Origin of the sequence: Phenylobacterium sp., assembly GCF_031181185.1 — a bacterium.
In the GTDB taxonomy this organism is placed as follows: domain Bacteria; phylum Pseudomonadota; class Alphaproteobacteria; order Caulobacterales; family Caulobacteraceae; genus Phenylobacterium.
The window spans coordinates 1-51,814 of the sequence record NZ_JAPSKZ010000003.1; the positions used below are offsets into that span (position 1 = coordinate 1).

Annotated in this window: 55 protein-coding genes, 1 tRNA gene and 1 pseudogene; 18 read left to right on the forward strand and 39 right to left on the reverse strand. The window is 69.7% G+C overall.

Annotated elements, in window-relative coordinates:
- From RIF93_RS00500 to RIF93_RS00520, 5 genes are all read right to left on the reverse strand, one after another.
- The coding region (locus RIF93_RS00500; RefSeq protein WP_309087365.1) for a serine dehydratase beta chain at positions 1-309 on the reverse strand (309 nt) is incomplete at its 3' end.
- A gap of 43 nt (positions 310-352) precedes the next feature.
- The gene (locus tag RIF93_RS00505; RefSeq protein ID WP_309087367.1) at positions 353-1,273 is read right to left on the reverse strand and encodes a YwqG family protein; all 921 of its coding nucleotides are present in this window, start codon (positions 1,271-1,273) and stop codon (positions 353-355) included.
- Entirely contained in the window at positions 1,263-1,994 is a 732-nt protein-coding gene (locus RIF93_RS00510; RefSeq protein ID WP_309087369.1) for a hypothetical protein, read from the reverse strand. Before RIF93_RS00510 ends, RIF93_RS00505 begins: the two co-directional genes overlap by 11 nt.
- A 108-nt stretch (positions 1,995-2,102) precedes the next feature.
- Entirely contained in the window at positions 2,103-2,990 is an 888-nt protein-coding gene (locus tag RIF93_RS00515) for a pirin family protein (protein WP_309087371.1), read from the reverse strand.
- Positions 2,991-3,007: 17 nt separating this feature from the next.
- Positions 3,008-3,505 carry an Lrp/AsnC family transcriptional regulator gene (locus RIF93_RS00520; protein ID WP_309087373.1) on the reverse strand — a complete coding sequence of 166 codons (498 nt, stop codon included), beginning with the start codon at positions 3,503-3,505 and terminating at the stop codon, positions 3,008-3,010.
- A 141-nt stretch (positions 3,506-3,646) separates the two neighbouring features.
- Between RIF93_RS00520 and RIF93_RS00525 the strand changes: the two genes are divergently transcribed.
- Positions 3,647-7,087, forward strand: a complete 3,441-nt coding sequence (locus tag RIF93_RS00525; protein WP_309087375.1) for an indolepyruvate ferredoxin oxidoreductase family protein — start codon at positions 3,647-3,649, stop codon at positions 7,085-7,087.
- Here the strand turns inward: RIF93_RS00525 and RIF93_RS00530 are convergent.
- A complete protein-coding gene (locus RIF93_RS00530; protein WP_309087377.1) occupies positions 7,084-7,950 on the reverse strand; it encodes a lipid kinase in 867 nt (288 codons plus the stop codon). The genes RIF93_RS00525 and RIF93_RS00530 overlap by 4 nt on opposite strands.
- A 115-nt stretch (positions 7,951-8,065) precedes the next feature.
- On the opposite strand from RIF93_RS00530, the gene RIF93_RS00535 reads away from it, so the two are divergent.
- Positions 8,066-10,741, forward strand: coding sequence for a glycoside hydrolase family 3 C-terminal domain-containing protein (locus tag RIF93_RS00535; protein WP_309087379.1), 2,676 nt, complete (start codon positions 8,066-8,068; stop codon positions 10,739-10,741).
- 64 nt (positions 10,742-10,805) lie between these two features.
- Complete coding sequence (locus RIF93_RS00540; RefSeq protein WP_309087381.1) at positions 10,806-11,285, forward strand: DUF805 domain-containing protein; 480 nt, start codon at positions 10,806-10,808, stop codon at positions 11,283-11,285.
- Here RIF93_RS00540 and RIF93_RS00545 read toward each other — a convergent pair.
- The 4 genes from RIF93_RS00545 to RIF93_RS00560 form a co-directional block, all read right to left on the reverse strand.
- A complete protein-coding gene (locus RIF93_RS00545; RefSeq protein WP_309087383.1) occupies positions 11,282-12,193 on the reverse strand; it encodes a YwqG family protein in 912 nt (303 codons plus the stop codon). The genes RIF93_RS00540 and RIF93_RS00545 overlap by 4 nt on opposite strands.
- A 56-nt stretch (positions 12,194-12,249) precedes the next feature.
- Positions 12,250-12,984 carry a hypothetical protein gene (locus RIF93_RS00550; RefSeq protein WP_309087385.1) on the reverse strand — a complete coding sequence of 245 codons (735 nt, stop codon included), beginning with the start codon at positions 12,982-12,984 and terminating at the stop codon, positions 12,250-12,252.
- 102 nt (positions 12,985-13,086) lie between these two features.
- Positions 13,087-14,232, reverse strand: coding sequence for a serine hydrolase (locus RIF93_RS00555; RefSeq protein WP_309087387.1), 1,146 nt, complete (start codon positions 14,230-14,232; stop codon positions 13,087-13,089).
- Between the two features lie 173 nt (positions 14,233-14,405).
- Positions 14,406-15,707, reverse strand: coding sequence for a tetratricopeptide repeat protein (locus RIF93_RS00560; RefSeq protein ID WP_309087389.1), 1,302 nt, complete (start codon positions 15,705-15,707; stop codon positions 14,406-14,408).
- A 142-nt stretch (positions 15,708-15,849) separates the two neighbouring features.
- On the opposite strand from RIF93_RS00560, the gene RIF93_RS00565 reads away from it, so the two are divergent.
- Entirely contained in the window at positions 15,850-16,512 is a 663-nt protein-coding gene (locus RIF93_RS00565) for a TetR/AcrR family transcriptional regulator (RefSeq protein WP_309087391.1), read from the forward strand.
- A gap of 38 nt (positions 16,513-16,550) precedes the next feature.
- Positions 16,551-17,663: an NAD(P)/FAD-dependent oxidoreductase gene (locus RIF93_RS00570; RefSeq protein ID WP_309087393.1), complete on the forward strand. Its 1,113-nt coding sequence runs from the start codon at positions 16,551-16,553 to the stop codon at positions 17,661-17,663.
- Position 17,664: 1 nt separating this feature from the next.
- Here the strand turns inward: RIF93_RS00570 and RIF93_RS00575 are convergent, their stop codons facing one another.
- The 3 genes from RIF93_RS00575 to RIF93_RS00585 are packed head-to-tail and all read right to left on the reverse strand — an operon-like array spanning position 17,665 to position 21,649.
- Positions 17,665-18,930 carry a PQQ-dependent sugar dehydrogenase gene (locus RIF93_RS00575; RefSeq protein WP_309087395.1) on the reverse strand — a complete coding sequence of 422 codons (1,266 nt, stop codon included), beginning with the start codon at positions 18,928-18,930 and terminating at the stop codon, positions 17,665-17,667.
- Positions 18,930-20,621, reverse strand: coding sequence for an asparagine synthase (glutamine-hydrolyzing) (gene asnB / locus RIF93_RS00580; protein ID WP_309087397.1), 1,692 nt, complete (start codon positions 20,619-20,621; stop codon positions 18,930-18,932). Before asnB ends, RIF93_RS00575 begins: the two co-directional genes overlap by 1 nt.
- Positions 20,621-21,649 (reverse strand): glycosyltransferase, encoded by a 1,029-nt coding sequence (locus RIF93_RS00585; protein ID WP_309087399.1) that lies wholly within the window; start codon positions 21,647-21,649, stop codon positions 20,621-20,623. Before RIF93_RS00585 ends, asnB begins: the two co-directional genes overlap by 1 nt.
- A gap of 95 nt (positions 21,650-21,744) precedes the next feature.
- Here RIF93_RS00585 and RIF93_RS00590 point away from each other — a divergent pair.
- Positions 21,745-21,821 (forward strand) — tRNA-Met (locus tag RIF93_RS00590).
- A gap of 134 nt (positions 21,822-21,955) precedes the next feature.
- Here the strand turns inward: RIF93_RS00590 and RIF93_RS00595 are convergent.
- The 3 genes from RIF93_RS00595 to RIF93_RS00605 form a co-directional block, all read right to left on the reverse strand.
- Entirely contained in the window at positions 21,956-22,708 is a 753-nt protein-coding gene (locus RIF93_RS00595; RefSeq protein WP_309087401.1) for an outer membrane beta-barrel protein, read from the reverse strand.
- 208 nt (positions 22,709-22,916) lie between these two features.
- A complete protein-coding gene (locus RIF93_RS00600) occupies positions 22,917-23,537 on the reverse strand; it encodes a class I SAM-dependent methyltransferase (RefSeq protein ID WP_309087403.1) in 621 nt (206 codons plus the stop codon).
- A gap of 63 nt (positions 23,538-23,600) precedes the next feature.
- Entirely contained in the window at positions 23,601-24,647 is a 1,047-nt protein-coding gene (locus tag RIF93_RS00605) for a DUF2125 domain-containing protein (RefSeq protein ID WP_309087405.1), read from the reverse strand.
- Positions 24,648-24,677: 30 nt separating this feature from the next.
- Here RIF93_RS00605 and RIF93_RS00610 point away from each other — a divergent pair, with 30 nt between their 5' ends.
- Positions 24,678-25,214, forward strand: a complete 537-nt coding sequence (locus RIF93_RS00610) for a gamma-glutamylcyclotransferase (RefSeq protein WP_309087407.1) — start codon at positions 24,678-24,680, stop codon at positions 25,212-25,214.
- A 4-nt stretch (positions 25,215-25,218) separates the two neighbouring features.
- Here RIF93_RS00610 and RIF93_RS00615 read toward each other — a convergent pair whose 3' ends face one another.
- Genes RIF93_RS00615 through ftsE form a run of 5 tightly spaced genes read right to left on the reverse strand, consistent with a single transcriptional unit; the run spans position 25,219 to position 28,461 of the window.
- Positions 25,219-25,443, reverse strand: a complete 225-nt coding sequence (locus RIF93_RS00615) for a DUF3072 domain-containing protein (RefSeq protein ID WP_309087409.1) — start codon at positions 25,441-25,443, stop codon at positions 25,219-25,221.
- 52 nt (positions 25,444-25,495) lie between these two features.
- Positions 25,496-26,200 carry a lysophospholipid acyltransferase family protein gene (locus tag RIF93_RS00620; protein ID WP_309087411.1) on the reverse strand — a complete coding sequence of 235 codons (705 nt, stop codon included), beginning with the start codon at positions 26,198-26,200 and terminating at the stop codon, positions 25,496-25,498.
- A complete protein-coding gene (locus RIF93_RS00625) occupies positions 26,197-26,832 on the reverse strand; it encodes a YdcF family protein (RefSeq protein ID WP_309087413.1) in 636 nt (211 codons plus the stop codon). Before RIF93_RS00625 ends, RIF93_RS00620 begins: the two co-directional genes overlap by 4 nt.
- A 4-nt stretch (positions 26,833-26,836) precedes the next feature.
- Positions 26,837-27,727 (reverse strand): FtsX-like permease family protein, encoded by an 891-nt coding sequence (locus RIF93_RS00630; RefSeq protein WP_309087415.1) that lies wholly within the window; start codon positions 27,725-27,727, stop codon positions 26,837-26,839.
- Positions 27,724-28,461, reverse strand: coding sequence for a cell division ATP-binding protein FtsE (gene ftsE, locus RIF93_RS00635; protein ID WP_309087417.1), 738 nt, complete (start codon positions 28,459-28,461; stop codon positions 27,724-27,726). The genes RIF93_RS00630 and ftsE overlap by 4 nt, the downstream gene beginning before the upstream one ends.
- A gap of 57 nt (positions 28,462-28,518) precedes the next feature.
- Between ftsE and RIF93_RS20715 the strand changes: the two are divergent.
- The 3 genes and pseudogenes from RIF93_RS20715 to RIF93_RS00645 form a co-directional block, all read left to right on the forward strand.
- Positions 28,519-28,617: pseudogene (locus tag RIF93_RS20715) on the forward strand (MJ0042-type zinc finger domain-containing protein); the annotation flags it as partial.
- Between the two features lie 12 nt (positions 28,618-28,629).
- On the forward strand, positions 28,630-29,382 hold the full coding sequence (locus RIF93_RS00640; RefSeq protein WP_309087419.1) for a DUF3426 domain-containing protein: 753 nt from the start codon (positions 28,630-28,632) through the stop codon (positions 29,380-29,382).
- Positions 29,357-29,902 (forward strand): phosphoribosyltransferase family protein, encoded by a 546-nt coding sequence (locus RIF93_RS00645; protein ID WP_309087421.1) that lies wholly within the window; start codon positions 29,357-29,359, stop codon positions 29,900-29,902. The genes RIF93_RS00640 and RIF93_RS00645 overlap by 26 nt, the downstream gene beginning before the upstream one ends.
- A gap of 1 nt (position 29,903) precedes the next feature.
- Here RIF93_RS00645 and lysA read toward each other — a convergent pair whose 3' ends face one another.
- The 3 genes from lysA to argH are packed head-to-tail and all read right to left on the reverse strand — an operon-like array spanning position 29,904 to position 32,898.
- On the reverse strand, positions 29,904-31,169 hold the full coding sequence (gene lysA, locus RIF93_RS00650; RefSeq protein WP_309087423.1) for a diaminopimelate decarboxylase: 1,266 nt from the start codon (positions 31,167-31,169) through the stop codon (positions 29,904-29,906).
- A complete protein-coding gene (locus RIF93_RS00655; protein WP_309087425.1) occupies positions 31,166-31,480 on the reverse strand; it encodes a hypothetical protein in 315 nt (104 codons plus the stop codon). The genes lysA and RIF93_RS00655 overlap by 4 nt, the downstream gene beginning before the upstream one ends.
- Complete coding sequence (gene argH, locus RIF93_RS00660) at positions 31,477-32,898, reverse strand: argininosuccinate lyase (protein ID WP_309087427.1); 1,422 nt, start codon at positions 32,896-32,898, stop codon at positions 31,477-31,479. Before argH ends, RIF93_RS00655 begins: the two co-directional genes overlap by 4 nt.
- Here argH and RIF93_RS00665 point away from each other — a divergent pair, their 5' ends adjacent.
- Positions 32,899-33,531 carry a redoxin family protein gene (locus RIF93_RS00665; RefSeq protein ID WP_309087429.1) on the forward strand — a complete coding sequence of 211 codons (633 nt, stop codon included), beginning with the start codon at positions 32,899-32,901 and terminating at the stop codon, positions 33,529-33,531. It begins immediately after the preceding gene.
- 3 nt (positions 33,532-33,534) lie between these two features.
- Here RIF93_RS00665 and RIF93_RS00670 read toward each other — a convergent pair whose 3' ends face one another.
- Positions 33,535-33,948 (reverse strand): helix-turn-helix domain-containing protein, encoded by a 414-nt coding sequence (locus RIF93_RS00670; RefSeq protein WP_309087431.1) that lies wholly within the window; start codon positions 33,946-33,948, stop codon positions 33,535-33,537.
- Between the two features lie 238 nt (positions 33,949-34,186).
- On the opposite strand from RIF93_RS00670, the gene RIF93_RS00675 reads away from it, so the two are divergent.
- Together RIF93_RS00675 and RIF93_RS00680 are read left to right on the forward strand one after the other, a co-directional pair.
- Positions 34,187-35,023, forward strand: coding sequence for a hypothetical protein (locus tag RIF93_RS00675; RefSeq protein ID WP_309087433.1), 837 nt, complete (start codon positions 34,187-34,189; stop codon positions 35,021-35,023).
- 110 nt (positions 35,024-35,133) lie between these two features.
- Positions 35,134-35,334 (forward strand): hypothetical protein, encoded by a 201-nt coding sequence (locus RIF93_RS00680; RefSeq protein WP_309087435.1) that lies wholly within the window; start codon positions 35,134-35,136, stop codon positions 35,332-35,334.
- A 10-nt stretch (positions 35,335-35,344) separates the two neighbouring features.
- On the opposite strand, the gene RIF93_RS00685 is transcribed toward RIF93_RS00680, so the two are convergent.
- The 14 genes from RIF93_RS00685 to RIF93_RS00750 all read right to left on the reverse strand — a co-directional run bounded on the left by RIF93_RS00685 (position 35,345) and on the right by RIF93_RS00750 (position 47,798).
- Positions 35,345-36,301, reverse strand: coding sequence for a type II secretion system F family protein (locus RIF93_RS00685; protein WP_309087437.1), 957 nt, complete (start codon positions 36,299-36,301; stop codon positions 35,345-35,347).
- Positions 36,298-37,251, reverse strand: a complete 954-nt coding sequence (locus tag RIF93_RS00690) for a type II secretion system F family protein (RefSeq protein WP_309087438.1) — start codon at positions 37,249-37,251, stop codon at positions 36,298-36,300. The genes RIF93_RS00685 and RIF93_RS00690 overlap by 4 nt, the downstream gene beginning before the upstream one ends.
- The gene (locus RIF93_RS00695; RefSeq protein WP_309087440.1) at positions 37,248-38,654 is read right to left on the reverse strand and encodes a CpaF family protein; all 1,407 of its coding nucleotides are present in this window, start codon (positions 38,652-38,654) and stop codon (positions 37,248-37,250) included. The genes RIF93_RS00690 and RIF93_RS00695 overlap by 4 nt, the downstream gene beginning before the upstream one ends.
- Before the next feature lie 2 nt (positions 38,655-38,656).
- Positions 38,657-39,871 (reverse strand): AAA family ATPase, encoded by a 1,215-nt coding sequence (locus tag RIF93_RS00700; protein ID WP_309087442.1) that lies wholly within the window; start codon positions 39,869-39,871, stop codon positions 38,657-38,659.
- Between the two features lie 2 nt (positions 39,872-39,873).
- The gene (locus RIF93_RS00705; protein WP_309087445.1) at positions 39,874-41,316 is read right to left on the reverse strand and encodes a type II and III secretion system protein family protein; all 1,443 of its coding nucleotides are present in this window, start codon (positions 41,314-41,316) and stop codon (positions 39,874-39,876) included.
- A gap of 11 nt (positions 41,317-41,327) precedes the next feature.
- A complete protein-coding gene (gene cpaB / locus RIF93_RS00710) occupies positions 41,328-42,215 on the reverse strand; it encodes a Flp pilus assembly protein CpaB (protein ID WP_309087447.1) in 888 nt (295 codons plus the stop codon).
- Between the two features lie 12 nt (positions 42,216-42,227).
- Complete coding sequence (locus RIF93_RS00715; protein WP_309087449.1) at positions 42,228-42,734, reverse strand: prepilin peptidase; 507 nt, start codon at positions 42,732-42,734, stop codon at positions 42,228-42,230.
- 67 nt (positions 42,735-42,801) lie between these two features.
- Positions 42,802-42,969, reverse strand: coding sequence for a Flp family type IVb pilin (locus RIF93_RS00720; RefSeq protein WP_309087450.1), 168 nt, complete (start codon positions 42,967-42,969; stop codon positions 42,802-42,804).
- 242 nt (positions 42,970-43,211) lie between these two features.
- Entirely contained in the window at positions 43,212-44,489 is a 1,278-nt protein-coding gene (locus tag RIF93_RS00725; RefSeq protein WP_309087452.1) for a pilus assembly protein, read from the reverse strand.
- Positions 44,490-44,493: 4 nt separating this feature from the next.
- A complete protein-coding gene (locus RIF93_RS00730) occupies positions 44,494-44,889 on the reverse strand; it encodes a TadE/TadG family type IV pilus assembly protein (protein WP_309087454.1) in 396 nt (131 codons plus the stop codon).
- On the reverse strand, positions 44,886-45,335 hold the full coding sequence (locus RIF93_RS00735; RefSeq protein WP_309087456.1) for a TadE/TadG family type IV pilus assembly protein: 450 nt from the start codon (positions 45,333-45,335) through the stop codon (positions 44,886-44,888). The genes RIF93_RS00730 and RIF93_RS00735 overlap by 4 nt, the downstream gene beginning before the upstream one ends.
- Before the next feature lie 126 nt (positions 45,336-45,461).
- Entirely contained in the window at positions 45,462-45,911 is a 450-nt protein-coding gene (locus RIF93_RS00740) for a hypothetical protein (RefSeq protein ID WP_309087458.1), read from the reverse strand.
- A gap of 38 nt (positions 45,912-45,949) precedes the next feature.
- The gene (locus RIF93_RS00745; protein WP_309087461.1) at positions 45,950-46,477 is read right to left on the reverse strand and encodes a MarR family transcriptional regulator; all 528 of its coding nucleotides are present in this window, start codon (positions 46,475-46,477) and stop codon (positions 45,950-45,952) included.
- Between the two features lie 16 nt (positions 46,478-46,493).
- Complete coding sequence (locus tag RIF93_RS00750; protein WP_309087463.1) at positions 46,494-47,798, reverse strand: S41 family peptidase; 1,305 nt, start codon at positions 47,796-47,798, stop codon at positions 46,494-46,496.
- A 252-nt stretch (positions 47,799-48,050) separates the two neighbouring features.
- Here RIF93_RS00750 and RIF93_RS00755 point away from each other — a divergent pair, with 252 nt between their 5' ends.
- From RIF93_RS00755 to RIF93_RS00775, 5 genes are all read left to right on the forward strand, one after another.
- Positions 48,051-48,287: a hypothetical protein gene (locus RIF93_RS00755; protein WP_309087465.1), complete on the forward strand. Its 237-nt coding sequence runs from the start codon at positions 48,051-48,053 to the stop codon at positions 48,285-48,287.
- Positions 48,288-48,477: 190 nt separating this feature from the next.
- A complete protein-coding gene (locus RIF93_RS00760; RefSeq protein ID WP_309087467.1) occupies positions 48,478-48,975 on the forward strand; it encodes a chemotaxis protein CheW in 498 nt (165 codons plus the stop codon).
- Positions 48,972-50,396, forward strand: a complete 1,425-nt coding sequence (locus RIF93_RS00765) for a protein-glutamate O-methyltransferase CheR (protein WP_309087469.1) — start codon at positions 48,972-48,974, stop codon at positions 50,394-50,396. The genes RIF93_RS00760 and RIF93_RS00765 overlap by 4 nt, the downstream gene beginning before the upstream one ends.
- Positions 50,397-50,545: 149 nt before the next feature.
- Positions 50,546-50,953, forward strand: coding sequence for a chemotaxis protein CheW (locus tag RIF93_RS00770; RefSeq protein ID WP_309087472.1), 408 nt, complete (start codon positions 50,546-50,548; stop codon positions 50,951-50,953).
- A gap of 35 nt (positions 50,954-50,988) precedes the next feature.
- Positions 50,989-51,814: methyl-accepting chemotaxis protein (locus RIF93_RS00775; RefSeq protein ID WP_309087471.1), on the forward strand; the 826-nt coding region annotated here is incomplete at its 3' end.

Consider the following 51,814-nt stretch of genomic DNA (forward strand, 5'->3'; position numbering starts at 1 on the left):
GATCTCGCGGCCGCCGCCCAGCGGCAGTCGGCCCGTCTCGCGGATGCGCGCCAGCGCCTGGTCGGCCGCGTCGGGATCCATCGTCCGCGGTTCGAAGCCTGCGAGGCCCAGGATCACCGCGCGATCCGTCGCGTGTCCGCGGCCGGTCAGCGCCAGCGAGGCGTAGAGGGTGGTCTCGACGCGGGCGACGCGGTCCAACGCCCCGCCCAGCCACCCGAGGAAGCGGCAGGCTGCGGTCATCGGGCCCATGGTGTGGGAACTGGAGGGGCCGACCCCCAGCTTGAAGAGGTCGAAGACGCTGACGTTCATCGCGGCGGTCTAACGTGCGCGCCGATGGCGCTCAACCGGCGGCTCAATGAGTCTGGGTGATGGTGACGGTCTTCGAGAAGTCTCCGCGCGCCGCATCCTTGGCTCGGACGAAGACGTAGAGGCGGCCGCCGTCCCACCAGTTCATGTTGAGTGCGGGATCGCTGTCGATCTGCAGCAGCAGACGCCATTCTCGCGCGGCGCGGCGGATCGCGTCCGGCACGTCGTCATTGTAGTCCCGCGTCAGGCCGCGCCGCATGTATTCGCACTCCAGCGCCATCTGGCCGCCCTGGATCTCGGTGGGATAGCCGCCGATGCGATGCTCGATCTCTTCTCCGAGGTCGCAATCCTCGAACGTGCTCCAAGCCTCATCGTCCAACTGATCGCCCAAGGTCGCGTAGTCGACCTCGAACCAATCCGGGCTCGGGACCGAGTTGAACTTCATGAAGCCGACACGCCGCTCTTCGAACCGCCACTTCTTAGGCGCTGGCTGGGGCGGCTCGGCCGGAGGTCCTGGGGGCTCTAGCGCGTAGAGAATGCGGACGACGTCTGGGCAGCCGTTTCGCTCTTCGTCGAAGAAGGCATAGAGCCGTCCTTCAGACGGCAGCCAATCCAACTGCACGTGCGGCTGGAAGGCGGCGAGATCGATCTGCGCGACGAAGATGCGTGGGCCCAGGTCGCCTGTTGGCCACCCGACGCACGCGGGCAGCTCCGGCAAGCCGCCGACCTTGGAGAATCCCGGTTCCCTCGCCGGAACGAGCAAGAGCGTTGGCCGGGCGGCGCGGCGCATCCGCGCCCGTATGCCGGCCCATCCTGCTGAGGCCTGCGAGGGTCGTCTCCTGCTGGCGGCTGCCGATAGCTCCCGCCGAAGTACGAACAACATTACCGCCAAGAGGGTCGCGACGGCGGCTAGCATGACGAGAGTCACCGCCAGCCCCGCCGCCGAATGCCCGCCGTCAGCGATCATCCCGGGCCCGCGCAAAACCGCCGGGCGTCGTCACGACTGCAGCCTTGGCCGCATTCGGCGTCCCATGCCAGATCCGCTCGCCTTGTTTGAACCGCGGAAGTCTGACGCCGTCTACCGTGTACCGGCCGTGGATGCGACCATGGGTGACTGCATCCAGCCCCTTGATGTTCCAGGGCTGGTTTTTGATCCAGTCAGGGACCGCTTTGCCCCATCCGTTCTGCGGAATGGCCCAATGGTGGCCGTGGTCGCCAGCCTGTAGGTAGCCCTTTTCCCCCAGCCATTGCCGGGCGCCCTTCACACGCTCCCAGGGCTTGGTCCGCCACGCATGCGGTCCGCTATTCTTGACCATGCCCTTGGAAGCGGCTCCGGCAACAGCCCGCATCGGGATGACGTCCAGCGCAGCCTTGCCCGTGTTGAGAACCATGCCGACATAGTCGCCGTCGTCGCCGTCGGCGGCGGCCTCTCGAGCTGCCCCCCATATCGGGATGAAAGATTCCAGCTGACCGGGGTGGCCTACGCCACGCGGCTTGTTCAACGTGAAAAGCCGATCTCCGAGGCGCTTGCTGCGGACAACGTTTTGCGACTGCTTCTGGTCAAGTTCGGCTTGCTGCTTCCTGTTGTGAGCACGCTGCTGCTGCGCCGCTGCTTCGTAAGCTTCTGCATCCTCGTCAGGCGCCGTGCGTGGCTGTCCCCCGCGTTCGAAAGATCCAGACGCAGCCATCAACCACCTCCTGTCCTCTGGTGCGCCGGCGAACGCACGTCACCAAGGCTCAAGTATCTGTCCGACAGCAGCGAAGGTCAAGAACATAACGTGAACGATTGGGGGCTGTCAGCTCATTGGATTGGGCGGCGCAGGCTCGGGCAGGGGGATGAACTCGCTGTCGTCGGCGTCGGGCAACTTCATGCGGCCGGCTTTCCAGTCGGCCTTCGCCTGCTCCAGCCGCTCCTTGGAGGAGGACACGAAGTTCCACTCGATGAAGCGCGGGCCGATGGGCTCGCCGCCTAGCAGCATGACCATGGCCTCGGTGACAGCGGTGAACAGCACCGGCTGGCCCGGCTGGAACACCAGCATCTGGCCGGCCTGGAACTGACGGCCGTCCACCTCGACGACGCCTTGGGCCACATAGGCGGCGCGCTCGGGATACTCGGCCGGCAGCTGCGCCTGGGCGCCCGGCTGCAGCCGCCAGTGGACGTAGAACATCGGCGAATGGGTCTTCACCGCGGCCTTGGCGCCGAAGGCCTCGCCGGCGATCAGGCGGGCCCACATGCCGCCGCCCTCATAGGTCGGCAGGTCCTCGACGCCGTGATGGTGGAAGGAGGGATCAATCTCCTCCCGCTCGACGGGCAGGGCGCACCAGGCCTGGATGCCGTGCATCTTGCCGCCCTCGGCGCGGAGGGTCTCGAACCGCTCGGAGTGGGTGATCCCCGATCCGGCCACCATCCAGTTCACTTCGCCGGGGTGGATCTTCTGGGTGACGCCCACGCTGTCGCGATGGGTGATCTCGCCGTCGAACAGATAGGTGACGGTGGAGAGGCCGATGTGCGGGTGCGGCCGGACGTCGACGGTTCGGGGGAAGCCGGGCGCGAACTCCACCGGCCCCATGTGGTCGAAGAAGATGAAGGGCCCCACCGTGCGGCGCTTCGCAAAAGGAAGGACGCGCCCCACCTCGAACCCGCCGAGATCCTTGCGACGCTGGTCGATGACGAGTTCAATCATGGGCGGGCGCTCCGAAACTAGCCTTGCGCGCTCACGTACGGACTGACGAGGCCGAGCGGCGCGGCGGTGGTGTTCTTCACCGACCTTATGACGATCCGGCTCTCGATGTTGGAGACGAGGCCCAGCGACAGGATCTTTTCGCGAAGGAAGTCGTCGAACGCGTGCATGTCGCGGGTGACGATGCGCAGCTCGTAGTCGGCGGCGCCGGTGACCGTGGCGCACTGGACCACTTCGGAGAGCTTGGTGATCGACGTCTCGAATGCGTCGAGGTTCTCCTTGGTCGGCAGCGACAGCTTCACGGTGCAGTAGACCTCGAAGCCCAGGCCCAGCTTGTCGCGGTCGAGGATGGTCACGCGGCGCTGGATGACGCCCGCGTCCTCAAGCCGCTTGATCCTGCGCCAGCACGGGCTGGAAGACAGTCCTACGCGATCGGCGATCTCGGCGACCGAAAGGCCGGCGTCGTGCTGGATAAGGTCCAGGATCTTGGCATCCACGGCGTCGAGGGCCTCAGACAACTTTTCCTCCTTCTCCCGGCAGTCCTAAGCGTGGTTCTTGCCCCGGAACCGCTGGGTCAGGGCATGCTTTTGGTAAGCAATTCCTCGGAACCTATATGATCTTGCAGGGCCGGAGGAAGGCCCGAAAGGAAGAAAATTGCGATGCGCCACCTTGATGTGACGCTAGACGACAAATTTCTGCTCACCGAGGGCCGGGTCTTCATCACCGGGGTGCAGACGCTGCTCCGGGTGATGATCGACCAGCACCGGCTGGACCGCGCGGCGGGCCTGAACACGGCGGGCTTCGTTTCGGGGTATCGCGGCTCGCCTCTGGGCGGGCTGGACCAGCAGGCCGCCCGCGCGGCCAAGCACCTGAAGGCCGCCGAGGTCACCTTCAAGGAAGGCCTCAACGAGGACCTCGCGGCGACCGCCGTCTGGGGTTCGCAGCAGGCCAACCTGTTCCCGGGGGCGCGCTACGACGGCGTCTTCGGCATGTGGTACGGCAAGGCGCCGGGCGTGGACCGCACCGGCGACGCGTTCAAGCATGCGAACTTCGCGGGCGTGCACCCGAAGGGCGGCGTGCTGGCGGTGGCCGGCGACGACCACTCGTGCAAGTCGTCCACCTTGCCGTCGCAGTCGGAATACGCCTTCCAGGATTTCGAGATGCCGGTGCTGTCGCCGGCCGACGTGCAGGAGGTCCTCGACTATGGCCTCCTGGGCTATGCGATGTCGCGCTTCTCGGGCCTCTGGGTGGGACTGATCGCCCTGGCCGACACGATGGACTCGGGCGCGACGATCGACGTCAGCCTCGACCGTCACAAGTTCGTCCTGCCCGAGAACTTCCGCATCCCGACCGGCGGCCTGGGCATCCGGCTGAAGGACCAGCCGCTGGACAAGGAGCGCCGGCTCCGCACCCAGAAGATCCCCGCCGCCCTGGCCTTCGCCCGCGCGAACCGCATCGACCGGGTCATGCTGGGTGCGGCCCGCCCGCGCCTGGGCATCGTCTGCCAGGGCCAGGCCTACAAGGACGTGATCGAGGCCTTCGCCGCCATGGGCATCAGCCCGGCCGAGGCCGCGTCGCTGGGCGTCGCCATCTACAAGGTCGGCATGCCCTGGCCGCTCGAGCCCACCGGCATCCGCGCCTTCGCCGCCGGCCTCGAGACCCTGATGGTCATCGAGCACAAGCGGCCGCTGATCGAGACCCAGGCGCGCGCCGCGCTCTACGACCTGCCGGCCCACGCGCGGCCGAAGATCATCGGCAAGACCGACGAGAACGGCGGGCCGCTGCTGTCCGAACTCGTATCCCTGTCGGTGGCCGAGATCGCGCTCGCCATCGCCGACCGGCTGCCGTCCGGCCCGCACATGGAGCGGGTGCACGACTATCTGAACCGCGTGTCGGCCGCTTCCATGGCCGCCGTCACCCTGTCGAGCGACCAGCAGCGCAAGCCCTTCTTCTGCTCGGGCTGTCCGCACAATTCCTCGACGCGCCTGCCGGAAGGTTCGCGTGCGCTCGCCGGCATCGGCTGCCACTACATGGCGAGCTTCAACGACCCGTCGACGGACCTGACCAGCCACATGGGGGGCGAGGGCCTGACCTGGGTGGGCGCAGCACCGTTCACCGAGGAGAAGCACGTCTTCGTCAACCTGGGCGACGGCACCTACAACCACTCGGGTTCGCTGGCGATCCGGGCTTCGGTCGCGGCCAAGTCGAACATCACCTACAAGCTGCTGTTCAACGACGCGGTCGCCATGACCGGCGGCCAGCAGGCCGAGAGCGGCTTCACCGTCCCGCAGATCACCCGCCAGCTCGCCGCCGAGGGCGTGCAGAAGATCGTCGTCGTGGCCGCCGAGCCCGAGCGCTACGAGAACGTCCGCGACCTGGCGCCCGGCGTCGATGTCTTCCCGCGCGCCGACCTGATGAAGGTCCAGCGCGAGCTGCGCGAGACGCCCGGCACGACCGTGCTGATCTACGACCAGGTCTGCGCCACCGAAAAGCGCCGCCGCCGCAAGCGGGGCAAGATGGCCGCCGCGCCGATGCGGGTGATGATCAACCCGCTGGTCTGCGAAGGCTGCGGCGACTGTTCGCGCACCAGCCACTGTGTCTCGGTCGAGCCGCTGAACACCGAGTTCGGCCGCAAGCGGAAGATCAACCAGTCGACCTGCAACCAGGACTATTCGTGCCTGGACGGCTTCTGCCCGTCGTTCATCACCCTCGAAGGCGCCGAGAACGCCCACCGCGAGGCCATGCCGGCGCTCACCGCCGACTCCACGCCGCTCCCGACCTTCGAAACCTTCACAGGCGTGAAGAACATCGTCTTCACCGGCGTGGGCGGCACGGGGGTGACGACCGTCGCCTCGATCCTCGCCATGGCGGCCCACGTGGACGGCCGCTCGGCTTCGGTGGTCGACATGACCGGCCTCGCCCAGAAGGGCGGCGCGGTGTTCAGCCACGTCCGCATCGGCGAGACGGAGGAGACGGTCATCGGCGGCCGGGTGCCGGCGGCTTCGGCCCACGTGCTGATCGCCTGCGACCTGCTGGTCGCGGCGGGCGCCGACGCCCTGTCGCTCTACGCCAAGGACCGCACCGTGGCGGTGGGCAACGCCGACTTCTCGCCGACCGCCGATTTCATCACCGACCGCGACGTGCGCTTCGACGCCGACGCGCAGGCCCGCCGCATCGCCGCGGCGGTGAAGAGCTACGACTCCGCGCCGGCCCAGCACCTGGCCGAGAGCAACCTGGGCGATGCGATCTACGCCAACATGATCATGCTGGGCTTCGCCTGGCAGAAGGGCGTCATCCCGGTCTCCAGCCGCGCCCTTTACCGGGCCATCCGGCTGAACGGGGTGCAGGCGGAAGAGAACCTGCAGGCCTTCGAACTGGGTCGGAAGGCGGCGCACGATCCGCAGGCGCGCGGGCCGCGCGAAGACGACGTGCCGACGCCCGAGACCATGCCGGTCGAAGACCTGATTGCGCACCGTGCGAACGAGCTGCGTCTGTATCAGAACGAGGGCTATGCGCGCCGCTACCTGGAGCGGGTGCAGAAGGTGGCCGCGGCCGAGGCGCCGCTGGGCTCGGACGCTCTGACGCGGGCCGTCGCGATCAGCCTCTACAAGCTGATGGCCTACAAGGACGAGTACGAGGTCGCGCGCCTGCACTCCGACAGCCGCTTCGCCGCCTACCGCGCCGAGAGCTTCAAGGGCGGCAAGGCCAAGGTCTGGCTCGCCCCGCCTCTGCTGGCCCGCAAGGGTCCCGACGGCAAGCCGAAGAAGATGGCCTTCCCCGGCTGGACCCTGGATTTGGTGTTCCCGACGCTCGCCAAGCTGAAGGGGCTGCGCGGCACGCCGCTGGACGTCTTCGGCTACACGGCCGAGCGCAAGATGGAGCGCGAGCTGGTCACGGACTTCGAGGCCCAGGTCGATCGCCTGGTGGACGGCCTGTCCAAGGAGCGGCTGCCCACCGCGGTGAAGATCGCGGCGGTCCCGCAACAGATCCGCGGCTTCGGCCACGTGAAGGACGCCTCCGTCGGCCCCGCCAAGGCCGAGGCCAAGCGCCTGTGGGCCCAGTGGGAGAAGGCGGGCGAGCGGGAGCTGGCGACCGCCTAGGGCGCGAACACCTCGATCGCCTCCGGCAGGACGCCCAGCTCGAGCGGGGTGGAGGTCGCCAGGTCGCCGTCGAGGTTGACCGGCATCGGCCGGTCGGTGCGGATCGTCATGGCCACGCCGGTGGCGGTGCGCACCTCGTCCCAGCGGACGTGCTGACCGCGGCGAAACAGAGGGGCGAGCAACGCCACCTTCCAGAGGCTGCCGGGCTCGAGCGAATAGAGCATCAGCTTGCCGTCATCGATCTCGGCGTCCTCGCGCACGGCCACGCCGCCGCCGTGGTAGCGGCCATTGCCGACGGCGATCTGGTAGCTGTGGGTGTGGAGCGTGCAGTCGCCCACCTCCACGTGCGCGTGGAACTGGCGGGCGCGCAGCAGGACGCGGGCGGCCGCCATGGCGTAGGCGAAGCGGCCCAGCGCTCGCTTCTCGCGAGCCTGCAGCGCGTCGGCCATGTCGGCGGCGAGGCCTATGCTGGCGACGTTGAAGAACGGGTGGCTGTTGGCCAGCCCGAGGTCGATGCGTCGGGTTCGGCCCGCGGCGATGACGTCGGCGGCGCGGAGCGGGTCCAGTGGCAGGGCCAGGGTGCGGGCGAGGTCGTTGGCCGTGCCCAGCGGCAGCACCCCCATCGGCTTGCCGGCCTCGATCAGCGCCGGCGCTGCGCCCGAGAGCGTGCCGTCGCCGCCCGCCACGATGACGAGATCGCAGGTCGCGCCCTCGCCGGCGATGGCCGCGCGGCAGGCCTCGGGCGATCTCGTCGGGAAGTCCCGCACGGCGATGCCAGCCTGGGCCAGCCGCTGAGTGACGGGCTTCACCCATCCGGACGGCTTGCCGCCGTGGCGGACGAGGAGGGCGGTGCGCGGAGTCATGGGCTGCTGAACGGCCAAGTCGGGCTAAAGCTCAACGGAGGCGCTGCAGGGGTCTGGTAGCGCTATCAATCCGCTGCTAAGGTCAGACCAACAAGCAAGACTCTGGAGGACGTCGATGGGCTGGAAGCGCACGCTGCTGTGCGGAGTTGCGGTCGCGGTGGCGCTAGGCGGCGCCGCTCAAGCTCAAGATCGAACCCCGATCCGGATCCAGCCCCAGGCCGTCGACTGGAAGACCTTCCCCTACCGCAATCCGCAGCTGAGCGTGGAGCAGCGCGCGGCCGACCTCGTGGCGCGCATGACGCTGGAGGAGAAGGCCAAGCAGATCGGGCACGACGCGCCGGCGATCCCGCGGCTGGGCGTGCCGAAATACAACTGGTGGAACGAGGGCCTGCACGGCGTGGCCCGGGCCGGCTTCGCCACCGTCTTCCCGCAGGCCATCGGCATGGCGGCGACGTGGGATGCGCCGCTGATGCAGCAGACGGCGGACGTGATCTCCACCGAGTTCCGGGCCAAGTACGCCGAGCGCGTGGGGCCGGACGGCGGGACCGAGTGGTACCGGGGCCTGACCGTGTGGTCGCCCAACATCAACATCTTCCGCGACCCGCGCTGGGGCCGGGGCCAGGAGACCTATGGCGAGGACCCGCACCTGACGGGGACCATGGGCGTGGCCTTCATCCGCGGCTTGCAGGGGAACGATCCGAAGTACTTCAAGACGATCGCCACCTCGAAGCACTACGCCGTGCACTCCGGGCCCGAGTCGAACCGCCACCGGGAGGACGTGCACCCCAGCGCCTATGACGTCGAGGACACCTACATGCCGGCGTTCCGGCAGACGGTGACCGAGGGCAAGGTGCAGGCGATCATGTGCGCCTACAACGCCATCGACGGCGTGCCCGCCTGCGCCGATCCGGATCTGCTGGGCGCGCGGCTGCGGCGCGACTGGGGGTTCAAGGGGCACGTGGTCTCGGACTGCGGCGCGGCGGCCAACGTCTATCGCCCGGACAGCCTCGCCTACACGAAAACGGCCGAGGAAGGCATCGTCCGCTCGATGGGCGCCGGCATGGACCTGGTGTGCGGCGACTACCGCGCCGACTGGAACATGGAAGCCGACGCCATCGTCGGCGCGGTGAGGAAGGGCATGCTGAAGCAGGCGGTGCTGGACCAGGCGCTGACCCGCCTGTTCGCCGACCGCATCCGCCTGGGCTTGTTCGATCCGCCGGAGATGGTCCCGTTCTCGAAGATCGGGCCCGAGCAGAACGGCGCCCCGGCCCACCGCGAGCAGGCGCTGAAGATGGCCCAGGCCTCGATGGTGCTGCTCAAGAACGACGGCCTGCTGCCGCTGAACGGCGAGCCGCGCCGCATCGCGGTGATCGGGCCGAACGCCGACAGCCTCGACGCCCTGATCGGCAACTACTACGGCACGCCGCGCGAGCCGGTGACGGTGCTGTCGGGGATCAAGGCGCGCTTCCCGAAGGCGGAGGTCGTGTTCGTCGAGGGTACGGGCCTCGTGGGGCCGGCCACCGCCCCCGTGCCGGACGCGGCGTTCTGCGTCGACGCGGCGTGCAACACCAAGGGCCTGAAGCAGGAGACCTTCAACGGCGTGGCGCTGGAAGGCGCGCCTGTGGAGACGAAGACGGTGGCCAACGCGGCCTTCGACTGGACGGGCGACCGGCAGAGCTCCGCCCGCTGGACGGGGTTCATCACCGCGCCGGAGAGCGGCGAATACCGGTTCCGGTTCGCCAGCGACAACGGCTATCGCGTGTTCGTCGACGGTAAGCCCGTGGTCGAGGAGTTCGGCGTGGGCGACGCGCCCTCGATCCTCGACGGCGGCATTCGGCTGGAGGCCGGCAAGCGCTATCCGATCCGCGTGGAGGGCTTCCAGCGCGGCGTGAAGGGCCGCCAACGGCTGATCTGGAGCCTGCCCAGCTTCGACGGGAGCGACGCGGTGGCGGCGGCCAAGGCGGCGGACCTGGTCGTCTTCGTGGGCGGCCTGACCGCGCGCGTCGAAGGCGAGGAGATGAAGCTGGAGGTCCCGGGCTTCGCCGGCGGCGACCGCACCAGCCTGGACCTGCCGGCGCCGCAGCAGAAGCTGCTGGAACGGGTGCACGCCACCGGCACGCCTACGGTGCTGGTGTTGATGAACGGCAGCGCGCTTTCGGTGAACTGGGCCGACCAGAACGTGCCCGCCATCGTCGAGGCCTGGTACCCGGGCGAGCAGGGCGGCCATGCGGTGGCGCAGCTGCTGGCCGGCGACTACAGCCCGGCGGGCCGCCTGCCGGTGACCTTCTACCGCTCGGAAAAGGACCTGCCGGCGTTCAACGACTACGCCATGAAGGGCCGCACCTACCGCTACTTCCAGGGCGAGGCGCTGTATCCGTTCGGCCATGGCCTGAGCTACAGCCGGTTCGCCTATGGGCCGGTCAAGGTGAGCGCGCCGGAGGTGAGGGCCGACGGCTCGGTGACCGTCACGACTGAGGTGCGGAACGTGGGCGACCGCGACGCCGACGAGGTCGTGCAACTGTACGTCACGCATCCCGGCAAGGGCGCGATCCGCGCGCTGAAGGGCTTCCAGCGTATCCACCTGAAGCGCGGCGAGGCCAGGACTGTCAGCTTTACCCTGGCCGACCGGGCGCTGAGCACGGTCGACGCCAAGGGTAAGCGCCGGATCGAGCCGGGCGTGGTGCAGGTCTGGGTCGGCGGCGGCCAGCCGGTGTCGCGCCCGGGTCTCGCCCAGCCGCCGGGCGGCAAGGCCGAGTTCCGGATCGCAGGGACGAAGGCGCTGCCGCGCTAGGGTGGGTTGCGCCAAGGGCCTTGCTCGGCGAGAGCAACAGCGGAACTCCAAACGGGAGCTGCGGATGTTCGGATGGTTTGATCCGCGCGGGCGCGCCAGCAACGGCGAGTACGTGCGAGCGGCGCTCTACTGCTCGCTTCTCTCGGCTCCCGCGGTCGCGCTGCTGGCGTTCGACGGCGTTCCCAACGGGCTGCGTCTCGCCGCCGTCGGAGTCCTGTGGCTCGCCACGCTGGTGATGTGGCCCGTAGCGGTGCGCCGCGCCCACGATGAGGACTACGCCGCCCACCACGCGTTCTGGTGGATGGGCGGACCGACGATCCTCCTCGTGACTTGGATCACCTTGCCGGCGTTCGGCGTCATTCCACCCGTCTGGCTCCTGTGGCTCTCATTCGTCGTGGCCGTCGTCTGCTGTCACATCGGGCTATACGCAGTTGCGCAGGCACATGATGGCGCGCGGCCAAACCGCTACGGGCCGCCGACTTTGCAGAAGCCGTCGCTGGAGGAGCGCCGTCGATATCGCGAGCTTAGCGAGAGCACCCGCTAGTAGGTCTGATAGAGCGTGACGGTGCGGGAGAAATCGCCAACCCTGGCGTCCTGCTCGGCGACGAAGACGTAGAGCCGTCCGCCGTCGCCGAACTCCACGCCGAGCTCTGGATCGGTGTCGATCTGAAGCAACAGCCGCCACCGTCGCGCCGCGCGGCGAGCCGCCTCGTCCGCGGCTCCCGATTCGGGCAACCCTCGGGCTATCCGCTCGCAGGCCACCTGCATCTGTCCGCTCTGAATTTCGCTGGGATAGCCGCCCAGGCGGTGCTCAGGGCCGTCCGAGCCCAGGTCAGCTAGGTCCGAGAGGACGTCCAATTCCTCGTCGCGCAGGTCCAGCCCGGATAGATCCAGCCAGTGCAAGCTGGGAAGTGACGGGCGCCCCAAGAAGGCGATGCGCCGTTCTCGGTAGGGCCACGCCGAAGTCGAGGGCGGTTCTCGCACCGCGACCGCAGCTTCCGGCCCAGCCATCATACGCACCTGATCGGCCGCGCCGAACCGGTCGTCGTGGAACACGTAGAGGCGTCCGGTCGGCGGCAGCCACTCCGGACCGCCTGCATCGCGGACAGCCTGAAGGTCGAGTTGGCAGAAGAAGCGGAGGGCACCTTCCGGCCCCTCCGGCCATGGCCAATCAGTAGGCATGTCGGGCGCCCCGCCGATTTTTGAGAACGAGGGAGTCGCGACCGGCTTGAGCAGCACCGTCGTAAGCTTGTTTCGTCGCATTCGACGGGCCAGCCGCACCGCATCCTCACTCTCGAGCCGTGGCTTGCGCCCGGGCGCTCGGGACCGTTTGGGGACGCGCGGGGCGATGAGAATGACAACGCCAATGAACGCGGCCAAGACCAGCAGCCCGGAAAATGCAGCCGCCGACGCAAGCAGCAGCGTCCGCACGAGCTCAGGCGCGGTGGTCATGGCTCGGCCGACTGGGGAGGAAGGACAGAGCTCGAGCGGGGGAGCGAAGTATTCTTCTACCTCCGACCACGCTTGGGTCGATCATCGCGAGCAGCGGGATTCAGCTCCTCCTGCGCCGAGGCGGCGACATGGCCGGGTGCCGTGGCCAGCCCTCCCTTCCACCAGGTGGGCGTCCCATACCAGAACCGCTCGGCCGTATTGAACCGCGGCTTGTCCCCGACGCGATGGTGAAGCCGACCATGCACCTCAGCGCTCTGCGTCGGCTTGATGTTTGGAGGCTGGTTCTTGAGCCAATCCGGGAGGTGCTTACCCAGGCCTCTATTGCGCTCGACCATCCAGTGGTGCCCCGGCTGGTTAGGCTTGAGCATTCCGGTGCCGTCTGGACCCATCCATTCGCGCACCTTCTTCCAAGTGTGCGGCCCGGCCAACTTTAGACCGCCCTTCGCGAGCCCTTTTACCAGAACCGTGCCGCCGGCGAGGTCGCCTACAGCGGCTACTCCGTTAATAGTCGCTCCGACCACATCGCCTTCTCGCGCATCCGCAATCGCCTCTCGCGCGGATCCCCACACAGGGATCAGCGACTCGGCGGTGCCGGGATGGCTATCCAGATGTTCATCGAAGCGACGAAGCGCCTGCCCAGACTGGATGGCCTTACGGCGCACGAATTCCTCAGCCTCTCGCGCGGCATTCATAGCGCGCTGCTTCGCCAGCATTGCGTTGTAAGACGCCTCATCAGGGTCAGGAACAGAACGCGGCTGCTCGCCGCGGGAATAAGAGCCGGAGCCTGCCACCACATCTCCTTATCGTCTGTTGACGGCTCAGCCCGCGCGCAGTCGCCGCGAGCATCATCATCTCACGGCAGAGGCTAGGAGTCAAGAACAAAAAGAGAACATCTACAGCCCGTTCGCCGCCTCCCGCACCGCGTTGATGAACGCCGTCCGGGCCATCGAGCGTTCGCGCTTGGTGGCTTCGGGCCAGGCGGCGTTGAGGACGATGACGAGGCGGTCTTCCGGGAAGACCGTCACCGACTGGCCGAAGATGCCGCGACCTTCGAAGGCGCCGCTGTTGGGCATCCACCAGAAGTAGCCGTAGCCGCGCTCGGGGGCGCCGTTCTTGATCTGGGGCGTGGTGGCTTCGCTGAGGAACTGCGGCGGGATCACCTGCTTGCCGCCCGCCTTGCCGCCCTCCAACAGGAACTGGCCCAGGCGGCCATAGTCGCGGAGCGTCATGGAGATGCAGCAGCCGCCGCGCTCGTGGCCGGCCAGATCGGTGACCCAGACGGCGTCGCGCTCCATGCCGTAGGGCTTCCAGATCTTCTCGGAGGCGTATTCCGACAGGCTCTTGCCGACGGCCTTGGAGACCAGCACGCCCACGAGGTCGGTTTCGCCGGTGTTGTAGGTGAACTTGGTCCCGGGCTCGTTGGCGCGGGGCAGCTTGCGCATGTAGCTGACCAGCGGGTTGACGCCAGGCTCGGTGATCGCGCTTCCGGCGCGGGCGACGTCGGAGTTCGGGTCGGTGTAATCCTCGTTCCAGCGGACGCCCGAGCTCATCATCAAGAGCTGGCGGACGGTGACGCCGTCGTAGCCGGAGCCCTTCAGCTCGGGGATGTAGTTGGTGACGAGCGCGTCGGTCCCGGCGATCTTGCCGTCGGCGATGGCCGCGCCGACGAGGGTGGAAGTCAGGGACTTGGCCACCGAGAAGCTGGTCCAGCGGTCCTGCGGCTTGCGACCCAGGCCGTAGCGTTCGGCCAGGACCTTGCCGTCCTTGAGGACCAGGAAGCCCGAGACGTTGTTCTCAGCCATGTAGGCGTCGGAGAGGGCGTCCGGCAGTTGGCGGGGGGCTTTCGGGAGCGGCCGGGCCTTGCCGCCGGCCTTCACCGTGGCGGTGCGGTAGACGGTCTCGATCGCCGGATACCAGGCCTTCTGCTGGTCGGGGCTCCAGGTGAGGATCGAGGGCACGCCCGGCTTGATCGCCTGCTGGGCGGCGGCGGGACCGGCGAGGACGGCGGCCGCGACGGCGGCGGCGAGGACGTGGCGCATGTGGAGCTCCCCCGAATGTTATCGCCGGCAAGGTAGAGCCTTCCCGGCGTTCGGCGCGATCAAAAAAGCGGCCCCTGCCGCGGACGACAGGGGCCGAGGTCGTGGTTCCCCCGAACCACCCCAGGAAGGAAAGGTGACAGGCGGCGGAGCGGGGCCGCGCCGCCGCCCGCCAGTCACGCGGCCAGACGCCGCGTAGCGCCGTCTGCCACGGGGAGGGCGTGGGCGCGTTCGGCTTCGAGCGCCCCGGCCAGGGCGAGGTCGCCCGAGCGCCGGGCCGCTTCGATAAGGGTCAGGTCGATGACGTCGCGCTGAGCGTGGCTGCCGCCGAAGCGGGCCGAGCGGTTGCGGACGCCGCGGAGCAGCTCGGTCGCCTTGGCGTAGTCGCCGTTGGCGAAGGCGAGATAGGCCTGGCACAGCGGCTTGCCGACCTCGCGGGCGAAGTAGGCGTTGTCGCCCGGACCGGCGATCGCCGCGTCCTGGGCCTCGACCACCATCCGCGCTTCGTCCATTCGGCCGGCCTTGGCGTAGGCCATGACCGCGTGGCTGTCGACGAACGCCGAGGCGCCGTGCGGCTCGGTGGCGAAGGTACCGGCGACGGTCGCCCAGCGACCGCCCACGTCGACGCCCAGCATGTCGAGGCGCCACAGCATGGCGGCGGCGTCCAGCATGTCGAAGGCGCGGTTCGACGGCTGGCCGAAGATCGGCCCGTCGAACAGGCGCAGCACCTCCGAAACCTCGCCGAGGCCCAGGTGGAAGAGCGCCAGATGCCACCAGTTGTGGACGGCGAGCTGGCTTTCCGGCTGCCAGGCGGTGTTCTCGCGGGTCATCCACGAGACGCCTTCGCGGCGGCGGTCCTGCATCTCCAGCACGTGGGCGACGCCGTGCTGGGCCCAGTTGTTGGTGGGTTCGAGCTCGATCGCGCGGCGGCCGCAGGCTTCGGCCTGGGCGTAGAGGCCCGTCTCCTCGTAGCCGAACGACAGCATGCCGAGGATGGCGTGATGGTCGGGCATGCCGTCGGACCAAGCCGGCAGGGCCCGGGTGATGCGGTCGCGCAGCATGCGGGAATCGCCCAGCAGGAAGTCGAAGGTCTGGCCCGCCTGCAGCGCCAGCACGTCGCGCGGATGGCTGACGGCGACGTCCTCCAGGATGCGGGCGGCGCCGCGGACCTCGCCGGCCAGCAGGCTGCCGAGCGCCGCCAGATGGCCGAGCTCGCGGCTGTTGGCGTTGAGGTCCTTTGCGGTCTCGAACGCGGCCACGCCCAGCATGGCGGTCTCGCTGTTCTCGCCGATGAGCGTCATGTAGGCCTTCAGCACATGGGCCATGACGAAGCGCGGGCTGTCCGCGATGGCCTCGTCGACGAGGCCAAGGCCGTCGCCGTAGAAGCAGTAGTAGGCGTGCAGCGCCTGCTGGAATTTTTCAGCGGCTGCCTGGCTGGCGCCGGACAATTCCAACCCGTGATGGTCTCTGACCGACATGATCTTTTCTCCTCGCTTTGGGCGGGGAGGAATATTTCGATCGTCAGGTGCGCTCTAGCGGGCGTGCGGTCGGTTCGCATCGTTCGCCGATTTGCGTTATTTTTGAAATGACTAGCCTGCGTCCCAAGGGGGAGAGCTCGCCGTGGACGGCGCCGGAGACCTGAAAACTGTACCGGAAGTACAGTCCGAGCCCCGCACCAAGGGCGAGCGGACGCGCGAGCGGCTGCTGGACCTGGCGCAGGACGCGGTCATCCGGAAGGGTTTCGGCGCCACCTCCATCGAAGAGCTGGTCGAGGCCGCGGGCATCACCAAGAGCGGCTTCTTCTACCACTTCAAGGACAAGGCCGACCTCGCCCGCCAGCTGGTCGAGCGCTACATCGACCGCAACCAGACGTTCCTCGACGACATGGCCAAGCGGGCCCGGGAGCTGTCGGACGACTCGCTCCACAGCTTCCTGATCTTCCTGAAGTTCTACGCCGAGGCGATGGACGAGCTGGTCGACGACCACCCGGGCTGCATGGTGGCGACCATCACCTTCCAGGACCTGATCTGGGACGGCGCCACGCGGAAGATGACGGTGGACAGCGTCAAGGCCTGGCGCGGCCTGTTCCTCGCCTGGCTGGAGGAGATCGCCGCCGTCTATCCGCTGAAGGCCAAGGTCGAGCTCGCCGACCTGGCCGACAGCCTGCTGACCCTGACCTACGGCGGCATGACCCTGGCCAAGGCGCTGCAGGACGACCGAGCCATCGGCAAGCAGGCGATGATGTTCCGCGAGACGGTGCGGCTCTGCTTCCAGGAACGGTGACGGTTCCCAAGCGCCGCTTCGCGCGTTAGGCCGCTCGTATGGCCGAATTCGATTTCGATGCGGTGGTCGTGGGCGCGGGCGCCGTGGGGCTAGCCTGTGGCTACGCCCTGAGCCGGCGGGGCCTCGCCGTCGCGGTGCTCGAACAGGACGCGGCTATCGGCCAGGGCGTCTCCTCACGCAACTCCGAGGTGATCCACGGCGGGCTCTACTATGCGACCGGCTCGCTGAAGGCGCGGCTGTGCGTGACCGGCCGGCGGATGCTGTACGCGTTCCTGGACGCCCATCATGTGGCCTACGACCGCTGCGGCAAGCTGGTGGTGGCCACGGCGGCGGACGAGGTCGAGCGGCTGGACGCCATCCTCGAACAGGCGCGGACCAACGACGTCGAGGGCATGTGCAGGCTGTCCAGGGCCGAGGCGCTGGCGATGGAGCCGGAGCTGGCCTGCGTGGCGGCGCTGCTGTCGCCGCAGAGCGGGGTGTTCGACAGCCACGGCTACATGCTGGCCCTGCAGGGCGAGATCGAGGGCGCCGGCGGGGCCGTGGTGCTGTCGACGCCGTTCGAGGGGGCGACTCCTCTGGACGGCGGCGGCTTTTCTGTGCGGGCGGGCGGCGCCGAGCCCGCGACGCTGACCTGCCGCTACCTAGTGACGGCGCCGGGTCTGTCGGCCCAGGGCGTGGCGGCGCACATCGAGGGCTTCCCGAGCGAGCAGATCCCGGAGGCCCACTACGGCAAGGGCATGTACTTCCGGCTGCAGGGCAAGGCGCCGTTCGCCCGGCTGATCTACCCGCCGCCGATCCCGGGCGCCCTGGGCACCCATTATCGCCGCGACCTCGGCGGCCAAGCGGTATTCGGGCCGGACCTGAATTTCGTGGACGAGCCGGACTACACCGTCGATCCGGCCGCGGCGGAGGGCTTCTACCGCTACATCCGCAAGTTCTGGCCGGGACTGCCAGACGGAGCCCTGGCGCCAGACTACGCGGGCGTCCGCCCCAAGCTGCACGGCCCGGGCGAGCCGCAGCCGGACTTCCGCATCGACGGGGCCGACGTACACGGGATCGCCGGGCTGGTGGCCCTGTTCGGCATCGAAAGTCCTGGCCTGACCTCGTCGATGGCGATCGGCGAGGAGGCGGCGGACCGCCTGGGCCTTTAGGCTAGCGCTTCGGCGTCACCTTCAGCACGCGGCCGTTGTCGGCGTCGGTCGCAACGTAGAGCGCGCCATCGGGGCCAACGACGACGTCGCGGATGCGCTCGTTCACCTCGGCCAGCAGGCGCTCCTCGCCGACGACCTTGTCGCCGTCCAGGGTGAGGCGGGTCAGCCCCTTGTCAGCCAGACCGCCCACGAACAGGCTGCCCTTCCAGGCCGGGGCGGCGTCGTGGGTATAGAAGGCCATGCCGGAAGGCGCGATCACCGGATCCCAATAGTAGATCGGCTGTTCGGTCCCGGCCTTCTGGGTCAGGCCGCCGGTGATGGTCGCGCCGGAGTACTCGACGCCGTAGGCCACGTCCGGCCAGCCGTAGTTCTTGCCCTTGCGGATGATGTTGAGCTCATCGCCGCCCTTGGTGCCGTGCTCGATCTCCCACAGCTCGCCGGTGCGGGGATGCAGCGCCGCGGCCTGGCTGTTGCGGATGCCCAGGGCGTAGACGTCGGGGCGGGCATTGGCCTGGCCGACGAAGGGGTTGTCCTTGGGGGGCGAGCCGTCGGCGTTGATGCGGACGATCTTGCCGATGGCGGTGTCGAGCCGCTGGGCGTTGGGCCGGCTCTCGTTGATCATCCGGTCGCCGGTGGTGACGTAGAGCGTCCCGTCGCGGGCGAAGACCAGGCGCGAACCGAAGTGGCCGCGTGAGGCGATCGACGGAACCTGGCGCCAGATCACCCGCACGTCCTCCAGGCGCGGCGGCTGACCCGTCGAGCTGACCAGGCGGCCGCGGGCCACGGCGGTGTTGTTCTTCCCGTCTGCCTGCTTCTCGGAGAAGGCCATGTAGACGAAGCCGTTGCGGGCGTAATTCGGGTCGACGGCGAGCCCCAGGAGGCCGCCCTGGCCGTTGGTGTCGACCGCGGGCACGCCGGCGATCGGGTCGGACAGCTTGCCGCCTTCGAACAGGCGCAGTCGGCCGGCCTTCTCGCTGATGAGCAGAGCGCCGTTGGGCACGAACGCCAGCCCCCAGGGCTTGGCGAGGCCGGTGACGTAGTCGCTGACCTCGTAGGCCACGTTCGCCTTCGCCTCGGGCGCGCGGGTCTGGCCGGCGAAGGCGGGCTTCTGGTTCGGCGCGTTGGCGGGACCGGTCTGCACGGGCGCGCCGCCCGCCGCTCCGGCCGATGTCTTTGCAGCCTGGGTCTGGGCGACGCCGTCCTCTCCGCCGCAGGCGGCGAGCAGCAGCGCCGCGGCGGCGGCGAACATCAGGGTCTTGGGGGTCATCAGGCGGAAGCTCCCAGCAAGGAAACCAGCGCGTCGTCTGGGGACGCGCCTTCGAGGTGGATACGCGCCCAAAGGGCGAAGAACAGCAAGGGCCAGCGGTCAGCCGCCTGCCCGTCGCGCATGATCGCGGCGGCGTCGGGCCGCACTCGGCGAACGGCCTCGACCTCGCCCAGGTTTCGCGCGAGGTCGGCGGCGCGCGGCGCGATCCACGCGTCGACCGGAACCGTGAACCCCTGCTTCTTGGCCCATGGCTGGGCGGCGGGGCACGCCCGCGCGAGCCACTTCCGCAGCAGCCACTTGCCGTAGCCGCCCCGCACCTTGAAACGGTCAGGCAGGCTCCATGCGAAGCGGGCGACCTCTGGGTCGAGGAACGGCGTGCGGCCCTCCAGCCCGTGCGCCATCAGGCAGCGGTCGAGCTTCAGCAGCAGGTCGTTGGGCAGCCAGGCGGCGATGTCGGCGTACTGCGCCCGCTGCAGGGGCGAGAGGCCGGCCGGCGCGCGGGTGGCCGCGCGCCAGGCGGCCAGCGCTTCCGGATCGGCGCCTCGCGGCTCGGCGGGACGGCCTCCGAGCCAGGCGGGACGCAGCGCGCGGCGATAGCGCCCGTAGCCCGCGAACAGCTCGTCACCGCCCTCGCCGGTAAGGACGACGGTGAGCGTCCCCTTCGCCGCCTCGGCGAGCTTGTAGGTGGGCAGGGTGGCGTAGTCGGCGGTGGGGTCGTCGAGCGACCAGGCGACCTGCGGCAGGATCCGCCAGAAGTCCGCCTCGTCGAAGCGGGTCTCACGCCAGTCGAGGTCCAGGGCCCGGGCGACCCGCTCGGCCTGGGCTCGCTCGTCGGCCGCGCCCTCGGCGTCGAACCCGCAGGTGAAGGCGGTGACCGGCCGTTCGTTCAGCCGGCTCATCAGCGTGGCTACGACTGCCGAGTCGATTCCGCCGGACAGGAACAGGCCGTAGGGGACGTCCGAGCGCTGGTGGACCCGGACGCTGTCCTCGAGCACGGCGTCGAGCGCCTGAAGCAGCGTGCTCTCGTCGCCGGACGCCGGGGAGACGACTGAAAGCCAGTTGCGCCGCCGGCCGCTGACGATCCGCCCGTCGCGAACCTCGACGATCTCCCCGGGCGCCAGGCGGCGCAGTCCATGGAAGAGCGTGCGCTCGCCGACCGTGTAGTTGAAGCCCAGCAGCTGGCGGGCCGCGTCGGCGTCGAGTTGCGGGCGCATCATGCCGGCCTGGAAGAACGCCCGAGGCTCCGACGTAAAGGCCAGGCCGCCGGCGTGCTCCATGATGTAGAGCGGCTTGATGCCGAAGGGGTCGCGAGCGAGCAAGGCGCGGCCGTCCGGGCCGATCAAGCAAAGGGCGTACATGCCGCGCAGCCGGTCGAAGGCCGCCTCGCCCAACTGGCCATAGAGGTGCAGCAGGGGCTCGAAGTCCGAGCCTGTGGCGAGCCGATCCTGCAGGCCGAAATCCCGGGCGAGCTCGACGTAGTTGTAGATCTCGCCATTGCCGACGACCGTACCGCCGGCGGCGTGCAGCGGCTGCCAGCCACATTCCAGGTCGATGATCGAGAGGCGGGCATGGGCCAGCTCGGCCCCCGGCAAGGCCTCGACGCGGATGCCGTCGGGGCCACGATGGGTCAGCGCCGCGATCATCGGCTCGGCGGCCGGCGTCCCGCCCAGCTGGCCGGCGATGCCGCACATCAGGCGGCTCCGAAGTCGGCGAAGAGGGTCTTCCATCGGGCGACGACCGCGGCCTCGGAGAAGTCCGCGGCGACGCGGGCGGCGCCCGCCTTGGCCATGCGCGCGGCCAGGCTGCGGTCGGCCAGCACATGGCGCACGGCCGACGCCAGCGCGTCGGCGTCGTCGATAGGGACCAGCAGGCCGTCCTCGCCCGGACGGACCAGCGCCTTGGGCCCCTGGCTCTCGGCCGCCACCACGGGCAGGCCGTGCGCCCAGGCCTGGATCACCACATTGCCCAACGGCTCGTAGCGCGAGGGGAAGACGCAGACGTCCGCCGCGCGGTAGAGGGCCGAAGCGTCGGTGCGCCAGCCAAGGAACCGGACGCGATCCTGCACGCCGAGCGCGGCCGCCAAGCCCTGCAGCTTGGCCTCCAGCGGGCCTGCGCCGGCGATCCAGAGGTAGGCCTCGGGGATCTTGGCCAGGGCCTGCAGCGAGACGTCGTGCGCCTTGGCCTCGTGAAGCCGACCCATGGCTAGCAGCAGCGGCGCCGACATCGGCGTGGCCAACTCGGCGCGGTCGAGGGCCGGGACGTCCGCCGGCGCGGCGGCGAAATTGGGAATGCAGGTGACGCGGCCGGCCGGCCACCCTTGGGCCACGATCCAGTCGGCGATGTCCTCGGTGTTGGCCACCAGGTGGTCGAAGCCGCGGTAGTATTTGAGGTTGTAGTAGCCGCCCAGGCGGCCGATCCGCGCCCACGGCCCGCGCGGCGTGTGGCGGGCGGCGCGGTTCATCCAGGCGAGCGCCGCCTTCGTTCCGTGCACCGCGGCGAAGCCCGCGGCGGCGGTGCGGCTGACGATATCGATGGGACCGCCGAACGGCAGCGCGCGAACGGGGACCCCCGCGGCCTTCAGGCGCGCCTCGCGCTCGGGATGCCGGCGGATCGCGGCCGCCTGGCCGACGCCGGCCCGCGCCAGCGCCTCCACCAGGTGGACGAAGTAGGTCTCCGCGCCGCCGTCGCCGGCCGTTCCCAGGAGATGGAGGACGCTCATCGCCGCGCGAACCTAACCGCTTAGAAGGCTTCGCCCAAGCGCTTGAAGCGGCGAATGCGAACCCCTATAAGCCCCACCTCGCGCGAAGCGACCGTGGCTGGGTAGCTCAGCTGGTTAGAGCGGTGGATTCATAACCCACAGGTCGGCGGTTCGAGCCCGCCCCCAGCTACCACGGTCCTTCCCGAGACTTCCCAGACAGACGATCTCCGTCGGCGGCCTGGCCTCCGGACACGAAAACGCCCCCGGGCGTGGGGTCCCGGGGGCGTTCCGTAGCGGTCCTCAAGGGGGAGGACCGGATCGCGGCGCTTAGCGAATGATGCCGGCGCCGAAGAGCTTGGAGACCGAGCCGAACGCAGCGCCCGACTGGTCGCGTTCACGGATCGAGCCGCCGAAGGTGTAGCGGGCGCCGATCCGGAAGGTGTCGCCGTCCAGGTCCAGGTCGTTCGAGTCGAAGTGGTCGTAGCCGACCAGCACCGAGAACGGCGTACCCGTGAACTGGTACTCGGCCTCGAGGCCCAGGTTCCACGCGTCGGCGTCGCCGAAGTCGGTGTCGGCGGTCAGCCAGCCGGCCGAACCCTGGAGCTTCAGGTTGTCGCCCACGAAGTGGCGGAGCTCGCCGCGCACCGCCCACAGGTCGGCGTCGCCGAGATCGTCGGACGAGCCGTAGCCGGCTTGGCCGTAGATCAGCGTGTTCGGGGCCAGGTTGAACTGCCCATCAACGCCGACGCCCCACAGGGTGATGTCATCGGAGGTCTCCACGCCGGCGAAGCCGCCGAGGAGGCCGCCGCCGATGTTGGTGTTCAGGTGGCCGGTAGCGCCGAAGGAGGTGTCGCCCTCGTAGTCGGTCACGGCGCCGTTGATCGACGCACCCAGCGAACCGGCGTCAAAGCGCACAGCGCCTTCCGCCTGGAAGACGTCGCCTTCGATGTCGCCCAGGGCGGTGTCGGCTTCCACGCGCGAATAGTTGGCGCCCACGTGACCGATGGTCTGGGCGTTGGCGGCCACAGCCGACCCGAGGAAGGCCACGACGGCAGCCGCGGCAAAGAGGTTCTTTTTCATTTCAGTCCCAATCAAAGGCCGGCGCTGCGCCGGGGGACGCGGGACCTAGTTAGTGTCGGGAACCGGCTCAAGGCGCAGCTCGGGGCCGCGACAGGCTTTGCTGTCGGCTGTGCTATTCCTGCAACAATATTGCTCAGAGACCCTTAAGGCGCAGTAAGGAATCCTGCAAAGTGGGTCGAACTGGGAAATCATGTTCTGTGGAGTCGCCCTAGGCCGCGGCTTCGCCCCACTCGTTCCAGCCGAGCGGCCGGGGCGTCTTCGGCAGGTACATGGTGTCGGTACGCACCATTGTGAAGCCGGCGGCGGCGATGGCTGGAGTGACCGGCCGAGTCAGGTGGCAGCCGCCGGCGATGTGTTTCCAGACAGGCTCGATCCGCCGCTGCCAGCGGACGACGGTGTCGTCCGGCGCAAGGCCGTGCTCGCAGAACAGGAAACGGCCGCCGGGCTTGAGCACGCGGCGGGCCTCGGCAAGCGCCTGGGCCGGCCGTTGCACGGAGCAGAGCGTGAAGGTGCAGACGACGCAATCGAAGCTGGAGTCGGCGAAGGGCAGGGCCTCGGCCGTCCCGTCCTCGACGCGGACCTGCAGGCCGTCCGGCCTGGGCGCGGCCATCGCGACCTGGCGGAGTTCGGGCGCGGGATCGACGCCGGTGACGCTCCCGACCTTGGCCGGATCATAGAAGGCCAGGTTCAGGCCCATGCCGATGCCGAGCTCCAGCACCTTGCCAGAAGCCTGGGGCACGACCTTGGCGCGCTGCTTGGCGATCGGGGGCGCCGAGCAGGCGCACTTCAGCAGCTTGGGCAGCAACAGCCGATCATAGAGCGAGGCCATCGTGAGTTCCCCCCGTTTCGAGGGAGCTTCACGGCGGGCCGCGGCCCTGTAAAGCGCCGCGGCTCAGCGGACGTCGTAGACCTTGGGCGACGGTCCGATTGCGACGGGCCCCAGGGTGGTCTGACCGGCCTGGAAGTGGATGCTGGCGCGGGCTGCGTCCCCGGTCCCCTCGCGGGCCGCTGCGACGGCGGCGGCAGCCTCGGCCCGCTCCTGCGGGATGACGCCGGTCTCACCCAGCGCGCCTAACGCACGCGGGCCCTGGCGCAGGGTGATGTCCATCACGCCTGTGACGCGCCCGTCGGAGCCGACGCTGAACGTACCGGCGTTCGAGCCGAGGACGGCCTCGCCGGCGGTGACGCCCGCTTGGCGCAGGGTCATGCGGCCGCCGGCGTCGACCCAGCGACGCACGGCGTCGGCCCAGTTCGAGCCGTTGAACGACCCGATCTTCGAGAGGGTGGCGTTCCAGACGATCGACACCGGCCGCTCGCCGGCGATCCGGCCCAGCAGGCCGGTCAGGCGCGCCTTGCCCTCGTCGACCCGAAGGGAGACGAGGCCTTCGTCCAGCTGGTCGTTGCCGCGCAGGTGGAACTCGACGCGCTTGGCGGCTTCCAGGCCGAACGGCTGGGCGCCGGGCCCGGCCTGGAAGGTGAGGTCCACGCCTTCGAAAGAGAAGCGGGGTGGTGTCTCGGTCAGGTGGGTCAGGCTGGCGCGGATCACCTTGCCCTGGGTTCGCACCGGGCCCCCGATCGGGCGCACGAAGGTCAGCCCTTGCGGCGCGGCGACCACCCAGCTGGTGGGCGAGGAGATGCGAGCCTGGGCTTCCAGCGTCGGCGCTTCCAGGCCCCAGCCCGAGGGCTCGCGGATGCGCGGCTCGGTCAGGGTGATGTTCAGCCGGAACGGATAGCCCCCGATCCCGCGCGACTGCCAGCTCACGTCGTAGCCGGCGCGGCGCAGGGCCTCCACGCCCTCATCCATGCGGACGCGCGCCTCGCCGCGCGCCCATAGCCAGCCGGCGGTCCAGGCGATAGCCACGAGCACGGCGAGCGCGAAGGGGAGGTAGAGGCCTAGACGGCCGCGTTTGCGGGGCGGGGGCAGATCGTGCAGAGACATTCCAGGTGTTTGTCGGCTTCTAGGGTCGGGATGGCGGACGAGAGGTGGGTCTTCGGCTACGGATCGCTGATGTGGCGGCCGGGTTTTCCTTACGCGGAGCGCAAGGCGGCCACCTTACACGGCCGGCGCCGGGCCTTCTGCATCTATTCCGTCCACCATCGCGGCACCTATGACCGGCCGGGTCTGGTGCTGGGCCTGGCGCCTGGCGGGGCGACCCGCGGCACGGCCTACCGCGTCGAAGAGGCTGAATGGCCCGAGACCTACGCATACCTCAAGGAGCGTGAGCAACCGACCGAGACCTACATCGAGGCGCGGCGGGCGGTGCGGCTGGCCGACGGCCGGCGGGTGGAGGCCCTTGTGTTCCTGTCCGATGTGCGTCACCCGCAGTGGGCCGGCGCCCTGTCGCTAGAGCGGCAGGCGGAGCTAATCGCCGGCGCGCGTGGGCTGTCCGGCCGCAACGTCGAGTACCTGCGCGACCTCGTGCAGCACCTGCGGGAGGAAGGCGTGCATGACGCCAGCCTGGAGCGGCTGCTCGGAATGGTGGAGTCCCGAGAGCTAGCGGCTTAGCAACCTACCGGCCGAGTTTCTGCTTCAAGGCGTCGATGCGTTTCGAGGCCTCAGCCTTGGTGAGGTTGTCCGGCGGAGGCCCCTCGCCCGCCTCTTCGGAAAGCGTCGTCAGGTACGACCCCTGCGCTCCGGTCATCGGCTCGTCGCCCGACACCCAGTCGTCCGGGTCCTTCTCGGTGTTGGAGCCCGGCTGAGGATCGAGCTTCGGATTGTGATGCTGTTCAGACATGGCCTCGTTCCCGTTGCGTTCTCAACGAGCGCGGAGGCGGCAGGTTCCGGGGTTAGAGGCTCATCAGCTCGATCGACTTCGATTCGATGCGCTCTTCGAGGATGCGCATGAACTCAGCGCGCTTCAGGCCAGGCGGGATCGGCTCCAGGTACTCGAAGACGATCGTTCCAGGCTTGCGGAGGAAGCCGTGCGCCGGCCAGTGCACGCCGGCGTTCGTAGCCACCGGGCAGACCGGCACGTTCAGCTCGCGGTAGAGGGCGGCGATACCAGGCTTGTAATCGGGCGGAGCGCCCGGCGCCTTGCGGGTGCCTTCGGGGAAGATCACCACCTGCTGGCCGCGGGAGAAGCGCTCCGTTCCCTCTCGGATCACCTGGCGCATGGTCTTGGCCTGGCCGCCGCGGTCGATGACGATGCAGCCGGCCTTCTTGGCGTACCAGCCGAACCAGGGAATCCAGGCCAGTTCCTGCTTCATGACGAAGGCGGTGGCCGGCAGCCAGGTGAACTGGGCGAAGACGTCCAGCATGCACTGGTGCTTGGGCGCGACGAGGGCCGCCCCTTGAGGGATGAATTGCCGGCCGCGCACCTCCACCCGGATGCCGCAGATGCGCAGCATGGCCAGGACGCCGCGGCCCCAGAAGTGGAACATGGCGAAGGTCCAGCTGCGGGGGCCCAACAGGATTGGCGTCGCGGCCACGGCGATCACGGCCGTCCACAGGTAGAACAGCGCCACATAGGCGAACGAACGGACAGCGATCACGAAACGGCCTTCGGTTGCGCCGCGTCGTACGGGGTTTCGCGGGGACCAAGCCCCAGCACCGCCTCGCGGCCGAGGATCGCCAGATACTTGCAATACTCGACCACCATCAAGCGCACGGCGCGCGGGCTGCGCCACCAGCGGCTGGACTTCAGCGACGCGGTCGGCACGGCGTAGGTCTCGAGCCGCACGCCGGAGCCGTGGAACACCGCCCGCTGCTCGAGCATGGCGCGCGGCATGTGATAGTCGGCGGTGACGACGATCAGGCTGGAGTAGCGCATCGCCTTGGCCCAGTCGGCGGTCTCGCGAGCGTTGCCGACGGTGTCGGCGGCGGTGAAGCCCAGGTCCACACAGCAGTCGTAGAGCCGGCGCACGGCGCGCGAGACGTTGCGGATGTCTTCGCGGGTGGCTTCGCGGTTGACGCCCGAGACCAGCACGCGCTGGCCGTAGCCGTCCTCCAGGAGTCCGACGGCCGCCGCGAGGCGCTGGTTGGAACCGGCGCCGGTCAAGGCGACGATGCCTTCGGCGGGCTTCGGCAAGGGCGCAGGCGTCGATTGCTGGACGCGCTCGGCGAAGGCGAAGAGGCCGGCGAACCAGATCAGCGCCAGGACCAGGAAGGCCGCGATGGACTTCATGGGGCTAGAGCTCCCGGATCAGGGCGTCGGCGGTCAGCCGCGCCGAGACGGCGGCGACCGCGGCGGCCAGCAGCGGGCAGGGCAGGACGGCCAGGAGGTCGAGCCAGGCGATGGGCAGGGCGGGCGTGATGCCCTCGCCGCCGCCGACCAGGCGCAGGATCGCGCCCAGCAGGGCCGCCGCCGCGGCGCCGATCGCGCCGGCCACGGCGGCGATGCCGGCGAACCGGATCTGGAACAGGGCCGCGATATAGCCGTCCTCGGCGCCGGCCAGGTGCAGCACCTCGACGACGTCGCGCCGGGCGGCGAGGCCGGCCCGGGTGGCGAAGGCCACCACCGCGCCGGCCGCCAGCGCGATCACTAGGAAGACGCCGGCGCCGGTCCAGCGCACGACGCCCGCGGCCCGGCGGATGTCCTTGATCCAGACGCTGTGGTCGTCGACCACGGCGTCGAGGCCCTGGGCCCGCAGGATGGTGGAGAGCTGTTGGGCGGTAGCGGGCGACTCGGAATCCAGGGTGACAGCGACCAGGCGCGGCACCGGCAGGTCGTCGAGGTCGGTGACGTCGCCCAGCCAGGGGCGGACGAGCTCGTAGGCCTTCTCGCGCTCCAGGGCGCGGGCTTCGGCCACGCCGCGCACGCCGGCCAGGGCCTCGGCCGCGCGGGCGGCGGCGGCGTCAGGCGTCTCGCCCCCGCGGGCGCGGACAATGACGGTGGCCTCGCCGGTGAGCTGGTTGGCCCAGCCGCCGGCGGCGCGGTCGGCGGCGATGACGCCCATGGCTGTCAGACAGGCCAGGAAACACAGCACGGCGACAACGAAGATCAGCGCCGGGTCGCGGGCGTCCTTTTCGGGCAGGAAAGGCGCTGGCCGCCAGCGCGTGACGTCCATCGGCTCGCTCATCCGTCAGCCCCCGTTTTGGGGCCGAGCGGCGGCAGCGCGGCGATGCGGCCGCCTTCGAGGTTCAGGACCGGCTTGTTCGAGCGAGCGACGAGATCCTGGTCGTGGGTCGCGATGACGACGGTGGTTCCGAGGCGGTTCAGCTCGACGAACAGGCGGAAGATGCGCAGCGCCATCTCGTGATCGACGTTGCCGGTGGGCTCGTCGGCCAGCAAAATCTCGGGCCGGTTTACCACCGCACGGGCGATGGCGAGCCGCTGCTTCTCGCCGCCGGCCAGCGTCGGGGGAAGGGCGTTCATCCGCTTGCCCAGACCCACCCACGCCAGAAGTTCGGCGACGTCGTTGCGGTACTCCGCGGCCTTGTGCCCGGCGATGCGCAGGGGCAGGGCGGCGTTCTCGAACGCCGACAGGTGGTCGAGCAGCAGGAGGTCCTGGAAGACTACGCCGATCCGCTGGCGCAGCTTGGGCAGCTGGCTGCTTTTCAGGCTGCGCGTGTCCTCGCCGAACAGGTGGACGGCGCCCGAGGACGGCCGCGCCGCAAGGTAGACCAGCTTGAGCAGCGAGCTCTTGCCCGCGCCAGAGGGGCCGGTGACGAAATGGAACGAGCCGCGCGGCAGCGAAAAGTTGAGATCAGACAGCACTTCGGGCCCGCGTCCATAGCGCATGGACACGCCGTCAAAGCGGACGATTTCGTCGGCGGCGTCGGACGCCGCTGCGGCGCTGGGCTTTCTGGACATGGAGGCCGAAATCGGCGACCTCGGGTGTGAGGGTGCTGGAGCGTCCGATTCGGCGTCATGATACTGACCTGTCCAGACTGCGCCACCAGCTATTTCGTGGACGATGCGCGCGTTCCGCCGGAAGGCCGGTCGGTGAAATGCTCCGCGTGCGGAACGCGCTGGCGCGCCATGCCTGAGGCTGCGGCGGCCGCCGCGCCTGAAAAATCCGCCGTGCCGCCTCCATCCGAACCCGAACCCGAGCCCGCGCCGGCCACCGCCGAGGTCCCGGCTGAGTCCGAGCCTGCGCCGCCGCCGAGGCTTGCGCCCGAGGACGTAGAGATCGTCGCCGAGCCGGCGCCGACGCGGCGCGTGGCGCCCGTAAAGCCGGCCTCCAAGCCGAAGCGCCCGGGCGCGGTCGGCGTCGGCGTCGGGATCGCGGCGGCCGTCGCAGCCGTCGCTGGAGTCGTGGTGTTCCGCGAGCAGGTGGTGGGTCTTTGGCCGGGCAGCGCCGCGGCCTTCGCCGCGGTCGGGTTGCCAACCGACCGGCTGGGCCTCGTGATCGACGACGTGAAATCCCAGGCCGTGCTGCAGGGCGGCCGGCCCGTGCTGTCGGTGACCGGCGCGATTCGCAACGCCCGCGGTGAGACGGTGACTGCGCCCTCGTTACGCGTCAGCCTGCTGGACCGCGACGGCAAGCCGGTGGCCGCGAAGATCGCCCGGCCGCTGAACGCCCAGATCCCGCCGGGGGCGAAGCGTTATTTCGCCATCTCCATCCCGGATCCGCCCTCCGCCTCGGCCTCGCTGGACATCGTCTTCGAGGCGCCGGCGACGAACACCGCAAAGGCCCCGGTGGACGCGCCGGTCGAGGCCGTGCTCGGTCCCGAGCCGATGGAAGCCCAGCCCCTTCCCGAAACCCATGAGCCGCCCGCCGACCATGGCTGACGCCCAACCTGCCGTCCTCCTCTCGGAAGCCGAGATCGCCGAGCGGGTGGAGGCGCTCGCCCGAAAGATCGCGCCCAGGATCGACGACGAGACCGTCGCGGTCTGCCTGCTGACAGGCGGCCTATGGTTCTGCTCGGACCTGATGCGGGCGCTCGCCCGGCAGGGGCGGTTCGTCCGCTTCGACGCGCTGTGGCTGGCCTCCTACAAGGATGAGCGCCAGTCCAGCGGCCGCTGCGAGGTCCGCGCGGACCTGCAGCGCCCGATCGCGGGCCGCAAGGCGCTGGTCGTGGACGACGTGTTCGACACCGGTCTGTCGCTGTCGGAGGCCGCGCGGCTGGTGCGGGACTCAGGGGCGAGCGAGGTGCTGACCGCCGTCTTCGCCCGCAAGCCCTGGCCGACGGAACGCGCGATCCAGCCCGACTTCGTAGGCTGGGAGGCGCCCGCACGGTTCCTTGTGGGGTACGGCATGGACGCCGCCGGCCAGCTGCGCGGCCTGCCGTTCGTCGGCGCGCTGGATTAGGTCAGAGCCACGGCGCGGGGGTCTCCCGCGCCAGCATGTCGTCGTAGCTGGGCCGTGGGCGCACGACGGCGAACTCGCCGCCTTTCACAAGCACCTCGGGGACCAGCGGGCGGGAGTTGTACTCGCTGGACATGGCCGCCCCGTAGGCGCCCGCTGTCATGAAAGCGACGAGGTCCCCGCGTGCGAGCGGCGGCAGCTTGCGGTCGCGGGTGAAGGTGTCGCCGGTCTCGCAGACAGGCCCCACGACGTCGTAAGCCTGCGCCTCGCCGCCGCGCGGATTCACCGGGCGGATGTCGTGGTAGGCGTCGTACATGGCCGGCCGCAGGAGGTCGTTCATCGCCGCGTCCAGCACGAGGAACCGGCGGTCGGGCCGCTGGTGCACGTGGACGACCCGCGAGAGCAGGACGCCGGCGTTGGCGGCGATCATCCGACCGGGTTCAAAGGCCAGGCCCACGTCCAGCCCGCTGGTGGCCCGGGCGATCATCGCCGCGTAGTCGCCCGGCGAGGGCGGCTCGGGCTGGTTGAAGTAGGGCACGCCCAGGCCGCCGCCGAGGTCCAGGCGCTCGACCCGCAGGCCTTCGGACTGCAGGCGCTGGACCAGCCCGCGCATCTTGACGAAGGCTTCCTCCATAGGAGCCAGGTCCGTGATCTGGCTTCCGATGTGGCAGGCGACGCCGACGGGCCGCACGCCCGCCAGGTTCGAGGCCTTGGCGTAGAGCCGCTCGGCCTCGGAGAAGCTGACGCCGAACTTGCTGTCCGCCTTGCCGGTGGAGATCTTGTCGTGGCCGCCGGCGCCCACATCGGGGTTCACGCGGATGGCGATCTCGGCGCGGACGCCAAGGTCCTGCGCCACGCGGTTGACGAGGTCGAGCTCCGGCTCGGACTCCACGTTGATCTCGGCCACGCCGGCCTTGAGCGCAAACGCGATCTCGCCCTCGGTCTTGCCGACGCCGGAGAAGACGATCCGCTCGGGCGGCACGCCGGCGGCCAGGGCGCGGCGGACCTCGCCCTCTGACACCACGTCGGCGCCGGCGCCCAGCCGGGCCAGGGTGCGGATCACCGCGATGTTAGGGTTGGCCTTCACGGCATAGGCGATCAGCGGGTCGCGGACTCCCGCGCCGGTCAGCGCGTCACGCAGCACCGTGAAGTGCCGCTCCAGCGTGGCCGAGGAATAGACGTAGACGGGCGTGCCGACAGCCTCGGCGATGCGGGCCAGCGGCACGTCCTCGCAGTGGAGCTCGCCGTCGCGAAGCTCGAAATGGTTCATCGGCGCGGGAGCGCGTAGGGGTCGGGCAGGGCGCCCTGCGGGGCGGTGCGGCCGGGGTCGGGCGAGGTGCCCTCGATCGGCAGGGTGCGCGGCGGGGCCGGATCGGTGCTGCGGTCGCGCGGATCGACGGTGTCGACCGGACGGGCCGGGTCGCGCTCGCGCTGGGCGTCGTCCGCGTCCTTGGTCGTGTTGCGCTCGGCGCCGAACAGCGGGCCGGGGCGCTCGAGCTGGCCCACCTTGCCGCAGGCGGAGAGCCCGGCAGCGGCGGCCATGAGGACCGCGAGCGCGGCGGTGGTGCTCTTGAGGCTCATGCCAGGATCTCCTTCCAACGCTTGATCTGAGCCCGGACCTGGTCCGGGGACGTTCCGCCGTAGCTGCGGCGGCTGGCGACGGAGGCTTCCGGCGTCAGCACCTCATAGACGCTCGCCGTGATCCGCTCGTCCAGCTTCTGCAGCTCGGGCAAGACAAGATCGGACAGGCTGCAGCCGAGTTCCTCGGCCCGCTTCACCGCGGCGCCGGTGACATGGTGGGCGTCGCGGAACGGCAGGTTCAGCTCGCGCACCAGCCAGTCGGCCAGATCCGTTGCCGTCGAGAAGCCCGAGCCGGCGGCCTGCGTCATGTTCTCGATGTTGGGTTGCAGATCCGCGACCATGCCGGCCATGGCGAGGAGGGACAGCTCGAGCGCGTCGAAGGCCTCGAACGTCGGGACCTTGTCCTCCTGCATGTCCTTCGAATAGGTCAGCGGCAGCCCCTTCATGACGACCGCCAGCTGCTGGAAGCTGGCCAGCAGGCGGCCGGCCTTGGCGCGGACGAGCTCGGCCGCGTCGGGGTTCTTCTTCTGCGGCATGATCGACGAGCCGGTCGTGAATGCGTCGGAGAGCTTCACGAAGCCGAACTGCGGCGTCATCCAGATCACGATCTCCTCGGCCAACCGCGAGAGATGGATCGCGCAGATGCCGCCGGCCGCCAGCGCCTCCAGGGCGAAGTCGCGGTCGGCGACGCTGTCGAGCGAATTGGCGGTCGGGCGGTCGAAGCCCAGCGCCTGGGCGGTCATCTCGCGGTCGATCGGGAATGGGGAGCCGGCCAGGGCGGCCGCGCCCAGCGGACACTCATTCATGCGGGTCCGGGCATCTGCGAACCGCGCGGCGTCGCGACCGAACATCTCCACATAGGCCATCAGGTGATGGCCGAAGGTAACGGGCTGGGCCGGCTGCAGGTGGGTGAAGCCCGGCATCACGGCGTCGGCATGGGCCTCGGCCTTGGCCACCAGCGCCTTCTGGAGCGCGCGGAGCTGGGCCACGGTGCGGTCGCAAGCGTCCCGGACCCACATCCGGAAGTCGAGGGCCACCTGGTCGTTGCGCGAACGGGCCGTGTGCAGCCGGCCGGCGGCGGGGCCGATCAGTTCGCGCAGCCGCGCCTCCACGTTCATGTGGATGTCTTCGTACTCCTCGCGGAACGGGAAGGTCCCGGCGGCGATCTCGCCCTCGATCGTCGCCAGGCCCTGTTGGATCGCCGTCTCGTCCTCGGCGGACAGGACGCCTGCGGTCCGCAGCATGGCGGCATGGGCGCGGGAGCCCGCCAGGTCCTGGGCGGCGAGCCGCTTGTCGAAGCCGATGGAGACGTTGATCGCCTGCATCAGTTCGGCCGGCTTGCCTGAAAACCGTCCACCCCACATAGCTTGGCCCGCCGGAGCGGTCCGGCCAGACGCGTCAGAGGAGTCGTCGGTCATATGAGCGAAGGTCCAGCGGCCACCACGAAGCCCAAGGGCGTGTTGAAATGGGCCCTCTGGGGCGCAGCCCTCCTGGGCGTCGCCGCGGTTCTCTACATCATCGGTCAGGCTTCCACCAAGCCGCAGGTCCACACCGAAGCGACGGCGCCCGCCGCGCCCGCGGCCAAGACCCTGATGAGCAAGTGGAGCACCGAAGCGGCCGGCGCGCCGCCGCCGGACTACGCCTTCTATGATGAGGCCGGAAAGCCGGTGAAGGTGGCCGACCTGAAGGGCAAGGTGGTGGTGATGAACGTCTGGGCGACGTGGTGCGCGCCCTGCAAGGTGGAGATGCCGACGCTCGCCAAGCTGCAGGCGGCCTATGCGGGCCAGCCGGTCGAGGTGGTGGCCGTCAGCATCGATTCCGAAAGCTCGGCCGCCGAGGCCCGGCTGTTCATCGCCAGCCACGACCCGCTGAAGTTCTACCACGACCGCGAGATGAAGCTGCCGTTCCGCATGGACCCGCCGGCGGCCGGCGCGCCGACCACGGTGGTCTACGGCAAGGACGGCCGGGAGATCGGCCGCGTGGCGGGCGAGGCCGACTGGTCGGGCGCGGAGGCCAAGGCCCTGGTCGACAAGGCCCTGGCCGCGGACTGAGGTCTAGGCGGCCTCGACTTCCTTCACCGCCGCCTCCGGGGTCAGCGCGCGGAGCAGGCCGACCAGCGAGCTGCGGGCCTCGGGCGCCAGGCGCTCGTAGGCGGCGAGCAGCTCGAGGGCTCCCGGCGTGCGCAGGCGGGTGAGCAGGTCCAGATCACGGGCGGTTTCCTTGTCGGGCCCATCGAACACGTCCATCAGGTCGGTCACGCGGCAGCGCAGCGCACGCGCGATCAGCACCAGCCGAGAGAAGGAGATGCGGTTCGCGCCGTTCTCGTACTTCTGGATCTGCTGAAAGCTGACGCCGCACTGCTCGGCCAGCGCCTCCTGCGACATGCCGATCGTCCGTCTGCGGATCCGGACAGCAGCGCCGAGCGCGATGTCCATCGGATCCGGCGCCTTGGTCGACGTCTCGGCCATGTGGATTCTCCTTACCCCGAAGCGCGATTCTACGAACCGCGTTATCTCAAGCCATGCAGTAAAGGCCCTTGTTGCAGGTCTGAAAAGCGTTTTCGAGCCTTGTAGAAATACGGTGCAACCTGAGCCTTGGTTGCGTGTTCGTGGAGTCATGCCACGGGCTGCGGACGTTTGGTGGGACGATCTGAGGCAGGAGGCTGAGCTTCCGCCTCCGCCGCCCCGTCTGCGCTCGAAGGCGCCGATGATCGCGGGCGTGGTCCTGGCGGCCGCGGTTGCGGGCGGTGTGGGCTGGTGGCTCAGCTCGCCCAGCAAGACCTATTTCGACAATCCAGAGGTCCGGTCCGCGACCGCCGAGGTTGTGCGCGCCGCGTCCCCGGCCGCCGATCCGGAACAGGTGCGTCGCGCCTACGAGGAGTTCGGCCTCGTCTATGCGAACAGCGGCGTGGACGGCCTGGCGCGGTTCACGGAGAGCTGCGCCCAGTCACTGCAGGCCGACGGGCGCATCCTCGATTTCTGCCTGGCTTTCGATATGTTCGCCGGGACGGTCGCGCAGGCCGCCGAGCCGCCCGGCAAGGCCGAGGCGCGCCGTATCGCCCTCGTCCAGGCCGCGCTCCCGGGCGCCGATCCGGACGCCAGGATCGCGGAGGTGCAGCGCCTGATGCGCCAGGCGAGCGGTATGCAGACGGCGTCGGTCCCCGAGACGCCAGCGCCGGCCGTGGCCGCGCCGAGTACCGCCCCCGCGCCCGCGAAGGCCGCGCCGATCCGGCTCGCCAAGGCCGCTGCGCCGCCGCCGAAAGCCCGCAGCGCGGGCGGCGCCTGCCGGCTGCAGCCGACGCCGGCCGACCGGCTGCTCTGCGCCAACCCGACCCTGAAGATCCAGGAGCGGCGGATGAAGGACGCCTACGAACGCGCCCTCGCCGCCGGGGCCGACCCGCTGGTCATCGATCGCGGCCAGGCCGAATGGCGCGCGATGCGCAACGCCGCCGACACGCGGGCCGAACTCGCCGACCTTTACGCCCGGCGCACCCGGGAACTCAGCGAGGCCGCCGAAACCGCCGCGCGGACGCCGCCCAGTTAAGGTCTTGGTGACCGAAGCACCGCCGACTCGCGCAGGTCGGGGCATCAGTTTTGGAACCCATGCGAGTCATCCGTTCACACCCCCCTTTCGACCACGGCGCCGCGCTCAGGGTGCCCCCGCCGCACGACCAGAAGAGCTGGGCCGTGCTGTGGAGCTGGCTGGGCGACGAGGCTCAATCGGTGGCCGAGGCGGCGGCGGTGCAGGTGCGCACGCCCGAGGGTCCGGTCGTGGCCCATTGCGGCGACTGGATCGTGCTGTCGCACTCCGGCCGCTTCCACGTCGCCCACGCGGTCCGCGCCTGCGACGCGTGAGGCGCTGACCTCACCAGCTGGTGTTCAGGACCTGGACGATGGCCGGCCCGATCAGCACCACGAACAGCGGCGGCAGGATGAAGGCGATCATCGGGACCGTGAGCGTCGCGGGCAGCCGCGCCGCCTTCTCCTCGGCCTTCATCATCCGCGTGTCGCGGAACTCCGAGGCCAGGACGCGCAGGGCCTGAGCCAGCGGCGTGCCGTACTTTTCCGTCTGGACCAGCGTGTTGACCAGGCCGCGGACCTGAGGCGTGGCCACCCGGCGGGCCAGGCCCATCAGCGCCTCGCGGCGGTCCGGCAGAAAGCCCAACTCGACGGCGGTCAGGCCCAGCTCGTCGGCAAGCTCGGGCGCGCTGGCGCCGATCTCGCGGGCGACGCGGGTGAGCGAGGCGTCTAGGCTCAGGCCCGCCTCGGCGCAGATCACGAAGAGGTCCAGCGCGTCGGGCAGACCTTTCTGGATCTTCTGATGCCGTTTGGTGATGGCGTTCCTCAGCAGCAGGCGCGGCAGGTAGAGGCCCGCGCAGGCGCCGCCAACGCCGACCATCAACCGACGCATCATGTCGGTGTCGTGCAGCAGCGACGGCGCGAAGAGCCAGGCCGCGACACCGAGCGCGACCGGGGCGATGACGCGGACGGCCAGGAACACCGAGGTGGCGTCGCTCGAGCGCCAGCCCGCCTGGACAAGCAGGCTCGCCGCCTTCTTGGCCTCGTCTCCGCGGTTCAGCTTCAGGGCCTCCACCAGCCGGCGGGCCAGGCCCACGGAGCGGGCGCGCTCGGTCCGGCGCGGCCGCAGCAGCTCGGCGCGCAGTTCGCGGCGGCGCTTGGCGTGCGCCCGGGCGCGGACCGCGACGGGGTCGCCGGGCGAGAGCGCGCGCAGTACGGCAAGGATCGCGAGGAAGTTGGCGACGCCGACCGCCAGCGCGATGGCTGGAGCCCCGGGGGCGGTGGCGAGGATATCCAGGCTCATATCTCGAACCTCACCATCTTTCGCATGATCAGGCCGCCGACGGTCAGGCTGGCGAAGCCCGCCGCCATCATCAGCCGCCCCATAGGGTCGGTCAGCAGCACGCGCATGTAGTCGGGGCTGGTGAACGTCATCAGTCCGGCCATGACGAACGGCAGGCAGCCGATGATCAGGGCGCTGGCCGTCGCCTCGGACGACATGGCCTTGATCTTCAGGCGCATCTGCTGCCGGCGGCGCAGGATCTGCTCGAGGTTCTCCAGCGTCTCGGCGAGGTTGCCGCCGGTCTCGCGCTGGACGGACAGGCTGATGACCAGGAAGTTAAACTCAGGCAGGCCGATGCGCTTGGCCGACTGCCACATGGCGTCCTCGATGGGCATGCCCAGGCGGATCTGGTCGGCGATGCCGCGGAACTCCTCGCCCACAGGATCGGCGATCTCGCGACCGACGACGCCGATGGTCTCGGTGACTGGCAGGCCCGCGCGCAGGCCCCGCACGATCAGCGCGATCCCCTCGGCGAAAACTCTGAGGAAGCGGTTGCGGCGGCGCGCCATCAGGAAGTTGACCGCCAGGTGCGGCATGACCACGGCTTCGGCGACAGCGCTCAGCAGGACCATGGCCGGGGGCGCACCCAGCGCAAGGCCCAGGATCAGCGCCACGAGTCCGATCATCGCCGTCGCCGCGCCGTAGTGGCCGATGGTGATCGGCAGGCCCGTAGCTTCGAGGCGCGAGCGCAGGACCGCCGGCTTGGGCAGCAGGCGCTGGGCCAGAGTATCCAGGCGCGAGGCCCCGGGCTTGGCCAACTGGAGGGCGTCGGCCTTCGAAGCCGCGGCGCGGGGCTGGCCTAGCGCCCGGGCGCGCTTGGCGAGCTTGCGCTTGCCCGAGCCGCCAGGAGCCGCCGCCGCCAGCAGCAGCAGGGCCGCGCCGGCCGTCGCAATCAGGACGAGCAGGCTCATCCGATGGCGTCCAGCAGCATTCGGTCGAGGCCGAAGTACTCGGCGCGCGAGGTGAAGTTCGGACGCAGGCCGGAGGACTCGAAGCGGCCCTTCAGCTTGCCGTCGGCGGCTTCGCCTTCGAACTTGTAGGAGAACAGCTCCTGCGTGGTGATGACGTCGCCTTCCATGCCCACCACCTCGGTGACGCTGGTGACGCGGCGCATGCCGTCACGCATCCGGCTGATCTGCACGATCATCTGCACGGCGGCCGCGATCTGGGTGCGCACAGCCTGGGCGGGCAGGTTGACGCCCGACATGCCCACCATGTTCTCGAGACGCGTCAGGGCTTCGCGCGGACGGTTGGCGTGGATCGTGCCGAGCGATCCGTCGTGGCCGGTATTCATGGCCTGCAGCATGTCCAAGGCTTCGCCGCCCCGGATTTCACCCAGGATGATGCGGTCGGGCCGCATCCGCAGGGCGTTCTTCACCAGGTCGCGCATGTGAATCTCGCCCTTGCCTTCCAGGTTGGCCGGGCGGGTCTCCAGGCGCACGACGTGCGGCTGCTGCAGCTGCAGTTCGGCGGCGTCCTCGATGGTGACCACCCGCTCGTCGGCGGCGATCATCTGCGAGAGCGCGTTCAGCAGGGTGGTCTTGCCCGAGCCGGTGCCGCCCGAGATCAGGATGTTGAGCCGCGAGCGCGAGGCGATCTTCAGCACCGTCGCCATCTCAGGGGAGATGTTCCCCTGCCGAGCCATGACGTCGAGGTCGATGCGGCGCTTCGAGAACTTCCGGATGGAGATCGACGGCCCGTCGATGGCCAGCGGCGGGATGATGATGTTCACCCGGCTGCCGTCCTGCAGGCGGGCGTCCACCAGAGGCGAGGACTCGTCCACGCGGCGGCCGATCTGGCTGACGATCCGGCCGGCGACGGCCATGACGTGAGAGTTGTCGCGGAAGCGGGCGTCGGCCAGCTGAAGCTTGCCGCCCTTTTCCACGTATATCTGCTTGGCGCCGTTCACCATGATGTCGGTGATCGTCTCATCCGCCAGCAGCGGCTCGAGCGGCCCCAGGCCCAGCATGTCGTTGAGCAGCAGGGTGACGAGTTCGCCCTGTTCGCGCTGGTTGAGCTGCAGCTTCAGCTCGGCGACGAGTTCGGCGACGACGCCGGCCAGCTGGCGGCCCAGCTCGTCACGATCCAGGCGGCTGGCGGCCTCGCTGTCGATCCGCTGCAGCAGCAGCGGCTGGACCACGCGCGCGGCGTCCTGAATCTTCTCGTCGGCCGGCGCCTGCGGCGCAGGCTGGGGATCGGGCTTCAGGACCGCCTCGGCGGCGCTCGCCAGATTGTCGTTGGTCAGCACCGTCAGGCGCGGGCGCGCCGGGGGCGGACTCTGAGGATCGGGCGAGAGGCCCCTGCGACCGAACATGCCTATTTCCCCAGTATCTTCTTGAGCCACGACTCGCGGCCGGCCGGCTCAACCGTCGTTTCGCCACCGAGGATGCGGGCCGAAAGGCGGCGCAGCTCGGCGGCCAGCGGCCCCTGACCGGCGGTCGCCAGCAGGGGCTTGCCCTGCTCCGCCGCCGATGTGGCGGCCTTCGCGTCGTGCGGCAGGATCGCATCCAGCTTGCGGCCGAGGCCGCGCTCGAACTCCGCCTGCGGGACCTCGCCCGCCACCCCGCCCGAGCGATTGGCGACAACGAGCGTCTCGCCACTGCGCACGTGGCCCATGAGGCCCAGCAGGCGCTGGGCGTCGCGCATGCCCGGCAGGCTGAGGTCGGTGACGATGACCGCCACGTCGGCGCGGGCGAGCGCCGCCCGGCTGAGCGGGTCCAGCCTGCGCGGCGTGTCGACGACGATCGCCTCGGATCCGCCTTCCGCGAGGGCGCCGAGCAATTCCTCCAGCCCGTCGCCGCGCAGGTTCAGTTCGGTTTCCAGCGGCTCCTCGGCGGCCAGCACGCGCAGCTGCTCGCCGGCGTGCGCGACGGCCGAACCGATCAGCAAGCTGTCGATCCGCTCGGGGTTGGCCAACAACTCGCGTAGGCCGCGGCCCGGCTCCAGGTCCAGGTTGAGACAGGCGGCGCCGAACTGGAGGTCGAGGTCCAGCAGCACCGTGGGCTGTTTGCGCTCCTGGGCGGCCGCCCAGGCGATGGAGGTGGCGACGGCCGTCGCCCCCACGCCGCCGCGAGCCCCGATCAGGGCCACGGTCCGGCAGGTGGCAGGCTTCGGACCGGCGGGCCGTTCGCGCGTCTCGGCGTCGCGCAGGGCTTCGGCCAGGGCGTCGGCGCTCACCGGCTTGACCAGGTAGTCGCTCACGCCGAGCGCCATCAGGCGCCGATACAGCCCGACGTCGTTCGCAGCGCCGACGGCCACCACGCGGGTGTGCGGCTCGCACACCTCGGCCAGGGCGTCCATACCGGCCAGCACGTCGTCGCAGTCGCTGATGTCGACCAGCAGCACCGCCGGCGCCGGATGGCTCTGCAGGTGGGCGACGGCGGCGGCAAGACCGCCTTCGCGGACGCGGTTCTGCGGCCAGCCGAGCTGGAGCGCCGCTTGACGGACCACCTCGCGGGTGACCTCGTCGGCGACGACGGCCAGCATGTCGCGGGGGCGTTCGCCGCCAGGGGCGATGCGGGGCAGGGCCATGGCTATTGACCTTCGTCCGTGGTGTCGGTGTTCGGCAGCGGCTTCACCTTGCCGGCCTGGACGCGTTTGACGGCGTTGAGGGCGGCGTCCCCAGCCGGCGCGGCCGGGTTGGCGCCTTCGGTGAGGTGGGCCGGCTCGGCGACCATCGCAGCCAGGTTTCGCGCATTGGCCTGGGAGTTCAGGTCCTCGGGCGTCGCGAGCTTCTGCCTCGAGGGTTTCACCAGATAGGGCGTCACGATGATGACGAGCTCAGACTCGCTCTTCTGGAAGTCCTTCGACCGGAACAGCTGGCCCAGGACCGGGATGTCGCCTAAGCCCGGCATCTTGCGGACGACGTCGTTGGACGTGTTCTGCAGCAGGCCCGCGATCGAGAAGCTTTGGCCGCTGCCCAGTTCGACGGTCGTCTCCGCCCGCCGGGTGGTGAGCGCGGGCAGGGTGAGCTGGTTGATCGTGACGGCGCCCGCCTCGGACAGCTGGCTCACTTCCGGACGCACGTTGAGGCTGATGCGGCCGCCGTCCATTACCGTGGCGACGAACGCCAGGCTGACGCCGAACTGCTTGTATTCGACGGTGATCTTCTCGTCTTCCTGGGCGACCGGAATCGGATACTCGCCGCCGGCCAGGAAGCTGGCGGGCTCCCCCGAAACCGCCGTCAGGTTCGGCTCGGCGAGGACCTTCACCAGGCCCTTGCGGCTCAGCAGGTCGACCAGCACGTTCACGTCGACGTCGCCGTCCCGATAGCTTCCGGCGACCGCGTCGGCGCCGACGAGCCGGGTGAGCACGTCGCGGCCCGTCGCCAGACCGATGGCGCCGCTGCCGATCTGGCCGACGGCGTTCCAGTTGACGCCGATCAGCTTGCGGGCGTCGCGGGACACCTCGACGACCCGGACGCGCAGGTTGACCTGATTGGTCTGCTCGACAGCGATCCGGTTGATCAGCCGCCCGGACTTCGCCTCGCCGTCGCCCGGGAGGAACTGGCTGGCGATGCGCAGGACGTCGGCGCCTTCCGCGGCCGAGCCAGCCTTGCCGCTGAGGATCAGGGCGCCGTCCACGCTCTCGACCTCGATCTGGCTATTGGGCGCGTGGCGCTTCAGAGCCGCGCTGAGGCGGGCGGTGTCGATGGCGACGTTGACCGCCAGGTTCGCGATCATCTGTTCCTTGCCGTCCAGCGCGAAGAGGCTGGTGGCGCCGGGCGCCTTGCCCAGGACGTAAACCAGCGTCGGAGACTTCACCTGCACGTCGGCGATCTTCGGATCGGCGATGAAGACCGTGGCGGCCGGGCGGTCCAGGCGGATCAGCCGGCCCTTGCCGGCCTCGACCTTCAGCTCGGTGGGCACGTCACCCATTACGGCGGCGTCGGCGTGAGCCGCCTGCGGCGCAGCAGCGCCGAAGGTGAGGGACACGGCGGCGGCGATGGCCGTCACCGTCTTCGGGAGGGTCTTCATGGGCGCGCGGTTCACGAGGCGGCTCCGAGGTTCGAGGTGGAGCCGCGGATGACTTCGACGGCCGGTGCGGCCGCGCGGCGCGGAGCACGAGCCGGGGCAGTAGCCGCGGAGGCGGCGACCGGCGTCACCCGGGGCGCGCCGCCTTGGGTGGCCTCGCTGTCCCAGGTGCGGGTAACGGCGTGCTGCGGCAGGCCAGGTTCGCCGGGCGTGGCCAGGCTGCGGAGGCTCAGCGACAGCTTGCCGAGTTCGGTCACCAGCGTGACGATCTCAGCCTGCTTGGGCGAGACTTCCAGGGTTGCGGTCTGCGGGACCAGGACCTCGCCCTTCGGATTGGACGAGCGCTGGTCGATGCCGACCACGCGAACATCAGTCAGCACCGTTTCGCTTACGTAGCGCTTCTGCTCCGCGCCCAGCTGACGGCTGAGCACCAGGTCGACGCGGTCGCCTGGGAAGATGAAGCCGGCGACGCCGGTGCTGGCGGACACATTGATGGTCACGGCGCGATACCCGGGCTTGAGCACCGCGGCCAGGAAGCCCCGCTCGCCCGGCTGCACGACGCGCTGGGTCGTGAGGGGCTCGCCGGCCACCAGGTCGGCGCGGGCCACGGCGCCGGCCAGCTTGGCCGGGCTACTCGCAGCGCTGGTCAGGTAGCCCGCGGTCGAGGCGTCGGCCGGCCACTGCTGCCAGCGGATGTCCGCGGGCTTCAGGATCGTGCCGGCGGGCAGAGCGCGGCTGGCCACCAGGACCTGCACGGCCGCCGGGGCCGCGGCCCTGCCGGCGGCGGCGGTCTGGGCGGCCTGGTCCAGCTGAGCCTGCGCCCACTGCTGGGTCGTGTAGACGGCGCCGGCGGACAGGAGGGCCGCGGCGCCCAGGAACATCAGGCGACGTGAGGAAACCACGGGGTCTCTTCCCTAGAAGGTTGCGGTGAGGTGCTGGACCAGCACCCAGGCGCCGCCGACGGCCAGCGGCGCGCCGAACGGCATCGGTTGAGCAAGGCCCGCGTCGCTCTCCGCGGCGCCCTCGATCTTGGCAGGGCGCGGCATCAGGCGGCGCGCGGGGCTCAGCATCAGGACGGCCAGCGCGACGCCGGCCAGGGAGGTCACGAGGGCGAAGCCCGAGAGATAGGCGGGGCCGGCCCACAGCGCGATCGCGGTGGCCAGCTTGACGTCGCCGCCGCCGACCCAGCCGCGGGCGAACAGCACAAGGCCCACGCCGAGGGTGAGGACGCCGATGGCGAGACCGGCCAGCCAAGCGCCGAAGGGGAGGGCGGCGGCGGTCGGGAGGTAGCTTGCGGCGACCAGCAGGCAGACCCGGTTCGGGATCAGGTACCTGGAGACGTCGCTCGCCGCAGCCCAGACGAGGCCGGCGGCAGAGAGAACGAGGGCGAACAACATCGCCGCGTCAGAAACGTGGTGCATCGTTCGCCCTCGATTTCGGAAGTTTGGTGCGGGCCTGAACCGGCCCGCTCGTAGTCAGAACCTGAACTTACTTTTGCAGTTCGGTCTGCACGGCCGTGAACTTGGTGCTCAGGGCGGTCTTGATGCCCGGCAGAGCGGCGGTCATCGCGAGCGCGATGAAGGCGGCGATCAGGCCGTATTCGATGGCGGTGGCGCCCTTGCGGTCACCGGCGAGCTTCTTGAGCAGGTTGGTCATTGCGGAGTTCCTCGATTTGACTTCCCCGGCCAGAGCTCCCTCGTGGTGTCCCCGCCGGATGGAAGCCAATTTAATCCAGCATTAACTATCCGCAATGGTTGCAATCTGCGACATAACGTACACCAAATGCGTGCATTAAAAGTCAATCGTCGCGATAAGGTGACGCTTATTCTGGTCTCGAAGTGGGATTGGACGCAAATTGACCCAAATTGGGCCTTGGCCATGAGGTGTATTGGCCTCTTCTACTCTACGAGAGCAGTGCGGCGGCCCCCCGCCATGCGAACGCCCTTGGACGTGCAGTCGAGCTCAAGGCGAGCGTTGCCGGAGAATTCGACTTCGCTCGCAAGGATCTGCGTGCAACCCCCAGTGGTTTCCGAACCGCCGGTGAAGACGAGCTTCCGACTGGGGGCGTAGATCGTACCCTCGAGCGACTGGGTCGAGCCGCCGTTGAGCTTGCTCTCGCCGTGAGGCGCATTCCGATCCTGGAAAAAGACAAGCCCCGATAGGTCGCCGCTCGTTGGGGCGGTCAGCTTCACCTCTGCGCCGCCACGGATGTCGATCGACCCGTGGTCGAGCCCCGTTCGGCTCGTCAGGATGATTGTCACGGGCCCGTTGCTGGTCAGCGTGGCCCCGCCGTTTACCAGTAGGTCGCCGCCGTCGATCACATATGTGCCTGGCCGCAGTGTGACGGTGTCGCGGCTGTTGATCTGCATGCCGCCGCAGAACACGAAGGGTTGGCCGTCGCTGCGGCCGTACAATCCCGTCGGGACCTGCTTGCTCGAAAAGTCACACGGGCGGTTCTTGTATTCGGGGATTTCGACGTCCTTGTATGGATCCTCGATCGGCGCCTGTCCGGTGTGAATGCCTTGCTGGGTGGAGATGTTGGAGTTGCTGCTCTGGGCGTAGCCGCCGACCACCCCTACGCTCTTGGCGGTGAGACGTGAGTTGCCGTTCAACTCCAAGGCCGAGCTGCTCGAGGAGTTCGCAAACAGCGAACAACCGTTGAGCACGATGTCCGTCGCGCCCGCAAACGATGCGGTGGCTCGCGCCGAGCCATTCAACGCCACGACGCAGGCGTCTCCGGGCTGGCCAATGCGGCCCACGGCGCGCGCCCGGATCTTCGGGGCGGCCACGTCGAGCAGGGCCGAGAAGAACCGGTGGCCCGCACGTTCGATCAGGACCTCAACGTGACCGGCCCTGCTAGCGTTGGGCCCAGTCAGTGGCGGCAGGTTGACGGCGACGTTGGCAGGATCGAAGCCGTACTGGACGGCCACGGCGCGGGCCTCCGCGGCGGGATCGCCCACCCCGCGGTCCAAGGCGACCGCGCCGGAGAATGCGGCTGAGTCTGCGGCATGCTGAGCCGTACGCCGCTGGACGTAGTTGTGCCCGATGTCGACGCCCATGCCGACGAAGCCCAAGACGACCACCATGCCCAATGCCGCCATGGGGGCGGCCGCCCCGTGGCGGTCGTTCGCAAGTCGGGTGAGGAACGGAAGGGAGCCGGCCACAGCGGTCATCATCTCGTCAGGCCCGGCAGACTTCTGCGGCCACGGTGGGGGCGCTCCCGAACGCCTTGGCCACCATCGGCACGGTCAGGAACTGATAGGCGTAGGACGCCCGCACGCGGACGCCGCAGGGCTGCCCCGGCGTGACCGTGAAGGCCGCGGCCGGCACGTCGAGGGCCGCCAGGCGGTTGGCGGCGTACTGGCGCGTGGCCTCCGGCGTGCCGCAGAGGTCGGTGCGGACGGCGGCGCAGCGGGCGGCCTCCTGCACCGTGAAGTCGAGCGAGGCGCGCGCCCAGGCGAGGCGGCCGACCTCCACCACGCCCAGCAGCAGCAGAAGCAGAAGCGGCAGCACGAACGCGGCCTCCACCGCCGCATTGCCGCGCCGGTCGCGCAGGAGGCGTGTGAGTGGGTTCATCGCACGCGCACCATGGCCGACGCCGCCAACGTCTCCGGCAGGACGATGCCGGGCCACGGCAGGATCCCCTGAAAAGGCGCCTGGGCCGCGACCTTGACGAACTCGCCGGAGGGCACGCCGGCCGCGCACTCGCCCGCCGTGGTCTCGACCAGCTTGCCGCCCGAGACGCAGGCGCGCACCTGAGTTGGCGCGGGCGTGGCGGAGACCGAACTCAAGGCGGTGGCGCTCGCAACCGCCGACTGCACGCCGGCGGCGTTCCAGCCGTGGCGCTGGGCCCAATCGGCGCCGGCCTGGGCCGCCGCGCGGACCTGCATGGTCTGGGAGATCAGGCGCGAGACGTCGATCAGTCCCGCCAGCAGCAGGAGCAGCATCGGCGCCAGCAGCGCGAACTCCACCGCGGTGGAGCCGTCGCGGCTCTCGATTAGGCGGCGTGGCGTCGAGTTCATTCGTCCTTGTCCGTCGAACGTCATTCGTCCGGAACCAGCCGATATGGCGCTCGGAGGTTGTAGCGCTACCCGCATAAGATGTAGTGCGCGCGTAGGTCGCAGCGCGGCCTTGGAGCTACGCCGGGATCAAGGTGGCGGCTGGCCCGCCCCCTCCGCCATGGCCTTGTCGATCATGAGCCGGACGCGCGCGGCGCTGCGATAGACCTGCTGCGTCAGGGGCTGGAGCGCGGCCTTGGCTTGTTCGGTCGCCAGCAGCCGGTCGTCGCGCGCCGCGACATAGCCGCGGTCCATTAGCTTGCGAACCTTGCGGCGCACCGTCTCGCGGGGGAGCTCGCACGAGTCCGCCAGCGACCTGACGTTGGTGCCAGCGCCGGGCGGCGGCGGCCGCGAGGGCGCGTCCACGTCCCTGGCGAGCACGCTCGACTTCGAGACCACCGCGAGGAAGATCGTCCACTCCTCGAGGTCCGCAAAATGCTCCCGCGCCGTCATCAGCACGGCGAGCAGCTCATTGACGATGGCGGGACCGACCTCCTCCTGCCGCGCCGAGATCGCATCCACGATGGCCTGCACGCGCATGACACCGCCCATCAGACTGAGTGAGCAGCATAACACGGTTATCTGGATTCTCGATCCGTGTGCTCCTGCCCCGCCTGCGCTTCGGCGATGCGGCGGCGGAACGGCTTCCGCTCCAGGGCGCCGATGGCGCGGGCGAGCATCTCTTCCAGCTGCACCCCCACCTCGTGGCTCAGGCTGGCCGCAGCCTGGTTGGTGGCGGCCCACTGGGTCTCGAGCTGCGGCGTCATCCGCCGCAGGGCGTCGGTCGGCTCGATGAGCCGCTCGCGGCCGTCGGCGCCGGGTCGGCTGACGACGAGGCCGTCGCGCACCATCACCGCGACCGTCTGGCTCACCGCGGAATGGGTGAGGCCGCTCGCCGTCGCCAGCGCGCGGATGGAGGCGGGGCCCGTGCGCGCCAGCGCCCGCACGATCGGGGTGTAGCGCGCCCGGTAGTTGAGGCCGAGCGCGCGGTAAGAGGCCTCCACGTCCCCGTCCAGGAGTTCGATCAGGTGCCGCAGCAGGGTGCCGAGGGTGGCGGTGTAGGGCGCGTCCTGCCGGTTCGGGTCACCCAAAGGATCGCCTTTCATGGACATGGGAGGGCCTTCAGCGGGGCGCCCGCGCGAAGCGGCGGACGGTCCCATCACTGTAGCTGAGTTCGATGGCGGAAGGGCGGGGGCCATCCACGAGGCGCAGGCGGGTCTCGGTGGAGCCGAGCTGGAACAGGCCGCGGGCCAGGGGGCGCAGGCGGACGTCGGTGCGGTCCGGCCGCCGGTAGATCAGGCTGCCGTCGGCATAAGCGAGCTGGCGATCCTCATAGGATCCGGCCGCCGCCTGCAGCTCCGCCGTTGTGGGCTGGTAGGGCTTCAGCGCGGCCCTGGCGCCTTCCAGCGCCCATTCAATGCCGGTGCGGTCCGAACCTTGCGCGGCGTCACGCAAGCTCTCGAGGGCGAGCACGTGCGCCACGGCTTCCTCCTGTCCTGGGGCGGCGGGGACATCCGCCGGGACGCCGGTTCCCTCCCAGTTGCCGCCGCTGACGGGGTGGGTGGGGCTGGCCACCGAGAGGCTGAGGACGAAACCCGGGGCGATGGCATAGAGCGCATTGTGGTTGGCCGCCCCGTCGGTGGTGGAGCCCACCAGCCGGCCTAGTCGGAACTGCGCCACATGGTAGGCGAACTCCTCGCCCGCCGAGCCGACCACGCCGTCGACGAGCACGAACAAGGGGCGGCCGCCCAGGCTGCGTCCTGGCGGAACCGCGAGGCTCCGGCGTTGCTCTGTCTTGCCGCTCGGCGCCCGCGCGGTCATCAGCAGGGTATCGGCGGGCATGAAGTGGCTGATCAGGAACTGCACCGCTTCCGGGCTGCCGCCGCCGTTGCCGCGAAGGTCGATGATCAGGGCGTCTGCGTCCTGCAGGAACGCCACGGCGCGCTCCAGCGCCTCGCGGCTGCCGGCCTCCCACCAGAAGTCGGTGATCCTCACGATCCGTACGTTGCCGGCGAGGAGGCGCTGGTCACTGATCCCGTGGTGCGAGCGGCGGGCCTCGACCGCCCAGCGCCCGGCTTCTGCGGACGTCGGTCCGCTCGAGGGGCGCTGCTCGGCCGCCAGGCGCCGATACTCGTCGGGACTCCAACTCATGCGAAGGTGCTTGTCGGGACTGACGGCCCGCATGCGCAGCGTGAGGCTCTCGGCGAATTCCCGGGCGTCGACGCTCTCGCCGGTCACCGGCGCGGTCTTGAGCGCGTGCACGAGCGGCGCGCGCCGGGCTTCGTAGACGTAATCCCGCGCGACCAGGCGAGCGACCTCAGCCGCCGCCGCCTTCGCCTCGGACCTGGACGCCTTCTGCGCGGCGGCAGGGGCGTGGACGCCTGTCGCGAGCAGGAACGCGAGTGTGAGAGCCTTGAGCGACCGCATCTGTCCTCCAACAATATAACAGCACTGTTATAACGACCTCAGCGGCGAGGGAAGAGGCTTGTTGTCGATGGGAGGAGGGCGGCGCTGGAACAACGGATGCGCCTGGAAAGTTTGACGGCTCCATCCCGTGGGTGCTCCGAGCCGCGGAATGGGTGGAAGACTAGTCCGCCGGGCCGTCCGACCAGCCGGCCCGGCGGCGTTCGCGCGCGCACCTCCAGTTGAACCTCCAGCTGAGCTGTGCGCTCTTCAGACATGAAGAAGGCTTCCGAGTACCGCCTGCACGCCAAGGAATGCCGCGACCTCGCCGCGCAGATGGAGTCCGCCGAGCAGCGCGCGATGATGCTGCAGATGGCCGACCACTGGGAGAAGCTTGCGGAAGATCGGATCGCGCTGATCCAGAAGCATCCCGAACTAGCCCATGACGGCGAACATGAGGAAGAACATAGCCGGCGCCGAGAGGCGGACGCTTCTCGGTCGGCCGGGGCCTAGGCGCGAAGTTCGGCCCGATGGCTGGTTGTCGAGGACCGGAGCGGGCGCGCCCTAGTACGCACACGCCACCCCTTCGTTATCCCGTTCCGTATTAGGCGGACCGCTGGGCCCCGGTGACGATTGGAGAAGGTGTCCTGCTCGTCGCGGGACGCGCTTCCCATTCTCGGGTTCTTCGTGTTCAAGGGGCGGCATGACGGGTGAGGGACGTTACATCCTGTTCCGGTCGGCGGGTGTGCGCTGGGGGCTTTCGGCCACCGGCGTCGTCGAGGTTCTGCCGAACCTCCCGGTAGAACGTCCGCCCGGATCGCCGAAGGCTCTCGCCGGCTTCGCAAACCTTGCTGGAGAGCCGCTGGCCGTCGTCCGCCTGGCGATGCTTTTCGGGACCGAAGAGCCGCAGGGCGACGGACTGTACCATCACATCATCCGGCTAGCGGGCTCGGCCGGCGGCGCGCATCTCGGACTCCTCGTCGAACGGGTTCTCGACGTGGATGCCAGAGCCGATGGCATGGCGCCATTATCGACAGCCCAGAGCGTCAACGAGGCGCTCGTCGGCAACCTCATCGTGGGCGCAGAGATGGTTCCGTTGCTCGACCGGGGTCGGCTGCTGCTCGTGGAGGAACGCCAGCGGATCGACGAGTTGGCGGCTGCGGCCGCCGAGCGCCTGGCGGACCTGAAGGCCGAGGGTTGAAGTCTCCGCTCGCGCCGGTCCCCGCCGGCGAGGCGTTCGGTCGCCTGAAGCAGCAGGTCATCGAGCGCACCGGCCACTTCTACTATGAGGACAAGGACGACCTGCTGTGGGAGCGCGTCCGCAAGCGGCTGCGGGGCGCGAGCCTGGAGGCCTATCTGGAGCGCCTGGCCGATCGGGAGCGCGGCGAGCGCGAGTGGGCTGCCCTCGAGGCCGAACTGACGATCGGGGAGACCTACTTCTTCCGCTACCCGGAGCAATTCGAGGCGCTTCGGAAGACGATCCTGCCGGACATCCTGGAGCGCTGCGCAGCGACCCGCCGCATCCGGATCTGGAGCGCCGGCTGCGCCACGGGCGCGGAAGCCTATTCCGTCGCCATCCTGCTGCACGAGATGCTCGGCGAAGCCCTGTCGCAGTGGCGCATCAACATTCTCGGTACGGACATCAACGACGACTTCCTGTCGGCTGCCCGCGAGGCGCAGTTCAGTCGCTGGGCCATCCGTTCGCTCGACGCCGAACAGCGGAAGGCCTGGTTCACCGAATCCGGCTCCCTCTGGCAGCTGAAGGCGCCCTACCGAAGCATGGTGCGGTTCCAGCGCGGGAATCTGCTCGATCTCTTGGGGCCGTCGCCGCCGCTGGAGCTGGTCGATTTCGACCTGATCCTCTGCCGCAATGTCCTCATCTATTTCCACCCACAGAAGATGGTGGAGGTCTGCGCCGCGCTCGTGGGTCGCCTGAAGGCGGAAGGCTGGCTCCTCGTGGGCCACGCCGAACCGAATCCGGAGTTCGCCCGCTTCGCCGCCGCCGTGGCGCTGCCGGGCACCGTTGCTTACCGTCCGCCGGGCGCCGCCGTGACGGAGGAAAGCACGCCGTCACCTGCGCCCTGGTCGCCTGCGCCGGTTCCCACTCCAGCCGAACTTGTCCTGCAGCCATTGAGCCTCATTCCAGCGCCAAGGCCCGCGCCGACTGCAGCGCCTGCGCCGCTTGTTTTACCGACGCCGGAACCGCCAAGCGCGTCGGCCGAAGCTCTGCTGGCCGAGGTCCGGCGGCGCGCCGATGTCGGCGACTTCCGGGGCGCCGAGTTGGCCTGTCGCGAGGCGTTGCAGGCGCGCCCGGAGGACCCTGTGCTCCACTTCTATTCTGGACTGGTTGAGCAGGCGCTGGGCCGGCTTGGCGCGGCCGAGGACGCCCTTCGCCGCGCGGCCTATCTTGATCCCCATTTCGTCATGGCGCAGTACCACCTCGGCCTAGTGCGGATGGCGCGAGGCCGCCGGGAGGCCGGACGCAGGGCCGTGGCGGCGGCCGCGAAGATCGCCGGAACCTTGGCTGTAGACGCGCGTTTGGCCGAAGGGGCGGGTCTGACCGCGGGTGAACTGCGGGAGATGGCGCGCGTCCAGCTTGGAAGCGGGACGACGGGGGCTTGAGGGTGTCGACGAAAGGGCGGAGCCGAGGGGCGGCCGACGTCGCGGTTCTGTCCGCGGCGCGCCGCCGTGAGATCCTGCAGGAGCGCGCCCGACGCCTTGCGGGTAGGGCCCAGGCGGTGGAGGCCGTTGGCGCCGGCGAGCGCGTGCTCGTGTGCCGGGTGGGGCTCGATCTCTACGGATTGCCGATGGCCGACGTCGCCAAGGTGAGGCCGTTCGTCCGATGGGGCGCGGCGGCCGGAGGTCATCCTGCAGTGCTGGGGCTCGTAGCCGACGACGGCGAGGTGCGGCCCGCGATCGACATGGCGACGCTGCTGGGCGCGCCGACGGCCGCTGGGCAGACGGGCGGCTGGCTCGTGATTCTGGCCGCGCCGCACAAGATCGCCCTACGCCTTCACGACCTGCCCGTTGCGGCCGAAGTCGAGCCGCTGGCGCAAGAGGACGCCGGCCGGGCCCGCGTCGTCACCGGAGAACACCGAGACAAACTGCTCGTGACGCTCTCGGCTCGCGAGCTTCTCGCCCACACGAAGTCGTTCCCGCATGGAGGCGCCGCCCCGTGACCATAGCCAACCGAATCCTCCTGGGCTTCTCCGCGATGATCGTGCTGATGATCGCGATCGGCCTTCTGGCGCTGAACCAGATCGGCAACGTGCGCCGCGACACCGAAGTCATTGTCGGCCGCGACCTCGGTTTCGTGCGCTTGATCAGCGACATTCGGGTTGCGCGGCAGCAGATGCAGGCGGCCGCCGAAAGCCGCTTCGCCGACCAACTGGCGCGGACGAGCAGCGATACCGGCGGCATCAATTGGCGCGAACGCAATGCGGCCGCCGCGCAGGCGCTCGACCAGGCTATGACGCTGGCGTCGGAGTACGAGAACAACGCCCTCAACCTCGAGCGGCAGGCAGCCTGGCGGCGGGTCCGGCAATCCCTGGCCGCGGCCAAGCCGATCCTGCAGGCCGCCGAGGCGGACAATGAAGCCACCGAACAGGCGCTGGCGCGCGGGGACACAGCCGCGGCGCTGGCGGCGCGCGAGCGGCTCAACAGCCGACGCGGCGCGTTCGAACGTCAGATGCAGGTGATCCTGCAGGAGATGGACGGCGTGCTGCGGGCCGGACAGGGACGCCTGGTGGAGGCCTACAACCTCAGCCGCAACCTGATGCTCATGGGCCTGATCGCCGCCGTGGCGCTGGCGGCGGGCACCGCCTATCTGATCCGTCGCTCGATCGTGGGGCCGCTGGACGCGTTCATGGGCTTCGTCGAGCGGGTTGGCCGGGGCGACCTCACTGGCCAGACGGCGGCAACCTCCAAGGATGAGATCGGGCAGCTCGGGGCGACCCTCAACGCCATGGTGGATGGCCTTAAGGATCTTGCCCGGCAGAGCCGGGAGGCCACCGAGAACCTCAACGCCGCGACGGCGGAAA

What these genes read in the sequence shown, in the direction of transcription:
- RIF93_RS00505 (WP_309087367.1), bottom strand. Translation starts at nt 1,273, where the DNA reads ATGATCGCTGACGGCGGGCATTCGGCGGCGGGGCTGGCGGTGACTCTC.
- RIF93_RS00510 (WP_309087369.1), bottom strand. Translation starts at nt 1,994, where the DNA reads ATGGCTGCGTCTGGATCTTTCGAACGCGGGGGACAGCCACGCACGGCG.
- RIF93_RS00515 (WP_309087371.1), bottom strand. Translation starts at nt 2,990, where the DNA reads ATGATTGAACTCGTCATCGACCAGCGTCGCAAGGATCTCGGCGGGTTC.
- RIF93_RS00525 (WP_309087375.1), top strand. Translation starts at nt 3,647, where the DNA reads ATGCGCCACCTTGATGTGACGCTAGACGACAAATTTCTGCTCACCGAG.
- RIF93_RS00530 (WP_309087377.1), bottom strand. Translation starts at nt 7,950, where the DNA reads ATGACTCCGCGCACCGCCCTCCTCGTCCGCCACGGCGGCAAGCCGTCC.
- RIF93_RS00535 (WP_309087379.1), top strand. Translation starts at nt 8,066, where the DNA reads ATGGGCTGGAAGCGCACGCTGCTGTGCGGAGTTGCGGTCGCGGTGGCG.
- RIF93_RS00540 (WP_309087381.1), top strand. Translation starts at nt 10,806, where the DNA reads ATGTTCGGATGGTTTGATCCGCGCGGGCGCGCCAGCAACGGCGAGTAC.
- RIF93_RS00545 (WP_309087383.1), bottom strand. Translation starts at nt 12,193, where the DNA reads ATGACCACCGCGCCTGAGCTCGTGCGGACGCTGCTGCTTGCGTCGGCG.
- RIF93_RS00555 (WP_309087387.1), bottom strand. Translation starts at nt 14,232, where the DNA reads ATGCGCCACGTCCTCGCCGCCGCCGTCGCGGCCGCCGTCCTCGCCGGT.
- RIF93_RS00560 (WP_309087389.1), bottom strand. Translation starts at nt 15,707, where the DNA reads ATGTCGGTCAGAGACCATCACGGGTTGGAATTGTCCGGCGCCAGCCAG.
- RIF93_RS00570 (WP_309087393.1), top strand. Translation starts at nt 16,551, where the DNA reads ATGGCCGAATTCGATTTCGATGCGGTGGTCGTGGGCGCGGGCGCCGTG.
- RIF93_RS00575 (WP_309087395.1), bottom strand. Translation starts at nt 18,930, where the DNA reads ATGACCCCCAAGACCCTGATGTTCGCCGCCGCCGCGGCGCTGCTGCTC.
- asnB (WP_309087397.1), bottom strand. Translation starts at nt 20,621, where the DNA reads ATGTGCGGCATCGCCGGCCAGCTGGGCGGGACGCCGGCCGCCGAGCCG.
- RIF93_RS00585 (WP_309087399.1), bottom strand. Translation starts at nt 21,649, where the DNA reads ATGAGCGTCCTCCATCTCCTGGGAACGGCCGGCGACGGCGGCGCGGAG.
- RIF93_RS00595 (WP_309087401.1), bottom strand. Translation starts at nt 22,708, where the DNA reads ATGAAAAAGAACCTCTTTGCCGCGGCTGCCGTCGTGGCCTTCCTCGGG.
- RIF93_RS00600 (WP_309087403.1), bottom strand. Translation starts at nt 23,537, where the DNA reads ATGGCCTCGCTCTATGATCGGCTGTTGCTGCCCAAGCTGCTGAAGTGC.
- RIF93_RS00605 (WP_309087405.1), bottom strand. Translation starts at nt 24,647, where the DNA reads ATGTCTCTGCACGATCTGCCCCCGCCCCGCAAACGCGGCCGTCTAGGC.
- RIF93_RS00610 (WP_309087407.1), top strand. Translation starts at nt 24,678, where the DNA reads ATGGCGGACGAGAGGTGGGTCTTCGGCTACGGATCGCTGATGTGGCGG.
- RIF93_RS00615 (WP_309087409.1), bottom strand. Translation starts at nt 25,443, where the DNA reads ATGTCTGAACAGCATCACAATCCGAAGCTCGATCCTCAGCCGGGCTCC.
- RIF93_RS00625 (WP_309087413.1), bottom strand. Translation starts at nt 26,832, where the DNA reads ATGAAGTCCATCGCGGCCTTCCTGGTCCTGGCGCTGATCTGGTTCGCC.
- RIF93_RS00630 (WP_309087415.1), bottom strand. Translation starts at nt 27,727, where the DNA reads ATGAGCGAGCCGATGGACGTCACGCGCTGGCGGCCAGCGCCTTTCCTG.
- ftsE (WP_309087417.1), bottom strand. Translation starts at nt 28,461, where the DNA reads ATGTCCAGAAAGCCCAGCGCCGCAGCGGCGTCCGACGCCGCCGACGAA.
- RIF93_RS00640 (WP_309087419.1), top strand. Translation starts at nt 28,630, where the DNA reads ATGCCTGAGGCTGCGGCGGCCGCCGCGCCTGAAAAATCCGCCGTGCCG.
- RIF93_RS00645 (WP_309087421.1), top strand. Translation starts at nt 29,357, where the DNA reads ATGAGCCGCCCGCCGACCATGGCTGACGCCCAACCTGCCGTCCTCCTC.
- lysA (WP_309087423.1), bottom strand. Translation starts at nt 31,169, where the DNA reads ATGAACCATTTCGAGCTTCGCGACGGCGAGCTCCACTGCGAGGACGTG.
- RIF93_RS00655 (WP_309087425.1), bottom strand. Translation starts at nt 31,480, where the DNA reads ATGAGCCTCAAGAGCACCACCGCCGCGCTCGCGGTCCTCATGGCCGCC.
- argH (WP_309087427.1), bottom strand. Translation starts at nt 32,898, where the DNA reads ATGACCGACGACTCCTCTGACGCGTCTGGCCGGACCGCTCCGGCGGGC.
- RIF93_RS00665 (WP_309087429.1), top strand. Translation starts at nt 32,899, where the DNA reads ATGAGCGAAGGTCCAGCGGCCACCACGAAGCCCAAGGGCGTGTTGAAA.
- RIF93_RS00670 (WP_309087431.1), bottom strand. Translation starts at nt 33,948, where the DNA reads ATGGCCGAGACGTCGACCAAGGCGCCGGATCCGATGGACATCGCGCTC.
- RIF93_RS00675 (WP_309087433.1), top strand. Translation starts at nt 34,187, where the DNA reads ATGATCGCGGGCGTGGTCCTGGCGGCCGCGGTTGCGGGCGGTGTGGGC.
- RIF93_RS00685 (WP_309087437.1), bottom strand. Translation starts at nt 36,301, where the DNA reads ATGAGCCTGGATATCCTCGCCACCGCCCCCGGGGCTCCAGCCATCGCG.
- RIF93_RS00690 (WP_309087438.1), bottom strand. Translation starts at nt 37,251, where the DNA reads ATGAGCCTGCTCGTCCTGATTGCGACGGCCGGCGCGGCCCTGCTGCTG.
- RIF93_RS00695 (WP_309087440.1), bottom strand. Translation starts at nt 38,654, where the DNA reads ATGTTCGGTCGCAGGGGCCTCTCGCCCGATCCTCAGAGTCCGCCCCCG.
- RIF93_RS00700 (WP_309087442.1), bottom strand. Translation starts at nt 39,871, where the DNA reads ATGGCCCTGCCCCGCATCGCCCCTGGCGGCGAACGCCCCCGCGACATG.
- RIF93_RS00705 (WP_309087445.1), bottom strand. Translation starts at nt 41,316, where the DNA reads ATGAAGACCCTCCCGAAGACGGTGACGGCCATCGCCGCCGCCGTGTCC.
- RIF93_RS00715 (WP_309087449.1), bottom strand. Translation starts at nt 42,734, where the DNA reads ATGCACCACGTTTCTGACGCGGCGATGTTGTTCGCCCTCGTTCTCTCT.
- RIF93_RS00720 (WP_309087450.1), bottom strand. Translation starts at nt 42,969, where the DNA reads ATGACCAACCTGCTCAAGAAGCTCGCCGGTGACCGCAAGGGCGCCACC.
- RIF93_RS00725 (WP_309087452.1), bottom strand. Translation starts at nt 44,489, where the DNA reads ATGATGACCGCTGTGGCCGGCTCCCTTCCGTTCCTCACCCGACTTGCG.
- RIF93_RS00730 (WP_309087454.1), bottom strand. Translation starts at nt 44,889, where the DNA reads ATGAACCCACTCACACGCCTCCTGCGCGACCGGCGCGGCAATGCGGCG.
- RIF93_RS00735 (WP_309087456.1), bottom strand. Translation starts at nt 45,335, where the DNA reads ATGAACTCGACGCCACGCCGCCTAATCGAGAGCCGCGACGGCTCCACC.
- RIF93_RS00740 (WP_309087458.1), bottom strand. Translation starts at nt 45,911, where the DNA reads ATGCGCGTGCAGGCCATCGTGGATGCGATCTCGGCGCGGCAGGAGGAG.
- RIF93_RS00745 (WP_309087461.1), bottom strand. Translation starts at nt 46,477, where the DNA reads ATGAAAGGCGATCCTTTGGGTGACCCGAACCGGCAGGACGCGCCCTAC.
- RIF93_RS00750 (WP_309087463.1), bottom strand. Translation starts at nt 47,798, where the DNA reads ATGCGGTCGCTCAAGGCTCTCACACTCGCGTTCCTGCTCGCGACAGGC.
- RIF93_RS00755 (WP_309087465.1), top strand. Translation starts at nt 48,051, where the DNA reads ATGAAGAAGGCTTCCGAGTACCGCCTGCACGCCAAGGAATGCCGCGAC.
- RIF93_RS00760 (WP_309087467.1), top strand. Translation starts at nt 48,478, where the DNA reads ATGACGGGTGAGGGACGTTACATCCTGTTCCGGTCGGCGGGTGTGCGC.